The 48,997-nt window shown below is 69.4% G+C and carries 41 protein-coding genes; 25 read left to right on the forward strand and 16 right to left on the reverse strand.

The window, feature by feature from the left end:
• Positions 1-1,729, reverse strand: a 1,729-nt coding sequence (locus HUW62_RS12940; protein WP_176434617.1) for a permease, incomplete at its 3' end; no start/stop codon positions are given.
• 184 nt (positions 1,730-1,913) lie between these two features.
• Between HUW62_RS12940 and HUW62_RS12945 the strand changes: the two genes are divergently transcribed.
• A complete protein-coding gene (locus HUW62_RS12945; protein WP_176434618.1) occupies positions 1,914-3,401 on the forward strand; it encodes a class I SAM-dependent methyltransferase in 1,488 nt (495 codons plus the stop codon).
• Between the two features lie 19 nt (positions 3,402-3,420).
• On the opposite strand, the gene HUW62_RS12950 is transcribed toward HUW62_RS12945, so the two are convergent.
• The 3 genes from HUW62_RS12950 to HUW62_RS12960 are packed head-to-tail and all read right to left on the reverse strand — an operon-like array spanning position 3,421 to position 6,882.
• Positions 3,421-4,893, reverse strand: coding sequence for a methyltransferase dimerization domain-containing protein (locus HUW62_RS12950; protein WP_176434619.1), 1,473 nt, complete (start codon positions 4,891-4,893; stop codon positions 3,421-3,423).
• Positions 4,894-4,903: 10 nt separating this feature from the next.
• Positions 4,904-5,932, reverse strand: a complete 1,029-nt coding sequence (locus HUW62_RS12955; protein WP_163868268.1) for an ABC transporter permease — start codon at positions 5,930-5,932, stop codon at positions 4,904-4,906.
• The gene (locus tag HUW62_RS12960) at positions 5,932-6,882 is read right to left on the reverse strand and encodes an ABC transporter ATP-binding protein (RefSeq protein WP_163868077.1); all 951 of its coding nucleotides are present in this window, start codon (positions 6,880-6,882) and stop codon (positions 5,932-5,934) included. The genes HUW62_RS12955 and HUW62_RS12960 overlap by 1 nt, the downstream gene beginning before the upstream one ends.
• A 100-nt stretch (positions 6,883-6,982) precedes the next feature.
• On the opposite strand from HUW62_RS12960, the gene HUW62_RS12965 reads away from it, so the two are divergent.
• Together HUW62_RS12965 and HUW62_RS12970 are read left to right on the forward strand one after the other, a co-directional pair.
• On the forward strand, positions 6,983-7,804 hold the full coding sequence (locus HUW62_RS12965; protein ID WP_368670401.1) for a lysophospholipid acyltransferase family protein: 822 nt from the start codon (positions 6,983-6,985) through the stop codon (positions 7,802-7,804).
• Complete coding sequence (locus HUW62_RS12970) at positions 7,801-8,739, forward strand: SDR family oxidoreductase (protein WP_176434621.1); 939 nt, start codon at positions 7,801-7,803, stop codon at positions 8,737-8,739. Before HUW62_RS12965 ends, HUW62_RS12970 begins: the two co-directional genes overlap by 4 nt.
• Here the strand turns inward: HUW62_RS12970 and HUW62_RS12975 are convergent.
• Complete coding sequence (locus HUW62_RS12975; RefSeq protein WP_176434622.1) at positions 8,728-9,738, reverse strand: HNH endonuclease; 1,011 nt, start codon at positions 9,736-9,738, stop codon at positions 8,728-8,730. The two genes, HUW62_RS12970 and HUW62_RS12975, sit on opposite strands and share 12 nt — an antisense overlap.
• A gap of 288 nt (positions 9,739-10,026) precedes the next feature.
• On the opposite strand from HUW62_RS12975, the gene HUW62_RS12980 reads away from it, so the two are divergent.
• Genes HUW62_RS12980 through HUW62_RS13010 form a run of 7 tightly spaced genes read left to right on the forward strand, consistent with a single transcriptional unit; the run spans position 10,027 to position 19,621 of the window.
• Positions 10,027-11,286 carry an endonuclease domain-containing protein gene (locus HUW62_RS12980; protein WP_176434623.1) on the forward strand — a complete coding sequence of 420 codons (1,260 nt, stop codon included), beginning with the start codon at positions 10,027-10,029 and terminating at the stop codon, positions 11,284-11,286.
• Positions 11,273-12,277, forward strand: coding sequence for a hypothetical protein (locus HUW62_RS12985; RefSeq protein WP_163868083.1), 1,005 nt, complete (start codon positions 11,273-11,275; stop codon positions 12,275-12,277). The genes HUW62_RS12980 and HUW62_RS12985 overlap by 14 nt, the downstream gene beginning before the upstream one ends.
• Positions 12,278-12,298: 21 nt before the next feature.
• A complete protein-coding gene (locus HUW62_RS12990) occupies positions 12,299-16,120 on the forward strand; it encodes a helicase HerA-like domain-containing protein (protein WP_176434624.1) in 3,822 nt (1,273 codons plus the stop codon).
• Positions 16,121-16,165: 45 nt separating this feature from the next.
• Positions 16,166-17,611: an anthranilate synthase component I family protein gene (locus HUW62_RS12995; RefSeq protein ID WP_163868084.1), complete on the forward strand. Its 1,446-nt coding sequence runs from the start codon at positions 16,166-16,168 to the stop codon at positions 17,609-17,611.
• Positions 17,608-18,177, forward strand: a complete 570-nt coding sequence (locus HUW62_RS13000) for an aminodeoxychorismate/anthranilate synthase component II (protein ID WP_176434625.1) — start codon at positions 17,608-17,610, stop codon at positions 18,175-18,177. The genes HUW62_RS12995 and HUW62_RS13000 overlap by 4 nt, the downstream gene beginning before the upstream one ends.
• Positions 18,178-18,198: 21 nt before the next feature.
• Positions 18,199-19,023 carry an aminotransferase class IV gene (locus HUW62_RS13005; RefSeq protein ID WP_176434626.1) on the forward strand — a complete coding sequence of 275 codons (825 nt, stop codon included), beginning with the start codon at positions 18,199-18,201 and terminating at the stop codon, positions 19,021-19,023.
• A 16-nt stretch (positions 19,024-19,039) separates the two neighbouring features.
• On the forward strand, positions 19,040-19,621 hold the full coding sequence (locus tag HUW62_RS13010; RefSeq protein ID WP_163868087.1) for an alpha/beta hydrolase: 582 nt from the start codon (positions 19,040-19,042) through the stop codon (positions 19,619-19,621).
• Positions 19,622-19,625: 4 nt separating this feature from the next.
• Here HUW62_RS13010 and HUW62_RS13015 read toward each other — a convergent pair whose 3' ends face one another.
• Entirely contained in the window at positions 19,626-20,429 is an 804-nt protein-coding gene (locus HUW62_RS13015; RefSeq protein WP_176434627.1) for a pseudouridine synthase, read from the reverse strand.
• Positions 20,430-20,555: 126 nt separating this feature from the next.
• Here HUW62_RS13015 and HUW62_RS13020 point away from each other — a divergent pair, with 126 nt between their 5' ends.
• Complete coding sequence (locus tag HUW62_RS13020; protein ID WP_163868089.1) at positions 20,556-21,830, forward strand: threonine/serine exporter ThrE family protein; 1,275 nt, start codon at positions 20,556-20,558, stop codon at positions 21,828-21,830.
• A gap of 12 nt (positions 21,831-21,842) precedes the next feature.
• Here HUW62_RS13020 and HUW62_RS13025 read toward each other — a convergent pair whose 3' ends face one another.
• A complete protein-coding gene (locus HUW62_RS13025; RefSeq protein ID WP_163868090.1) occupies positions 21,843-22,259 on the reverse strand; it encodes a DoxX family protein in 417 nt (138 codons plus the stop codon).
• Between the two features lie 120 nt (positions 22,260-22,379).
• Here HUW62_RS13025 and HUW62_RS13030 point away from each other — a divergent pair, with 120 nt between their 5' ends.
• Positions 22,380-23,558 (forward strand): AI-2E family transporter, encoded by a 1,179-nt coding sequence (locus tag HUW62_RS13030; RefSeq protein WP_163868091.1) that lies wholly within the window; start codon positions 22,380-22,382, stop codon positions 23,556-23,558.
• An 80-nt stretch (positions 23,559-23,638) separates the two neighbouring features.
• Here the strand turns inward: HUW62_RS13030 and HUW62_RS13035 are convergent, their stop codons facing one another.
• From HUW62_RS13035 to HUW62_RS13045, 3 genes are all read right to left on the reverse strand, one after another.
• The gene (locus HUW62_RS13035) at positions 23,639-25,858 is read right to left on the reverse strand and encodes an Ig-like domain-containing protein (protein ID WP_176434628.1); all 2,220 of its coding nucleotides are present in this window, start codon (positions 25,856-25,858) and stop codon (positions 23,639-23,641) included.
• Positions 25,859-26,044: 186 nt separating this feature from the next.
• Entirely contained in the window at positions 26,045-27,694 is a 1,650-nt protein-coding gene (locus HUW62_RS13040; protein ID WP_176434638.1) for a lamin tail domain-containing protein, read from the reverse strand.
• Positions 27,695-27,886: 192 nt separating this feature from the next.
• Positions 27,887-28,357: a YqaA family protein gene (locus HUW62_RS13045; RefSeq protein WP_163868093.1), complete on the reverse strand. Its 471-nt coding sequence runs from the start codon at positions 28,355-28,357 to the stop codon at positions 27,887-27,889.
• A 247-nt stretch (positions 28,358-28,604) separates the two neighbouring features.
• Here HUW62_RS13045 and HUW62_RS13050 point away from each other — a divergent pair, with 247 nt between their 5' ends.
• Together HUW62_RS13050 and HUW62_RS13055 are read left to right on the forward strand one after the other, a co-directional pair.
• Positions 28,605-29,756, forward strand: a complete 1,152-nt coding sequence (locus HUW62_RS13050; protein WP_163868094.1) for a hypothetical protein — start codon at positions 28,605-28,607, stop codon at positions 29,754-29,756.
• A 39-nt stretch (positions 29,757-29,795) separates the two neighbouring features.
• A complete protein-coding gene (locus HUW62_RS13055; protein ID WP_163868095.1) occupies positions 29,796-30,857 on the forward strand; it encodes a serine/threonine-protein kinase in 1,062 nt (353 codons plus the stop codon).
• On the opposite strand, the gene HUW62_RS13060 is transcribed toward HUW62_RS13055, so the two are convergent.
• The 3 genes from HUW62_RS13060 to HUW62_RS13070 form a co-directional block, all read right to left on the reverse strand.
• A complete protein-coding gene (locus HUW62_RS13060) occupies positions 30,841-31,515 on the reverse strand; it encodes a hypothetical protein (protein WP_163868096.1) in 675 nt (224 codons plus the stop codon). The genes HUW62_RS13055 and HUW62_RS13060 overlap by 17 nt on opposite strands.
• A gap of 1 nt (position 31,516) precedes the next feature.
• Positions 31,517-32,224: a DUF2339 domain-containing protein gene (locus HUW62_RS13065; protein ID WP_163868097.1), complete on the reverse strand. Its 708-nt coding sequence runs from the start codon at positions 32,222-32,224 to the stop codon at positions 31,517-31,519.
• Between the two features lie 289 nt (positions 32,225-32,513).
• A complete protein-coding gene (locus tag HUW62_RS13070) occupies positions 32,514-33,878 on the reverse strand; it encodes an MFS transporter (protein ID WP_163868098.1) in 1,365 nt (454 codons plus the stop codon).
• 70 nt (positions 33,879-33,948) lie between these two features.
• Here HUW62_RS13070 and HUW62_RS13075 point away from each other — a divergent pair, with 70 nt between their 5' ends.
• From HUW62_RS13075 to HUW62_RS13085, 3 genes are all read left to right on the forward strand, one after another.
• On the forward strand, positions 33,949-34,893 hold the full coding sequence (locus HUW62_RS13075) for a LysR family transcriptional regulator (protein ID WP_176434629.1): 945 nt from the start codon (positions 33,949-33,951) through the stop codon (positions 34,891-34,893).
• A gap of 53 nt (positions 34,894-34,946) precedes the next feature.
• Positions 34,947-35,735 carry an endonuclease/exonuclease/phosphatase family protein gene (locus HUW62_RS13080; RefSeq protein WP_163868100.1) on the forward strand — a complete coding sequence of 263 codons (789 nt, stop codon included), beginning with the start codon at positions 34,947-34,949 and terminating at the stop codon, positions 35,733-35,735.
• 100 nt (positions 35,736-35,835) lie between these two features.
• Positions 35,836-36,339 carry a TfoX/Sxy family protein gene (locus HUW62_RS13085; protein WP_176434630.1) on the forward strand — a complete coding sequence of 168 codons (504 nt, stop codon included), beginning with the start codon at positions 35,836-35,838 and terminating at the stop codon, positions 36,337-36,339.
• Here the strand turns inward: HUW62_RS13085 and HUW62_RS13090 are convergent.
• Entirely contained in the window at positions 36,326-37,969 is a 1,644-nt protein-coding gene (locus HUW62_RS13090) for an AMP-binding protein (RefSeq protein WP_176434631.1), read from the reverse strand. The genes HUW62_RS13085 and HUW62_RS13090 overlap by 14 nt on opposite strands.
• Positions 37,970-38,165: 196 nt before the next feature.
• Between HUW62_RS13090 and epsC the strand changes: the two genes are divergently transcribed.
• Positions 38,166-39,011: a serine O-acetyltransferase EpsC gene (gene epsC / locus HUW62_RS13095; RefSeq protein ID WP_163868103.1), complete on the forward strand. Its 846-nt coding sequence runs from the start codon at positions 38,166-38,168 to the stop codon at positions 39,009-39,011.
• Positions 39,012-39,057: 46 nt separating this feature from the next.
• Positions 39,058-39,981 (forward strand): cysteine synthase A, encoded by a 924-nt coding sequence (gene cysK / locus HUW62_RS13100; RefSeq protein WP_176434632.1) that lies wholly within the window; start codon positions 39,058-39,060, stop codon positions 39,979-39,981.
• Positions 39,982-39,987: 6 nt separating this feature from the next.
• On the opposite strand, the gene HUW62_RS13105 is transcribed toward cysK, so the two are convergent.
• The gene (locus HUW62_RS13105) at positions 39,988-41,124 is read right to left on the reverse strand and encodes an aminotransferase class V-fold PLP-dependent enzyme (RefSeq protein ID WP_176434633.1); all 1,137 of its coding nucleotides are present in this window, start codon (positions 41,122-41,124) and stop codon (positions 39,988-39,990) included.
• 151 nt (positions 41,125-41,275) lie between these two features.
• Here HUW62_RS13105 and HUW62_RS13110 point away from each other — a divergent pair, with 151 nt between their 5' ends.
• The 3 genes from HUW62_RS13110 (at position 41,276) to HUW62_RS13120 (ending at position 45,278) form a co-directional block, all read left to right on the forward strand.
• Positions 41,276-42,769, forward strand: a complete 1,494-nt coding sequence (locus HUW62_RS13110; protein ID WP_176434634.1) for a c-type cytochrome — start codon at positions 41,276-41,278, stop codon at positions 42,767-42,769.
• A gap of 344 nt (positions 42,770-43,113) precedes the next feature.
• Positions 43,114-44,400, forward strand: a complete 1,287-nt coding sequence (locus tag HUW62_RS13115; protein WP_163868107.1) for a LamB/YcsF family protein — start codon at positions 43,114-43,116, stop codon at positions 44,398-44,400.
• Positions 44,397-45,278, forward strand: coding sequence for a biotin-dependent carboxyltransferase family protein (locus HUW62_RS13120; RefSeq protein WP_240356713.1), 882 nt, complete (start codon positions 44,397-44,399; stop codon positions 45,276-45,278). Before HUW62_RS13115 ends, HUW62_RS13120 begins: the two co-directional genes overlap by 4 nt.
• A 140-nt stretch (positions 45,279-45,418) precedes the next feature.
• Here HUW62_RS13120 and HUW62_RS13125 read toward each other — a convergent pair whose 3' ends face one another.
• Positions 45,419-46,705 (reverse strand): GAF domain-containing sensor histidine kinase, encoded by a 1,287-nt coding sequence (locus HUW62_RS13125; RefSeq protein ID WP_163868108.1) that lies wholly within the window; start codon positions 46,703-46,705, stop codon positions 45,419-45,421.
• A gap of 453 nt (positions 46,706-47,158) precedes the next feature.
• On the opposite strand from HUW62_RS13125, the gene HUW62_RS13130 reads away from it, so the two are divergent.
• From HUW62_RS13130 to HUW62_RS13140, 3 genes are all read left to right on the forward strand, one after another.
• Positions 47,159-47,710 carry an RNA polymerase sigma factor gene (locus HUW62_RS13130; protein WP_240356714.1) on the forward strand — a complete coding sequence of 184 codons (552 nt, stop codon included), beginning with the start codon at positions 47,159-47,161 and terminating at the stop codon, positions 47,708-47,710.
• Positions 47,707-48,441 (forward strand): hypothetical protein, encoded by a 735-nt coding sequence (locus HUW62_RS13135; protein WP_368670402.1) that lies wholly within the window; start codon positions 47,707-47,709, stop codon positions 48,439-48,441. Before HUW62_RS13130 ends, HUW62_RS13135 begins: the two co-directional genes overlap by 4 nt.
• A gap of 53 nt (positions 48,442-48,494) precedes the next feature.
• The coding region (locus HUW62_RS13140; protein WP_176434636.1) for a hypothetical protein at positions 48,495-48,997 on the forward strand (503 nt) is incomplete at its 3' end.

The raw sequence follows: 48,997 nt of genomic DNA on the forward strand, positions 1-48,997 counted from the left end.
CACCCACCCGCTCCCGAGCCAGCAGCAGCAGCGTGCTCGCGGACACGAGCACGACGAAGAACGACATCAGCACGGCGATGGCGACGAGGACGACCTGGGCGATGCCCACCACGCCCGCGAGCATCCCTCCCGCCACGGACCAGTCCACCGTGGCGATGGGAAGCCCCGCCTCGGCGGCCAGCGCGTCGATGCTCGCCGCGACGAGCTCCGGCTTCGCGTCGGGAGAGAGGACGAGCGCGGCCTGGAGCACGCTGCCTCCCCGCTGCTCCGCCCGCGTGAAGGTCTCCGGCCACGCGGGACCTCTCTTCTCGGAGGGCGCCTCCGAAACGACCGTCTCCACGTTGGCGACAGGCTCTTCCACGAGGATGGCGGGCTGGAGCGCCATGTCCACGGGCTGAAGGGGCTTGGCCAGGCCGAGCGCCTCCACGTCCCGGCGGACCTCGTCCACCTCCGCCTGGGTGCGCCGGCCGGACAGATAGCGCGCGGTGACCAAGTCCACCATCCCGAGCGTGTTGACGCGGCTGGAGTCACCGCCGAGCCCGGCGAAGCGGAAGGTGCCCCAGACCTTCACGGGCACACCGATGCGACCCAGCGAGCCGAAGGCACTCATCATCACCAGCGTGTCCCCGGGGCGCACGCGGTACAGCGGCAGCAAGGGCGCAAGCTCTCCCTGGAACCAGGCGAAGCGGGTGTCGAAGTTGGCATCGTCCAGCGTGAGGAACTCGCGCAGCAGCGGCTCCACGTCACCGGAGTGGCCCAGCAGCTTCGCGAGCACCTCCACCAGCTTGGTGGAGCGCTCCGCGTCGAGCCGGGCCAGGAGGTCCGGCAGCTCGGCGAGGCAGCGCGCCGCCCGCGTGCGCAGCGACTCGTCCGCGGCGAAGGTGGCCCCGCGCTGCCGCTCCACCTGGAGTTCGTCGAGCAGCGCCGCCACGGGCAGCTTGAAGTTCTGCTCGTAGAGTCCCTGCCCGAGCAGCAGCCCGCGCTGTCCTGGCGGCGGCAGGCTGCCACTGACGAGCTCGAAGCGGGGAAAGGCGCGGGGGAACTGCTCCAGGTCCGAGGCCAGGAACTCCACGTCGATGGACTCGCCCTCGCCCACCTGCCGGGCGACGCGATTCTCCAGGTACTCCAGCGCCTGCAGGGGCTCCGCGCGGAAGCGCGTCCAGAACTCCGGGGTGCCCACTTCGTCGAGCGCGCGCCGGTCCTCGCGGGCCTCGTCCTCCTTCAGGAACGCGAAGGCCTCCGTGCGCCGGCCGTCATCCTTCACGACGTCCCGGAGGGTACGCTCCAGGTCCGTGGCCAGCCGCTCCAGCCGTGCGTCACGCGATGCGGACGGAGGCTCGCGAGCGACCGAGCGGGCCGCGGCCAGCTTCTCGTCGAGGTAGTTGCCGCGAAACACCCAGCCCCAGCCCACCTCCAGCGGCACGACTTCCTGAACGCCCTCCACCGTCTTCAGCCTTGTTTCAATCGCGGGGAAATCCGGCAGGGGTTGGAGCTCCGACGCGCCGCCGTGGTCCAACACCACCGTGGGGACGCCCTCGGACTTGGAGTGATAGAGCTGCAGGTGCCCGGTGCCACTCTCGATGAGGCTGCGTCGCGTGCCGTCCGAGACGCCCTCCAGGAAGGCGACACCCAGGGTGAGAAGCAGCGCGCTCCCAGCGGCCAGCACCCCCACAATCCAGCTTCGAGGCCGGCTCCGGACGCTCTGGAGCGCCAACGACGCGAATGTCACCAAGGGCTCCTCGCACTGCGTTGACGGCGGCGAACACACCCTGGACTGGCGGGCGCGCTCGACATTCATCCGGGGAGTCAGGACGATAGAGAAGCAGCCTGGGACGAGCAAGCCACCTGCCTCGCGGTTGCGAGTCCCGAGCCTCGCGGATGAAGCTACCCCCCCACCTCATTGGAGAGCCTGAATGACGGCGTCATCGAGCCCCTCACTCGCGCAGTCACTGCATGTCTGGGCCCGCAATGCCTCCAATGAATCAGCCTTGCTGAGGACCGCGCTGCGCGTCGGGCTCTTCGACGCACTGCCCCTTGAAGGCACCGCGGCGCCCGCCTCCCTCGACGCGCTGGCCCGGAAGCTGGGCACCTCCGCGCGGGGCACCCGCTCGCTGCTGGAGTTGCTGGTGTGCCTGGGCTTCGCGCGCATGGATGACGCGAACGGCTTCTCGCTCGCCACCTCCACCTCGGCGTTCCTCGCCGATGCCGGCTTTCGCGCACGGCTCCAGGCCGAGCTGCCGTGGTGGGAGCCCATGGGTCTGCTCGACGAGGCCGTCAAACGGGGCGAGCCCGTGGAGCATGCGGGCGCTCGCTGGGACGTGCTCCAGCACTACCGGGAGCTGTTCCTGGACTCGCAGCCCCTCTCGGCCACGCCTGGGGCGGAGGACTTCTTCGACCGCTTCGCCCGGGGCGCGGCGCGCACGCAGTTGCTCGTCACGGCGGGGCGGCTGGGCGTGCTGGAGCTGCTCGCCACCGCACCCCGTTCGCTGACGGAGCTGGGCGCGGCCACGTACCTGAGCACCACGGGACTGCGCGTGCTGGTGGAGGTGCTGGCGAAGCTCGGGCTCGTGCGGGAGGAGGGCGGAGCCTGGAAGCCGTCGGAAGAGGCCCGGCCCATCCTGGAGGGCAAGGCGCTGGCGTACCTGGTCCGCGCGCTCTCCGTGTCCGCGCGGTACTGGGAGGCGCTGGGGCGGCTGGAGGAGACGGTGCGCACGGAGCGCTTCATCCTGGACCTGAAGGACCCGGAGACCAGCCGGCTCTTCTACGCGGACAACTCGCAGCAGATCACCGCGGTGTTCGCCTCGCACTTCCAGCTCAGCCGCAAGGCCGCCGAGACGCTGGCCCAGGTCCGAGCGATGGACGGCGCGCAGGTGCTGGATATCGGCACGGGCTCGGGCGTGTGGGGCGCGGCCTTCGCGCGGGTGACGCCGACGTCGCGCGTCACCTACTTCGACCAGGCGGTGGTGCTGGAGCAGGTGCGCTCCAACCTGGAGCGCCTCAAGGTCGCGGACCGGGCGCGCTTCTGGCCGGGCGACTTGTTCACCCACGACTTCGGCACCCAGGCCTTCGACGTCATCATCCTGCCCCAGGTGCTCAACGTGCTGCGGCCGGAGACGCTGCCGGACCTGTTCGCCCGGGTGTCCCGCGCGCTGAAGCCGGACGGCGTGCTGCTCATCGCCGAGTACGTGTTGAACGAGCGCCGGGATGGGCCCCTGGAGCACCTCTACTTCGGGCTGCGGCGCTTCATGACCAACGAAGGCGACCTGCTGTCCGCCTCCGAGTACGCCAGCCTCCTGAAGGACGTGGGACTGACGAGCACCGTCTGCATCCCCCTGCCCACCCAGGAGATGATTCTCGCCTCGCGCGACGGCGTGACGCTGCCCAAAAGCCTCGCGGCTTGAGCGCGCGAGGCTTCTGGGCTCAAGCGGCCGGCGCGGCGGCGTCGGCCCAGGCGACGTCTCCCCGGTGGGCGACGACGACCTGCTGGATGGGCATCTCGAAGCCGCGCGCGGACGTCAGGCCCACCGGCGTCAGGAGCGCGCGGAACTCCGGCATCGACAGCACGTCGCCCTCGTTCGACACGTACCGCCGCAGCGCGAAGTAGAGCGCGTCCAGCGGACCGTCGCGGCGGTCCGTCAGCAGATAGCCGGAGATGAGCAGCAGCCCCCGGGGCCGCAGCGCGCGCGCCAGCTTCGCGAAGAAGCCGGGCAGCGCCTCCGGTGGCAGCGCGGGGATGATTTGCGGCAACAGGATGACGTCGTACTCGGCCTCGCCGTAATCCACCGAGAGGCAGTCGCCCTCCCACAGCCGCGAGCGCCCCTCCAGCTTCAGCTTCGTCAGGTGCGGGCGCACCGAGCTCAACACATGTGGCGAGTCCAGATAGGTGACATGAGTGGTCGGGTCCGCCAGGCCGAAGGCCGCGCCCCACACGCCCGAGCCCGTGCCCACGTCCAATACCTTCGCCCCCGAGAGCGAGCGCAGCGAGGCCGCCAGCTCCGCCGCCTTGCGACTCAATCGCAGATGCGAGGCGAAGATGCCGGAGATGCGCGAGGCGTTCTCCTGGTAGATGCGGCGCGCCGTCTCCGGGTCCCTCAGGTCCAGACGGAACGTGTGCTCGCGCACCGCCTCGTCCAGGTGCCCGAAGGCCTCCCAGTAGGCCATGGTGGCCGGCAGTGCCCGCTGGAAGTACGGCAGGCTGGTGGCGTCGAGCATCCGCGCCGCCGCCTCGGTGAAGGACCAGTTCCCCGCGTCCTCCCGAGCGATTCCCATCCTCGCGAGCACGCCGAGCAACACGCCCAGCCCCTCCGGCTTCGCGTCCACCGCGTTCGCCAGCGCCTCCGTCGACGTGGCTCCCGCCACCAGCCGCTCCAGCACGCCGAGCTCGGCGGCTGTCACCAGCGCCTGGGTGCGCGCGAAGTTGCGAGCGTAGCGGTCGAAGAAGTCCTCCGCCTCCGCGTTGGGGCACGGCGGCTGGGGCGCGAGGAAGAGCGAGCGATACCACCCGAGCACCTCCCGCCCCTCCACCGGCGCTCCGGTGCGCACGGCCCGAGGCAGCAGCGCCACCGCGTGCCACCACGCGCGGACCTCGCGCAGGCGCGCGGTGAAGGCGTCATCCGACAGGAACGCCGCGGTGGCCTCCGCGAGCAGATAGCCGCGCCCCGTCTCCAGTGTCACGAAGCCGAGGGCGACGAGCGGCTCGATGACGGAGCGGACGCCCCGGACGTTGGAGCCCAGCCGCTGGGCCAGGGCGTCGAGCGACACGGGCTGGGCACCCGGGCCCGACGGAAGCTGCCCCAGCAGGCCGAGCGAGAACGCGGCCTGGAGCGCCGCGGACTCGTTGCTCGCGTCGCGCGCCAGGAAGTTGAGTTGTTGGACGAAGTTGGACTCGGACACGGGCACTCCTTCAAACCCAGCGGAACCAGCGGAGGGTCGCCACCATGGGGAGAATGGTCCAGACAGCGAGCACCGCCAGGGGTGCTCCCAGCGTCAGCACCGACGTGCCCTCCAGCATGATGGAGCGCAGTGAGTCATTGAGCGCCGTCAGCGGCAGCACGCGGATGAAGGGCTGCATCCAGCCAGGGAAGTTCTCCGACGCGAAGAAGACGCCGGACAGGAACATCATCGGCATGGAGACGAGGTTGACGAGGCCGCCCACGGACTCCTCGCTGCGCGCCCGGATGGACACGAGCAGCGCCAGGGAGGCGAAGCACATCGCCCCCAGCAGGCCCACCCCGAGCAGGGCGAGGTAGTTGCCGAACATGGGGACGTCGAACAGCCAGCGGGCGAAGGCGCAGAAGAAGGCGACCTCCAGCGCGGCGAAGACGGTGCGCGCCAGGAGGAAGGCGAGGAAGAAGTGCGCGCGGGACATGGGCGTCCCCGCCAGGCGCTTGAGCAGCTTTCCGCCGCGCATCGCCACCAGCGGGAGGGCCAGGGCCCACAGGCTGGAGGACATCAACGACATGCCCAGCAACCCGGGGATGAGGAAGTCGATGTAGCGGTTGCCCGGCTCCGACACGGGCGTGGCCTTCACCGCCTCCAGTCGGGGCGCGTCCGGTGTGGCGGCCAGGGCCTGCGAGACGAGCAGCCGCGCGGTGCGCCCCTCGGGCTGGCTCGGGTCCACCAGCGCCTCCGGGCTCGGGCTTCCGGGCAGCAGCACCAGGGACACCCGCCCTCGCGCCAACTGGCGCCGCGCCTCGGTGAGCTCCAGGGCGCGCGCCTCCAATTCCGGCACGCCTTGCAGCCGGGCCAGCAGCGCGGGGGCTTCCGGACCGTCCGCGACGGCGACGCGCACGGGCTCCAGCGCGCTGTTGCGGAAGGCCAGTCCCAGCACCAGCGTGGTGGCGACGGGGAAGACGAACGTCCAGAAGAGCACCTCGGGCTGGCGCCACAACACGCGCAGCCGCATGAGCATCAACTGTCCCAGCGAGCCCATCACGCCGCCTTCTCCTCTGCGCCCTCGCGCAGCGAGCGTCCCGTCAAGCCGATGAAGACATCATCCAGCGTGGGCCGGCGCGTGGACAGGTGACGCAGCCGGCCACCCGCCGCCTCCACCTCGCGCAGCACCGAGGGCAGGGCCACGTGCAGCTCCTTCACCCGCAGGGTGACGCGGTCCGCGTGGCGCTGCGCGGACACCACCGCGGGCAGCGGGCGCAGCCGCTCCAAATCCAACGCGGGCTCCGCCTCCAACTCGATGACCTGCTCGACGCCCAGCGAGGCGACGATGTCCTGGGGCGTCCCCCGGCTCATCACCCGCCCCCGGTCGATGATGACCAGCCGGTCGCAGAGCACCTCGGCCTCGTCCATGTAGTGCGTGGTCAGCACCACCGTGCGCCCGCGCGACTTGAGCTCCGCCACCACGTCCCAGAGGGCCCGGCGCGACTGGGGGTCCAACCCCGTTGTCGGCTCGTCGAGGAACAACAGGTCGGGGTCTCCGGCCAGCCCCAGCGCCAGGGCCAATCGCTGTCGCTGCCCACCCGACAGCTTGCCCACCCGTGCCTGCCGCTTCTCGCCGAGCTGCACCATTCCAATCAGCTCCTCGATGGGCAGCGAGCGAGGATAGAAGGACGCGAACATGCGGACCGTCTCCTCGACGGTGAGCTGGTCGACGAGGCGCGTCTCCTGGAGCGTCAGGCCGATGCGCTGACGCAGCTTCGTGGCGTCCTTCTTCCAGTCCAGGCCGAGCAGCCGCACATGGCCGGCGGTGGGCTCCTGGAGGCCCTCGAGAATCTCGACGGTGGTCGTCTTGCCGGCGCCGTTGGGGCCGAGCAGGCCCATGCACTCGCCGCGTCGGATTTCCAGGTCGATGCCGTCCACGGCCACGACGTCGCCGAAGCGCTTGACCAGGCCCTTCACCTCGATGGCGAGTTCGTCTGGGGGAGTCATGAGGGGGATGGGGTCAGTATGGCCCAAGGAGGGGCTGGCACCCAATGCACACGCGGTGGAAAGCGGCGGGCCGCGGCGGGGAATGCTAGGTTGCCGCGCCGTGGCCCTCAGCGACGGATTGGATGCGCGGGTTGACCGGCTGGAGCTGCCGTTCAACGAGTATGGCGTGGACCCGTACGGAATCTCCCGGAAGCACGTGAAGGACGCGCTGCGCCTCTTCGCGCTCATCTACCGGTACTACTTCCGGGTGCGCTGCCATGGCATCCACCACATTCCCCAGCGAGGCCGGGGGATGCTGGTGGGCAACCATTCGGGCGGCGTGGCGGTGGACGGCGCCATGGTGCTGACGTCCACCATGTTGGAGATGGACCCGCCGCGGCTGGCGCAGGGCATGGTGGAGCGCTTCCTCCACAAGTTCCCGGTGTCCTCGCTGTGGGCCAGTCGCACGGGGCAGTTCACGGGGTTGCCGGAGCATGCGCGGCGGCTGTTGGAGGACGACCGGCTGCTGATGATCTTCCCGGAGGGCGCGCGAGGGACGGCCAAGTTGTATCCGGACCGGTACTCGCTGGTGGACTTCGGGACGGGGTTCATCCGGCTGGCGCTCCAGACGCGCTCGCCCATCATCCCGTTCGCGTTCCTGGGGGGAGGCTCGGCGATTCCCACGGTGTTCAATGCCTATGCGCTGGGCAGGTTGTTGGGGGTGCCGTACGTGCCCCTGACGCCGTACCTGTTGCCGGTGCCGCTGCCGGTGCAGTTGGAAATCCATTACGGCGAGCCGCTCGTCTTCCAAGGCACGGGGGATGAAGACGACCACGTCATCGAGGGATATGTGGCGAAGGTGAAGGAGCGCATCGCGGGGCTCATCGAGCTTGGCCGGGCGGGGCGACAGCACCGCGGGCTGGCGAGGAAGCTGTTGCCATGAGGGTGCTCATCCCAGGGATTGCGGGCGGCATCGCGCGGAAGCTGGCGTTGCGGCTGAAGACGGCGGGGCACGACGTGGCGGGGGTGGACATCCGCCCGTGGGAGAACGCGCGCGAGGCGGGCATCGAGGTGTTCCGAGGCGACGTGCGCAAGCGCGTGGCGGAGGACGTGTTCCGGCGCTGGAAGCCGGAGGCGGTGGTGCACATGGCCACGGTGACGGCCTTCACGGTGCCGGGCGCGGAGCGGGGCCGCATCAACCTGGACGGCACCAAGGCGGTGTTCGACCACTGCGCGACGCATGGCGTGAAGCAGGTGCTCTTCGTGGGGCGGCACACGTTCTACGGGGCGGCGCCGGACTCGCCGCTGTACCACTCCGAGGACGAGCCACCGCGCGCGCTGGAGGCGATTCCGGAGCTGGCGGACCTGGTGGCCGCGGACCTGTATGCGGCGATGGCGCTGTGGCGGCTGCCGGAGATGACCACGGCGGTGTTGCGCCTGCCGTACACGCTGGGGGCGCCGGGCACGGGGACGCTGGCGTCGTTCCTGAAGGGCCGGCGGGTGCCACTGGTGCTTGGGTATGACCCGCTGTTTCACGTGTTGCAGGAAGAGGACGTGGTGACGGCGTTGCAGTTGGCGTTGGAGAAGAAGGTGCGAGGAATCTTCAACGTGGCGGGGCCGTCGCCGATTCCGTTGTCCGTCATCGTGCGGGAGACGGGGCGGATGGGGATTCCGCTGCCGTCACAGGTGCTGTCGCTCTTGCTGGGACGAGCGGGGTTCCCTCGGCTCTCGGTGGGGGCGCTGGACCACCTGCGCTATCCCATCGTCGTGGACAACCGGCGCTTCCTGGAGGCCACGGGCTTCGAGTTCCAGCACAGCGTCGCGGACATGCTGCGCATCTACCGTGAGGCAGCGCCGGTGCCGACGTCAGGGACGTGAGGGGCTGAGCTCATTGGCGACGCGAGCCCGCTTCTGGGCACGCTGGAACTTAATCCAGCGTGTCTCCAGGGCATCCCTGCTCAGCAGCTTGGCATCGCAGTCCAGTAGGGCACCGTCCCAGGTGTCGTAGCCCTTGCCTTTCACCTTGTCATGGAGATGGATCTTGAGCGTCTCCGGCTCGATCCCCAGCAAGTCCAGGTCGAAGAGGGTGTGTACATCTGCACGCAGCAAGAGCCCGTTCATGACGTGATTATCATTGTCTCCACGATAGGGAACGATGTGCGCAGCTTCGAGCAAATCGATGAGTTGGCATTTGGTGACGAGGCACTTGTCGCCGAACCGGTCGCGCAGGCTCTGCCGGAAGACCTTTTGCCCCCGGCGCGCACGAATCTCTCGCGACACCCTGGCCCGTTCGTCCTCGAGATTTGGGACATAGGGCTCCTCCAAGGCATCCGCTGCAGCAAGGGTGAGTCCATGGATGGGCCCCGGTGAAGCGAGTTGCTGAATCAAGGGCAGCAGCGCCGGTGCGAATTCCTTCAAGCCAGAAAGCGCGACCTGCTGCATGGCCATCTGCTTGTTGAAGTTAATACAAGCAGCTCGCACCTGCTCGATTGAGATCAGTGCCCCCTCTGGGATTTCGCGAAATGTGCCATCAAACCAAGCCGAGTACTCAATACAGGGGATCTCTATGGAGAGCACATCGTCGACGAAGTGACCCTCCTCGCACTTGAAGCGGGGGCGAAGCGTCTTCCTCTCAGTGCGAACAGTTGCACCACATGTCGGGCACTTTTTTTGGCGCTTTGTCGCCTCGGCAGTATCGATCTTCGCGACATTGGCAACTCCAAGAACCTGTCTTTTGTCGCAGATGATCAGCAAGTCCCCCTTGGCAATCTGAAGGTGGTTCTGGACCTTGCTGTCGTAGCGATAGACCGACTCCAACTCGTCGGCATACCCTTCATTGCCTGCGTAACCGCGCTCTTCTCCGTAGGAAAGAACCAACCATGCACGTCCTGAATCCATCCCTGGAGTGGAGTGCTCAACCACCTTTGATTGAAGGATTCCTGGAATAGGATGCTGGAGGCATTACCTGTCGCGTCCTATTGTGCCCGTCCATCCATTCCTCCCATGCGGTGCCGAATGACCACGCATGGATGTCGTATCCGACCCCTTTTCACGGGTTGTGCGCCATTGAATGGAGGCCTACTGGGGCCGGCTTGCCAGCACATCGCCAGGAGGCGCAGGCTGCCACCCAGCACGACGGGTCAACGTCACCAGACCCGTGGGGGAATGGGCTTGCTGTCACCGGCGGACACAGCGCTCCTGGACTCGCTGGACCGGCATGCCCGGCGGCGTGCGGAGGGCATCCCCACGCTGAGTGTCCTGGTCGGCCCTCAGGAACGCGCCCTCCTCCTCTGGGATGAATGGCTTCACCGCAGTGGTTTGAAGGCCGCGTCCTCGGGCAGCGAAGACCTTCGCACCACCGTCTCCGCCTGGGCCTGCGCTATCGCCTCCGAGCGCAATCTCTCTCGTGACGCGGAGAGCTATGTCGTCCTCTCCCAGCGCGCCTTCTCCCCTCGCGAGCTGCACTTCGAAGGCAAGACGCCCCACGAGCGCCACGTCCTCTTCGAGCGACTGGAGCCGCCCCACTCCGAGCCCGCCACCTGGGCCTTGTGCCGACAGCTCCTCGTAGCCCCTTCGACTGTAACGCTTGGTGCACTTCCTACCGAGGTTCGCGAGGCCATCACTCGCGACCCACTCCGCCTCCTCCACGCTCTTCTTTGCCTCATCCCCGAGGGCCGTGCTCCTGCCCTCCAGCTCCGCGTCTCCCCTTCCGACCCACGCAGCCTGCGCACGGCGACCGCCCTCTGCACCGCGGCCCCCACGCTTCACATCGCCTGCATGCTGCCCCCAGAGTCCCTCGGCGAGCCACGCAGCCGTAAGGAGTCTCATGCCCTCGCCATGCTGCGCGAGGGCCTGCTCGAACTCCCCGACCCCAGCAGCGTCTCCGCTCCGCACGTCACGGCCCTCGCCCCTTCCGCTCCGTTGACGCGCCTCCCAGAGAAGGCTTCCTCCGCGTCGCCGCCCGCGCAGGACGCCAAAGCCGAGCCCCTCCTCGAACGCTTCCGCGAGAGCGCGCAAGCCGTCCACGCAGCGCGACAGAAGGACGAAGCCCGCGCCCGCAGCAAGGCCGAGCGCTTCCTCTACAACAAGATTCTCCAGGTCCACCCAGCCACCCGGGGCCTCTTCGCCCTCAATGCCACCGTGGACCTCGGTGACGGCAGCCGTCCCCTCGAAGTGGACTTCCTGTGCCGCGAGCTGCGGCTCGCCGTGGAGATCGACGGCTACCACCACTTCCTCGACCCCGAGCGCTTCCGCCGCGACAGACGCAAGGACCTTGCCCTCCAGCGCGCCGGGTACTGGGTCGCTCGCTTCCTTGAAGAGGACGTCGTGCCTCGGTACGAAGACATCCTCAAGACGATTGAAACCCTGATGGACGCCCGGCGGCGAGAAGCCGCTTCGCAGAGGACAACGCATGGACAGCGCTGACAACCGGTTGGCGGGACTCGCACTCACCTGGCTCGCCCCCCGTCCCCACCGCGCCGGCACCCGGGCGGAGCTCGACAAGGCCCTGCGCCCCTTCGTGGAACACCGCTTCAGCCGCGCCGAGTGGAAGGCCCACCTCGACTCCGTGCTGGAGCTCCTGCTGCAAGAACAGCTCGTTTCCAAGAAGAACAAGTCGGGCCTGGAGCTGACCGCATCCGGCCTCACCCGCGTCCTCCAGTTCCTGCGCCTCGAACAGCTCCCCAAGGGGTTGACCTGGAAGAAGCTCAAGGCCACCTACCTGCTCGCCAACAGCCTGGAGCTCACTCCGTCCAAGGCCGTGCTGACCCGACTCGCCGACGCGGACGGCGTTCGCGCGGCGGTGCTCGGCCGCCAGTACCCCACCGTGAGCGCGGGAGACCCTTCCCTCTCCCAACTCCGCGACCGGCTCCTCTGGCGTCAGCTCGGCGTGGAGACCGAGCGCCCCTTCTCCCTCGCCGCCGTGCAGTCGCACCTCCTCGGCAAGCTGCTCGGCACCGAGGTGAAGGACCCTCGCAAGGCCGTGGAGCAGCTCACGGCCCGCGTCGCCGGAGCCACGCGCGCCGACGCGGAGGCCGTGCGCCTGACGCTCCTGCGCAAGTGGTTCCTCCCCGAGCAACCCGCCGTCCCCACGGTGGTGTCCACCGCGCCGACGACCGGCGACGCGGAGCCGCCGCCCCCTCGCAAGGAGGACTTCGCCGACCGCGTCCTCTCCGTGGCCCGAGCCCTGCCCACCGGCCGCTTCGGTCGCGACAAGGTGTTCATCTCCCACGTGTGGAAGGCCCTCCAGCCCGAGTGGCCCCACCGCGAGGCCTTCGACGCCGCGCTGCTGGAGGCCAACCGCACCCAGCGCCTGTCGCTGACCCGCGCCGACCTCGTCTCCGCCATGAACCCCACGGACGTCGCCGAGTCCGAGGTGCGCTCCTACGGCGCCAGCTTCCACTTCGTCGTCGTCTGATTCGCCCTTCCAGGAGCGCGCATGTCCAGCGACCCTCGACTCAAGGTCTTCCTCTCCGACAGCGGAGAGGTCTTCAGCGGCGTCCAACAGGGCCAGTACCTCTGGCAGCCCGACCCGTTCGACGTGGAGACGCTCAACGCCCCCGCGCGTCGCGCCTTCAAGCGCCTGCTGGACCGCGCGACGACCACGCCCCCTCCCGACACGGGCAAGCTCCTGCTCCTGCTCGGCGAGTCCGGCAGCGGCAAGACGCACCTGGTGCGAGCCTTCCGCAACCACGCGCACGGACAGAAGCGCGGCTTCACCGGCTACATGCCGATGACCGTGGATGCCGCGCATTACGACAAGTACATCCTCTCCAGCCTCATCGACTCGCTGGACCATCCCTACGACGTGGCCCAGGGCGACGACAGCGGCCTGATGCACCTGTCCAACACCCTGATGAGCCAGTGCACCAGCCTCTTCGCGCCGCTCATCGAGCACGAACAGAAGATTCTCGAGGACGATGAACTGCACGGCACCGTGCGTGCCGTCGCGGATGAACTGCTCGCGGACGCGCGCTTCCGGAACGTGGAGGTGGACCTGCTGCGCGCGCTCATCTACTTCCAGCGCAGGGACCCTCGCATCAACCGCCGCATCTTCAACTGGCTGCGCTGCGAGGAGATTTCGACCGAGGACCGGAAGGTCATCGGCGAGCTCATTCCGCGCACGTCGGATGACGGCCCCGCGCGGATGGTGGAGCACCTGGGCCGACTCATGGGCGCGCTGGGCCATGCGCTGGTGCTCTGCGTGGACCAGGTCGAGGACATCAGCGACTTCGACCAACGCCCGCAGATGGAGAACTCGTTCCGCCGGGCGATGAACACGCTGGCCGCCATCGCGGGCAAGGTGCCTCGGGCCGTGGTCGTCGTCTGCTGCCTCTCCGATTACTGGGAGAAGATGCGGCCCCTGCTGACGCGCGCCATGGTCGACCGCATCGAGAACGACCCGGAGCCCGTGACGCTGGAGCGGACTGTCACCGCGAGCACCGCGCGCGACATCGCGGCACGCCGGCTCCGCTCCCTCTACGAGCAACGCGGCGTGGCCTTCGACCCCCATACACCGACCCATCCCATTCCTCCCGAGGGCTTCGAGGCACTCGGCGGACAGCGCGCTCGTGATGTCTTGAACGAGTGCCGCCGGTACCGCGAGCGCGCCATCGACCTGCAGCAGCTTCCTGAGGCCTTCCCGCTTCCCACTCCCAACAAGGGCGCGAGTGGTCACGACGTGAAGCCTCCTCCTGGCTCCGGGCCCATCGACATGGACCAGGTGTGGACGGACTTCCGGGCCGCATACAAAGAGAAGCTGCCCGAGGACCCTTCCGATGTGACCGCCCTGCTCGCGTGGGCCATCGAGATGGGCAGCGAGGAGCTGAACGGCTCGCCCCGCTTCCTGGTGAAGACTCGCAACGGCGACGACCTGCTCGACGTCGGCGTCCACCCATCGGGCAACAAGCTCATCCTCGCGCTGTGTGAGCGCAGTTCGAGGGGCGGGGGTCTGGGTCGACAGATGGCGGAGGCCCTCAAGGCCGCGGCCGGCAAGACGCCCGTCCTGGTCCGGACCTCCGAGTTCCCATCCACCACGGGAACGGTGGTGGAAGAGCAACTGGGACATCTCTTCCGTCAGGGTGGGCGTCGCGTGGTCCTGGGAGACAGCGACCTGAGAGACCTGTCGGCCCTGCGAGACTTCCGCGCCCAGCACGTGGGACAGGCCGCCCTCGCGGAATGGAGCCGCACCGCGCGGCCCGTCACGCGACTGAAGTCGATGGGCGACATCCTCGGGCTGGAGCGACTCGGGCTTCCGCCTCCGCCCACGGGGCCCGCGCGTTCCAAGACAGACGGCGAGCCCACGAGCCGCGCCCCGAAGAGCGCCGATGTCCCAGCCCCGCCCGCTCCATCGCGCGCCAGGACGGAGAACGGCTTCATTCCCAGGCAGGCCGGGTTCTTCGATGGCTCGGTGACCTCGCCCTTCGGGGAACCGCTTCGCGACGCAGCGAGCGAAGCCCCCTCGCAGCCCGCGCGTTCGGGAGTCCCTCGTGCGCCCACGGAGGCACGCGCCCCGGACAAGGCCTCATCGAGCCCATCCAGTGCGCACACCACACCGCGCACCCCGGACAAGGTCTCATCGAATCCAGCGAGTAGCTCCTCCGCACCGCGCACCCTGAGCCAGCCGCCCGTCTCCTCGGATGACGCCGAGAGCGCCACACAAAACATGAAGGCGGTGGGTGAGCTGTTGACCGGGCACGAGAGCCGGCCCGCCGGGCAGCCTTCCAGCCCTCCTGTTCCTGGAGGGCTCACGCGGAAACCTCGCCCCACTCCCGCATCAGGCACTGCAGCGGCTCGGGTCACTCCTCCGTCGGGCACTCAGGTAGCTCGGGTCACTCCCCCATCCGGCTCCTCGGTGCCTCGCGTCACTCCTTCATCCGGCACCTCGGTGCCTCGCGTCACTCCCTCATCTGGCACGCTGGTTTCTCCCAGCGCTTCCGCATCTGCCCCCCGGGCTCCTCGCGAGGTGCTCACGGGCCCGCTGGGGATAGGCGCCTCGGAGGGACTCCTCACGCAGCCCATCTCCATCGACCCTTCCGAGCTGACGCGGCACAGTGCCTTCCTGGGTGGCTCAGGCAGCGGCAAGACGACGCTCGCGCTCAACATCCTGGAGCAGCTCCTGCTGCGCGGCATCCCCGTCATCCTCATCGACAGAAAGGGCGACCTCGCCACCTACGCCCGCCCCGAGTCCTGGGACGAGCCACTGGAAGACGCCGTGCTCAAGGAGCGGCGCCGGCTGCTGCGCGAACGCGTGGACGTGGCGCTCTATACGCCGGGGCGCTCGGACGGCAGACCCCTGGCCATTCCCATCGTTCCTCATGGCATGGAGACCTTACCCTCCGAAGAGCGGGAGCAGGGCGTCCAGCAAGCGGCGGATGCCATCGCCGGGATGCTCGACTACAAGACGAGCCCCAATGACAAGGCCGCGAAGGCCCTGCTCGCCCAGGCGCTCCGCCTGCTGTTGAGCCAGTCCTTCGGCAAGGAAGTCACCCTGGAGCTCATCCAGCAGTTCGTCACCTCGCAGGACCCCGCGCTCCTGGAGGCCACGGATGGGATTCCCCAGAAGACCTTCGCGAAGCTCGCGCAGGACCTCAGCGTGCTGCGCATCAACCTGCGCTCACTGCTGACCTCGGGCGGCGAGCGGCTCGACCTGGACGAACTGCTCGGACGCGGCGTGCACGGCATCCCCGGGCGCACGCGACTGAGCATCATCAGCACGAAGTTCCTCGGCGACAATCCGCGCGTCCTCTTCTGGGTGTCCCAGCTCCTGCTGGAGACCCACCGCTGGGCCAGTCAGCACCCCTCGCCCCAGCTTCAGGCCGTGCTCCTCTTCGACGAGGCGGACCTGTACCTGCCCGCGACGAGCAAGCCCGCGACCAAGGAGCCCATGGAGAGCCTGCTCAAGCGCGCGCGCTCGGCGGGTGTCGGCATCATGCTCGCCACGCAGAGCCCTGGAGACCTGGACTACAAGTGCCGGGAGAACGTGCGCACCTGGTGCGTGGGTCGAGTGAAGGAAGACATCGCCATCCGGAAGGTCAGGCCCATGTTCGCCGAGGCCCGCGTGGACGCGGACGCGAAGCTCCCCGGGCAGAAGCCAGGACAGTTCCATGTGCTGCGCGAAGGCAAGGTGCAGCAACTCAAGGCCGACCGCTCCGTCATGCGCACCGACCAACTCTCCGAGGACGAGATTCTCCGGTTCGCTCGCCAGACACGCGAGCAGCAGACCACTCCAGGGCCGGCCAGGCCCACGGGGACGGACTGAAGTCCCGCGAAGGACCCTCGACTTCCTGCTAGGAAGCGCCCCGGAATGAGTACCCGGCCGCTTCCACCTCCGCTGGACCGAGCGCGCTTCGATGCGCTCGTGGCCCAGGGCTTCAATCAAGTCCCCGTCGTCCGACGGTTGGAGCCGGGCGCCCTGCGTCCCGTGGACCTGCTGCGCGCCCTCCCCCTCGGACATCGGTTCCTCCTGGAGAGCACCCGTGTCAGCGAGGAGGGGCGCTACTCCTTCCTGGGCTCGCAGCCGTTCCTCCGATTCTCCGCCAAGGGCGACCAGGCCTTCATCGACGACGAGCCCCAAGCAGGCCCACCGCTGGACACACTCCGCGCACTGTTCAAGCGGTGGCGAGGCGTGCGGCTGCCGGGCCTGCCCCTCTTCCTCGGCGGCGCGGTGGGCTTCTTCGCCTACGAGGCCAATCACTACTTCGAGAAGCTCCCCCTCCATCCGAACGATGACCTGAAGGTGCCGGACATCGCCCTGTCCTTCGTGGACACCTTCCTCGCGGTGGACCACCTCGAAGGACACCTGCTCGCCATCGCCACGGGCTCGGACTGGGAGGACTGCGCACGGCGACTGGACGCACTCGAAGCCCACGTGCATCGAGCCGTCCCTACGGCGCCCCCGTCACCACCGAGCACCTCCACCGTGGAGCCTCGCTCCAACTTCACGCAGCAGGGCTACCTGGACGCGGTGGAGCGCGTGCGCGAATACATCCGCGCTGGAGACACGTATCAGGTCAACCTCTCACAGCGCCTGGAGGTCGACTTCCCCGGCGAGCCGCTCGCGCTCTACGAGACGCTCTCCGCCGCGAACCCCGTCCACTTCGCCAGCTACCTCGAAGGCGACGGCTTCCACGTCGTGAGCGCTTCACCGGAGCGGCTGGTCCGCGTGGAGCAGGGCCGCGCCATCACCCGTCCTATCGCCGGCACCCGTCGCAGAGGCACGCCCGAGGAGGACGCCCGCTTCGTCCACGAACTGCGCACCAGCGAGAAGGAGCTCGCCGAACACGCGATGCTCGTGGACCTGGAGCGCAATGACTTGGGACGCGTCTGCGCGTACGGCTCCGTCGAAGTCACGAAGCTGATGGAAATCGTCGAGTACGCCCACGTCCTCCACATCGAGTCAGAGGTGACAGGGCAGCTCGCTCCGGGCATCGAGCCGCTCGACGTGGTGGGCGCGCTGTTTCCCGGTGGGACGATTACCGGCGTGCCGAAGATTCGCACCATGCAGCTCATCACCGAGCTGGAGCCTCACGCGCGAGGCCTCTACACCGGTTCGCTCGGCTACGTGTCCTTCACCGGCGACCTGGACCTGAACATCGTCATCCGCACGCTGCTCGTGAAGGACGGTCGAGCCTACGCACAGGTGGGTGGCGGCATCGTCCACGACTCGCAGCCGCGCCAGGAATACAAGGAGACGCTCAACAAGGCGCGCTCACAGCTCCTCGCCCTCTCCGCGAGTGGAGGCGCGCGATGATTCTCCTCATCGACAACTTCGACTCGTTCACCTTCAACCTCGTCCAGGCGCTCGGGGCCCAGGGTGCGCGCTTGAAGGTGGTGCGCAACGACGCCCTCACCGTGGCCGACGTCGAGGCACTCCAGCCCGAGCGCATCGTCATCTCCCCCGGCCCGGGTACGCCCGAGGACGCGGGCATCTCCCTGGACGTCATCCGCGCCTTCGGTGGACGCGTGCCCCTGCTCGGCGTGTGTCTGGGACACCAGTGTCTCGGGCAGGTGTTCGGCGCGAAGGTGGTGCGCGCCCCCGTGCCCGTCCACGGCAAGACGGCGGAAGTCGAGCACGCGGAGCAGGGCGTCTTTCACGGACTGCCCCGGCCCTTCACCGCGGCGCGCTACCACTCGCTCGTGGTGGAGCGTGAGGGCCTGCCGGACTGCCTGGAGGTGACGGCCTGGCACGAAGGGCTCATCATGGGCATGCGTCACCGGGAGCTGCCCGGACTGGAAGGCGTGCAGTTCCATCCCGAGTCCTTCCTCACCACGCACGGTCCCCGGTTGCTCGCCAACTTCCTGGCGGCTCGGCGCTGAAGCACGACGGAGCCCTCACGCATGTTCTCCACGGTGGCGGTGAATGGTGAGGTGCGGCGCTGGGAAGACCTCCCCCTGCACGACTTCGCCCAGGGCTTCTTCTTCGGCGCCGGCTTCTTCACCACCTTCCGCGTCGACACCGGAGTTCCCCTCTTCCTCGTGCGGCACCTGCGACGACTCACCGAAAGCCTCGCCGCATTCCCGGAGGCCGTCCGCGCGCCGCCGTCCGCGCTGCTCCACGTCGACGCCGTACGAGCGTCCCTTCGTCGCTGCCTTGAATCCGACTCCGCGCTCGGCTCGCGCTTCACGGGCATCGGCAAGCTCACCGCGAGCGATGGTCGGCTCCTGCTCACCTTCAGGCCTCCCGCGCCGGACGCCGAGCGACTCCAACGCGAAGGACGTGCCGTGGACACCGTGGAGGCCAATGCCTACCGACACGGGGAGCCGCTGCCGAATCACAAGGGCCTGTCGTACTTCCGCCAGTTCTCGCTCATGCAGCGCCTCCCGCTGCTGGCCAATGACGCGGGGCACGCGTGTGAGCTGCCCACGGCGAACCTCTTCATGCTCCTGGACGGCGCGCTCGTCACGCCGCCACTGGATGCGCCGTGCCTTCCGGGCATCATCCGCGCGGTGCTCCTGGACGCGGGCCGCATCGACGACATGCCCGTGCGCGAAGACGTCATTCCACTGACGCGGCTGTCGGACGCGCGGGCCTGCGTCTTCACCAACTCCGCGGTGCTGGCGACGGGCGTGACGAAGCTGCTCGGCCGGGCCCTGCCTGACAGCCTGTCACTGGCGGCGCGAATCCGGGAACACGTCCTGGCCATGGCGTCGCGCGAGGGTTGAGGCAGACTGGACGGCCATGAGCCGTTCCCTCGTCGTCGTTCACCGTTGGGCAGGACGTCCGGACACCGACTTCTATCCCTGGCTCGAGGAGCAGCTGCGTCAGCCTCCGGCGCCCTTCGACTCCATCCTCACGCTCGACATGCCCGAGCCGGGGACACCCACCATCGAAGGCTGGGGCTCCGCGCTCACACAGGCCCTGGGGCCGGTGCCTCCACCGTCCACGGTGCTCCTGGGCCACAGCGTGGGCTGTCAGACCATCCTCCGCTACCTCGCCGCGATGCCCGAGGGACACCGCGTGGAGGGCGCCGTGCTCGTCGCGGGCTGGTTCGAGGTGGACAAGACCTGGGGCTCGCTGCAGCCATGGCTCGACACGCCCATCGACTTCGCACGCGTCCGCGCCGCGCTGGGCCACTGCGTGGTGGTGCTCTCGGATGGAGACCCGTTCACCTCCGACTGGCGCCGCAATCGCCAGCTCTGGGAGGAGCGGCTCGGCGCTGAAGTCATCGTCGTCCCGGGCGGACGACACTTCAACAACCCGCGCGAGCCCGCCGTGCTGGAGGCGTTGCTGTCGCGCTTCGGCACCCGCCCGACCCCGTAGACAATCAGGGCTCCGCGGGACGAAAGCCCAGTCCCTCGGAGACCTCTTCGTCCCGCAGCGCGCGCCACGTGCTCTCGGCCACATCCAGTACCACGGTGCCCACGGCCTCGCGGTGCAGCGTGAGCACCGGATGTCCCACGGCGGCCAGCATCCGCTTCACCTGGTGGTGCCGCCCTTCCGTCAGCGTCAGCTCCACCACGTCGGGCTCGCGCAGCCGAGCCTCCGCCGGACGCGTGAGTCCATCCTCCAGCTCCACGCCCTCTCGCAGCTTCTGTAGCGCCACAGGGCCCGGCCGCCCCGATACGCGCGCCACATAACGCTTGGACAGGTGCGTCTCCGGGGCCGTGCCGTGTCGCACGAATCGCTCGTCGTTCGTGAAGAACAACAACCCCGTGGTGTCCCGGTCCAACCGCCCCACCGCGAACCACTCGAAGCCGAGCAGCGACTCGGGCAGCACCGCGCGCAGGCGCTCGAACACCGTGCCCACGCCCTCCGGGTCCGAGCCGTGCACCACCGGCCCCGCCGGCTTGTGGAACATCAACACCCGTGTCGACGCCGCGAGTGAGCACTCCCGCCCGTCCACGCGTACCACGCCCCCGGGGCGCACTGGCGCGAAGGGCTCCAGTTCCACGCGGCCCTCCACCTCCACCCGCCCCGCGCGAATGGCCGCCTCCGCATCCACTCGAGGCAGCACCCCGGCCCGCCCCAGGGCGCGCGCCAGCCAGTCCGAGCGTCCGTCCTCGGCGGCCTCCGCGTCCCTGCGCCGCGCCGCCTCCAGCCAGCGAGGCGTCTTGCTCTTTCGCGCCATCCTCTCGTCAGCTCCCTTCCTCACCCCGACATCCCACGTCCACCTTGGAGAACCAACGAGCACGTGTCTTCCGAGGGAGAAGCGGCGGACAGGCGGACGTCACGGCGCCGCCATTTGACTCCACCCGTGCGCCTCTGCCATTGCGCCGCCGTGGCCGTCCCTCCTGAAATCGCCGCTTCGCTCCAACACTTCCCGCCGCCCTCGGGGCCGTCCGTCGCCTTCACGCTGCGACTGGCCGAAGCGCTGCACCGCTACGGCACCCCCGCGCACCGGCTGGAAGGGCTGATGCAGCGCGTGTCGGAGCGCCTGGGCCTGGAGGGCCGCTTCTTCTCCACGCCGACGTCCCTCTTCGCGTCCTTCGGTCCGCCAGAAGCGCTGCGCACCAGCCTCATCCGCGTGGAGCCCGGTGACATGGACCTGGAGCGGCTCACGCTGCTGGACGTGCTCGCCGACGACGTCATCCAGGCGCGCCTCACGCCCGCCGAGGGTGCCCTGCGCGTGGAGGCCATCCTCGCGCGTCCACAGCGCTTCGGCCCCGTGCTCCAGGTCCTCTGCTGGGCCTTGGCCGGAGGAGCCGGCGCTCGGCTCTTCGGCGGAGGGCTGAAGGAGATGGCGGTGGCGACGGTGAGCAGTCTGCTCATCGGCCTGCTGAGCGTGGCGACGCAGCGACAGCCGTCCACCGCGCGCGTGCTGGAGCCGGTGGGCGCCGTGCTCTCCTCGGCGCTCGCCGTCCTCGCCGCGAGCCTCATCGGCCCGATGTCCGTCCAGGTCGCCACGCTGGCGGGGCTCATCGTCCTCTTGCCCGGCCTGACGCTGACGGTGGCCCTCAACGAGCTGGCCACGCGCCACCTCATCTCCGGCACCTCGCGACTCACGGGCGCGGCGGTGGTGTTCCTCCAGCTCGGCTTCGGCGTCGCGCTGGGCAGCCGACTCGCGGAGCTGCTGCCGCCGCCCGTCGCGCCGACCGTCGCCGCCGCGCTGCCCGCGTGGACGCAGGCGGCGGCCCTGGCCGTGGCGGGCGTGGCCATTGGCGTGCTGTTCCGCGCGCGCCCTCGCGACTGGGGTTGGATTGCCGCCGCGGGCACCTTCGCCTTCACCGGCGCGCGACTCGGCTCGGAGCTGCTGGGGCCTCAGCTCGGCGCGTTCGTGGGCGCGCTGCTGCTCGGCATCGGCGGCAACGCGCTGGCGCGGCTGCGCAACAAGCCCTCCGTCACAATTGTGGTGCCGGGACTGATGCTGCTCGTGCCCGGCAGCGTGGGCTTCCGCAGCCTGTCCTCGCTGCTGGAGCGGGACGTGGTGGCGGGAGTCGACACGGCCTTCAACATGCTGATGGTCGCCGTGGCGCTGGTGGCCGGCCTCTTGTCCGCCAACGCCCTTGTCCCGCCGCGCAAGGTGCTCTGAAACGCGCGCGCCTCAGCCCAGGCGCGTGAAGTAGATGGCCGCGAGCGACAGCAGGAAGTACGGCACCAGCCCGCCCGCGCCCGCGTAGTCCTTGGCCATGCGCTGCCCGAAGAACAGGGACACCAGCGACACGGCGGACACGAGCGCGCCCCAGAAGGCCAGCATCGCGCTGCCCGTGGCGATGAGCGCCACCAGTCCGGCGGCACTGAGGGCGCCCGCGGCCAGCTCCATCAAGGTGATGACGCCGAGCATCAACGGGACGACACCCCGCAGGGGACTCTTGGCGAAGTGGCCGGTGAGCCAGCCCAGGTTGCCCTTCCAGTCGATGACCTTGTCGAGCCCGGACTGGAGGAACAGGATGGCGAGGAAGGCGGAGCACAGCGCCTGAAGCAGCCACGTGGTGAACTGAGTCGATTCGAAAGCCGGCATGGCGCGGCACTCTAGCCGCCTGGGGCCCGGGCCCAAGTCTTCTCCTCTGGAGACCTGCCAGGCAGCCGTGGGGGTCGCTCCCCCCTTCCCTCCCGGGGAATGAGCCCTAACTTCACGGGTATGGCATCCGAGCAGACCGCCCGGCGCGTCTTCACCGGCCTCATCCTGCTGTCCATCGTGCTGCTGGCGCTGGTCATCCAGCCCTTCGCCAAGGGCATCTTCCTGGCCGCGGTCCTGGCGGGGGCATTCTACGGCGTGCACTCCCGGCTGACGCGCAAGCTGCGGGGACGCAAGAACATCTCCGCCGGCCTCATCTGCACCATGGTCGTCCTCGCGTTGCTGCTCCCCCTGGGAGGGCTCACGGCCTTCGTGGTCGCCGAGGTGTCCTCCGGTGCGCAGTTCGTCACCAAGACGGTGCAGCAGGAGGGCGTCGAAGGCCTGGTGCAGAAGCTGCCGGGGCCGGTGCGCAGGGGCGTGCAGAGCCTGATGGAGCGGCTGCCCATGGAGGAGGCGCACCTGGACGAGAAGCTCCAGGAGCAGGTGAGCAACCAGGGCGGCACGGCGGCGCGCGCGGTGACGGGCGCGGTGGCGGCCACGGGCTCCATCGCCTTCCAGACGGTGATGATGCTCATCGCCCTCTTCTTCTTCCTCACGGACGGGCGGGAGCTGGTGCAGTGGATTGAGAGCGTGTCTCCGCTGCGACGCGGCGAGACGCTGGAAATCATGCGCGAGTTCCGCGGCGTGTCCGGCGCGGTGCTGCTGTCGTCGCTGGCCACCGCGGGCGTGCAGGCCTTCGCGGCGCTCATCGGCTTCTTGATTGTCCAGGTACCCGCGCCGTTGTTCTTCGCGGGCGTCGCCTTCTTCATGGCGCTCATCCCCGCGGTGGGCGCCGCGATTGTGGTGCTGGCGGCCTCGGCGCTCATGTTCTTCAGCGGACACCCCTGGGCCGCGCTCTTCCTGGCCATCTGGGGCACGGTGGTGGTGGGGCTGGTGGACAACATCGTCAAGCCGCTCTTGGCCAAGCGCGGCATGCACCAGCACGGCGCCATCGTCTTCTTCTCGCTGCTCGGCGGCCTCGCGGCGTTCGGCACGGTGGGCCTGCTGCTCGGCCCGCTCATCGTCGCCTTCTTCCTGGCCCTCGTCCGCATCCACGAGCGCGACTACGGCCGGAGCCACCCCGGCCCCGACAGCCCGAGCACGCCCGGCCCCCAGGATGAGCGAGGGCCGGACGGCTCATTGGCCGCCGGGACTTCGAGCTCGGAAGGCGCTCTCACGTCCTCGACGAGGGAGAGTCACTGAGCCTGCGGCAGCCTCGCTCACGCAGGGAGCGGGACTCGGCGGGAGACCGGGGCGTCAAGGTCGCCTGACACCCCGGAGACTCAGGGCACGGTGACGTTCACCGCCGTGCTGGTTCCCAGGTTGCCCGCCGCGTCGTAGGCACGCGCGGTGAGGGTGTGTGCACCGGAACCCGCCGCGGAGGCATCCCAGGTCACCGCGTAGGGCGCGACGGCATCCAGTCCGACAAGCGTGGCGCCGTCGTAGAACTCGACGCGGTTGACGCCCACCACGTCGGCGGCGGTCGCGGAGAGGTTCACGCTTCCTTCGACCTGAGCCCCCTGCGCCGGAGTGAGCATCCAGACGCCGGGAGCCGTGGTGTCCGCCTGGCCCACTTCGAAGACGAGGTCGTCGTTGTCATTGAGGGAACCGCCCGCGCACGTCGAGGCCCCCGTGGAGTACGAGCGGTAGACAGCCCTCACCGCCTGCACCGGGCTGGCCCCGAGCGTATACGTCGTCGAGAAGACCTGGACTCCGCTGCCCGACGTGGTGAACGTCGCCATCAGCGTCCAGACCGCCGGGCTCACCCCGTTCGACGTGTAGAGGTAGAGCGTGTAGTTGCTGGAGGCCCACACCGGAACGTCCAGGCGCACCTGCGAGCCGGGCATGAAGACGCCCCCCGCGAGACTCGTCACCCGGAGGGCCTCGATGGACCCCTGCGCTCGGTAGTTGCCCTCCTCTCCATCCATGCACGAAGGGCTGATGCTGAGCGAATTGGGGGAGTTGCGTTCGGGCCCAGCGCTCAACGTCCCGCGCCCTTCGAGCAACACACCCGAATCGCAGAGCGCGCTCGCACCCGTGCACTTCGGCACCTTGAGCACGGAGTCGTAGCGCGCATAGCGCCGCCCCGTGTTCGCGACCACCACATTGATGGGAGCGCTCGGAGGCGAGACATTTCCAGACGTGTCACGCGCGGTTGCCGTGAGCTGGTACGGACCGTTGTCCCACTCGAATGTCCGCCACGTCCCCCACCACGGCTGCGTCGTGGTGTTCCCCAGGTATCCGGTGAGGAACGAGCCGTTCACCAGGAAGGACACGCTCTGCATGCCGACATCGTCCGTCGCATTCGCTTCCAGGTGGGCAGAGCCGGAGAGCACCGAGCCCTCGGCCGGCGCGACCTGGGTGATGACGGGAAGGACTGTATCCAGCGCGTACTGCACGGCGACCGGTGCACTCACCCCCACGTTGCCCGCCGAGTCATAGGCACGCGTCGTCAGGACATGCGTCCCGGGACTGATTCCCGTCGGGTTCCACGTCACGTAGTAGGGAGAGGAGGCATCCGTCGCGATGAGCGCGGAGTCGACATAGAACTCGACCCGCGTCACGCCCACGTCATCCGCCGCCGAGGCGAAGAGGGTGATGCTGGTGGCGACCCGGGCCCCATCCGACAGGCCGGTGATGGCCGTGGAGGGCGGCGTGGTATCCGGAGCCACCGTGAAGGTGACCGGCACGCTCGAGGCGAGGTTGCTTGCGGTGTCGACAGCCTTGGCCGTCACGGTGTGGCTCCCCAGGGACGGATTCGCCCAGGAGAAGGAGTACGGAGACGTGGTGTCGGCCCCGAGCAACGTCGCGCCGTCGTAGAACTCCACCCGGGCCACGCCGACGTTGTCCGTCGCGCTCGCGTTCAGCGTCACGGGGGTCGGGAGCGAGGCCCCCGCGGCGGGCGAGGTCAGGGAGACCGTCGGCGCGGTGGTGTCCGAGCCGCTCACGGCGAACACCAGGTCGTCATGGTCGTCGGTGGTTCCGACTCCGCAGGGCACCGCGGTCCCTCCCAACCGGAAGCGGCCACGAATGGCCTGCATCGAGGCGCCCGACGGCAGGACGTACGAAGCGGTCAGGGTCTGCGAGCCAGCGAAGTACAGGCTGTACGTGCCAATCCGGACCCAGGTGGGGTCACTCGCATTGGCGGCGTAGAAGAGGTCGAGCACGTCATACCGATAGTTCGTCGATGAGGCATAGACCCGCGCTTCGACTCGCACGGTCTTCCCCGGCGCGAACGCGGTGCCATTGGTCGTCGCGACCTTGAGGCCATCCAAGGATTCGCTGACGTGGAACGCGCCCGAGTTGCCATCCGCACAGGAGCCGCTCACGGTATTGGGTGCATACAGCTCGGGGCCGACCGTGCCCCGCCCCTCCAGGAGGTAGCTGGAATCGCAATCACTCCCCAGGACCGCGCAACGCGGCACCCGCAAGGTCGCGTCGTAGGACGCGTACTGGAGGGTCTGGCGTGACTGCTCCAGGTCCAGGTCACTCCCGACTTCCACCGCCTCGTCCCCTCCGCAGGCGGTCATGAGCATGAGGGAAAACGCACAAGCTGATCGCTTCAATGGCATGTATCTCTCCGTCCCCATCTCCATACGGACGGACACTGGCAATCTGGCGATTCCGGTCGTGCGGAGGGCCCCGCGTCCCCTCCCTTCGCAAGAGAGGACGCGGGAACCAGGACCTCGTTAGAACGCCGCGCCGCTCGCGCGTCGGCCCGGAGAGGCCGACAGGCTGGACAGGCTGGAGTGCAGCACGAAGGTCGCGCTCGAGCCCAGGTCCGGGCTGCGGTTCGCGGAGACTCCGTCGGTGCCGGACACGGCCGCCGACAGCGTCGCCGTGGACACCACCGTGCCGGACGCGTTCTTCACCGTCACGGTGTCACCGCTGTTCGACAAGCCCAGCGTGCCCGTGGACGCGGCCACGGCGCCCGGCGTGCCCGACGGGATTCCCGCCGCGCCACCGAACACCACCACCACGCCGCCCGCCGCCACCGAGGCGCCGCTGGGGAACGTGTGCCGCACGCCCGTGGCGTCGGACACCGTCCACCCGGACAGGCTCAGCGAGGCCGTGCCCGTGTTGACCAGCTCCACGAACTCGCCGTTCACGTCGGAGCCGGCCTCGTTCACCATCACCTCGTTGATGATGAGGTTGCCGGTGCCTCCGCCACCTCCGGACGCAATCGAGAAGGTCTCGTTGCTGGTGTCGGTGATGCTGGAGTTGGACGTGTCCGTCACGCGCACCCGCGCGGTGGTGCTCGCGGTGGCCGGCAGCGTCCACGCAAGGCTCCCCGCCGAGGCGGACGTGCTCGACGACAGCGTCGTCCAGGTGCTGCCGTTCAGCGTGTACTCCACCCGCACGCTCGTCACGTTCGACGACGTCCACGTAATCGTCCGCGCGCTGCTCGGGGTCCAGCTCTCACCGCCGTTGGGCGACGTCACCGTCACGCTGGACGACACCGAGTCGCTGGGGATGAGGAAGTCCTTGATGATGCCCATGTGCTGCATGCCAGACGCGCCGCTGTCACCGGAGACCGCGGGGGACAGGTCGCCGATGGGCGAGTACACCCGCGTGTCCACGACGAGGCCGTTGGCGAAAGAGCTGCTCCCGATGACCACCGACGTCTGGTACTGCCGCAGGTCGCTGTCCACCAGCACGTGGTCATAGGGGCTGTTGCGGCCCGCGTTGGTGTTGGTGTTGCCGTTGCGGTCGGCGGGGTACGGGCTGGCCGTGGAGACCACCGACGAGAAGGTGCTGAAGCACGCCTCGGAGCGGCTGCTGGTGTTGAAGTCGCCGCCGATGACCAGGTAGTCCCCCGCGGGGATGTTGGCCTGGATGCGGCTGACCAGGCTCGCCGCCTCCGTGTTGCGCGTGCTGGCGTTCGACGTCAAGAGGTGCACGCTCACCGCCCACAGGTCCTTGGGCCCCGGGATGTCGATGCGCGCCCAGGCGAAGTCGCGGTTGGTGACCTGCGGGTCATCCCACTCGCCCGAGGCGATGATGGGGTAGCGGCTGATGATGCCGTTGGGAATCTGCGCGCCGGCCTCGCGGTAGTACGAGAAGCCCGAGCCGAACGCCGTGTTCACGAAGCTCCGGATGTCCGCGGCGGAGTCCGTCAGGTAGTTGAACTCCTGAATCAGCACGACGTCCGCGTCCGTGCCCTGGAAGATGCGGATGCCGTGGCCCGGGTCATAGTCCTGCCCGTTGCCGCTGGAGAGGTTGGCCGCCATGACGCGCAGCCGCACGCTGGCCAGCGGGTCCTGACGCTCGGCGAGCGGGGCCTCTTCGGTGACGGGCTCCTCGCCACCGCAGGCGGTGAGTCCGAGGAAGAGCGACATGAGCCAGAAGCGCCACGACGACAGCACACGCGTGGATACGGCGAGGTTGTTTCGCACGAAGTCCGGTCCTGCTCCGGTAGAGGAGCTGTTGAGTAGTCGGGCAATCAGTGCCCAAGACCACAGCCTCAACTTACCCGGATGTCGTGCTGACACGGCGCGTGAAACACGATTGAAACATGACGCACCATCGCCCTACAGGGATGCGGCGGTGGAGATGGCGACGAATGCGTAACGCAGGCCCTTGCCCAGGGTGACGAACACGATGAAGGGCAAGGGCTTCACGCCCACCACGCCACCGGCGATGACGAACGCGTCACCGATGATGGGCAGCCACGACATCACCAGCGCGGGCGCGCCCCAGGTGCGCAGCCGCGCCTCCACCTTCTGCAGGCGGGGCCCCTCCTTCTCTCGCCGCCGGGCGTACCAACGTCCCAAGGGTCCGCCTCCGCCGCGCGCCACCCACAGGCCCAGCACGTAGAGCGACAGCGCGCCCAACACGTTGCCCACCGTCGCCACGCCCGTGGCCAGCATCGGCGGGGTGCCGCCATAGATGAGCGCGGCGAGCAGCGCCTCGGAGGGCACGGGCACCACGGAGCCCGCCAGCATCGCGACGAGGAAGAGACCTGGGAGCCCCCAGGTGGAGAGCATGGCTGCGTCGGGCATGGTGGGTGGGTGCGAGCGGCCCCGGCAGTGTGCCACGCGCGTGGCGCCCGCGAGGAGATTCCTCGAAACCGCCTGCTCCCACCCCGCGTGCGAGCCTGTGCACCGCATGAAATGCGTGGCGCTCCTCGCGGGCGCAGGCCTTGCGCGCGTGACGAGGGCCTTCGCCCGTGCTCGGGGCGGAGAGGACGGCGGCGCACCGCTTGCTATGGGCGGGGACCATCACCTCCCCCCGAAGGAACTCCGCGTCATGAGCAGCAGCGACCTTCCCGCGCCGAGCCTGAGCAACGACCTCCGCATCGTCCCCGTGGAGATTGCTCCCGAGACGTTCTGGGTGGGCAAGCGCGAGCCCGGGAACATCTTCTACGCCAACCCCTACCTCCGGCGGTTCCGGGGCACGGACGCGAAGACGCAGCGGGCCGCGGAGTTCAACCTCCTCATCGACCCTGGCTCCAGCAGCGACTTCTCCACCATCCACACCAAGGTGACGTCGCTCATCGGCGGCATGGAGCGGCTGTCGGCCCTCTTCATCAACCACCAGGACCCGGACGTGGGCTCGTCGGCGAGCATCATCTCCGCGCGCTACGCGCCCCGGGCGGGCCTGCTCTGCTCGGAGGACACGTGGCGGCTCATCGTCCACCAGAACCTGCCGCGCAACCGCTTCATCCCCACGGAGAAGTTCGCTCAAGGGCTGAGCGTGCCCACCGGCCACAAGCTGTTGCCGGTGCCCTCGCCCTTCTGTCACTTCCGGGGCGCGGTGATGCTCTATGACCCGCAGACGCGCGTGCTCTTCACGGGCGACTTGTTCGGCGGCCTCACCGACGCCAACGCCAAGGGCCTGTGGGCGGACGAGTCCGACTGGGCGGGCATCCGCGCGTTCCATCAAATCTACATGCCGGTGAACGCCGCCCTGGCGCGCGTCGTCGCCACCATCCGCAAGCTCGCGCCGGCGGTGGAAATCATCGCGCCGCAGCACGGCCGCGTCATCCGAGGCCCGCTGGTGCAGCAGTTCCTGGAGCGAATGGAGAAGCTCCAGGTGGGCCTGGACATCATGGACGAGGCGCAGGACCGCACCCACCTCCAGGCCTGGAACTCGGTGGTGGACCGCGTGCTGGCGCTGGCGCGGGGCTACCTGGGCGACTCGGTGGACGTGAAGCTCGGAGCCAGCGAGGACCTGGCGGACACGTCGACGTTCGAGGGGAATCGACTGGTGGTGCACAAGCTGGGCAAGTGGACCGTCGAGCACGTGGTGGACGTGCTGTGCAAGGGCGAGCCGCCTGAAATCGCCGGGCCCATCATGGTGGAGGCCACCAGCGCCGCCGCCGAATACAACCTGCCCACGCCGCACCTGGACATCGAAGGCGCGGGAGCGCCGTCGCACATCTCGCTGTTGGACCCCTGAGCGGGCGGCTCGGGGCCAACGGACGACGAGGGAGAAGCGGTGGGCTCGACGGAAGAAGACTCCGGAGGCGTGCTGTACCTCGGAGGGCTGTCGCTGGAACCGGCGGTGACGGGGGCGCGGACACCGCCTCCCGCGCCCGTGGCGACTCCGCCTCCCGTGTCGCTGGCGGAGACGCTGCGCGCACTGACGCCCGTGTCGCCGCACGGGACGTTGCTGCAAGGCATTCCCACCCCCTCGCCCGCGCCGGCGGCATTGGTGCGCGGACTGCTGCCGGGACAGCTCGTGGCCGAGCGCTACCGGGTGGAGCGCTGGCTCGGCGCCGGAGGCAGCTCCACGGTGTACGAGGCGGTGGACCTGCATCGAGGCCAGCGCGTGGCGCTCAAGGTGCTGGCGACACCGCACGCGGAGCCGTCCACGGTGGCGCGCTTCCGTCAGGAGGTGGAGCACGCGCGGGCGCTGGAGCACGTGAACATCCTGCGCGTCTTCGACGTGGGCCTGGATGGAGACCGGCACTTCCTCACGGTGGAGCTGCTGGACGGCGTGGACCTGCGCCACCGGATGCTGGAGCGAAGGCCCACGCTCGCGCAGACGCTGCGCTGGCTCACCCACGCGGCCGTCGCGCTGGAGCACGCGCATGGCCGGGGCGTGCTGCACCGGGACGTGAAGCCCGCCAACCTCTTCATCACCCGCGCGGGGGTGCTGAAGCTGATGGACTTCGGGCTCGCCAAGAGCGCCCACGTGGCGGGGACGACGACGCAGGGGACGGTGCTCGGCACGCCGGAGTACATGGCGCCCGAGCAGGTGATGGGCAGCCCTCCGCTGTCGCCCGCCACGGACCTGTACGCGCTGGGCGTGGTGGCCTACGAGCTGTGCACCGGACAGCTCCCCTTCCGACACACGGACCCGGTGCCGCTGATGTTCCTGCACGTGCAGCAGGCGCCGGTGCCGCCCACCACGCTGCGCCCGAACCTGCCTGGCCCCTACGAGCGCGTGGTGCTGAAGCTGTTGGAGAAGCGGCCCGAGGACCGGTACGCCAGCGCGGGCGAACTGCGCTCCGCGCTGGCGAAGCTGTGGCCCTGGGCGCTCAAGGAATCGGCTTGAGCGCGGAGGTATTGAGTCTCAGTCCGAGCTGGGGCCAGCGGGACGTGTGCGGGGAGAGGTCCGGCTGCTGGCACAGCGTGAGGATGCGTCCTCCACCCGGGTGGAAGAAGTAGAGCGAGCGCGCGACCTTGAACTCGCTGGGGAGCGCGGCGTCCCGCTCGGGCCAGACGCGGCGGGTCGCCCACCAGGACTCCACCACGGGCCGCTCGCGCAGGTGGTAGTGGACCTCCACCACCACGGAGCGCACCTCTCCCGAGCCCCACTCCAACATGACTGTCGCGCCTGGGATGCGCCGCTCGTCGAGCAGGTGGAGGGGGCGCGTCCCCGCGTAGGCGATGGCATCCACCTTGGCGCCTCGCAGTGACGAGAGGAAGTCGAGCTCCAGGCGCGTCGTCCCTGGCTGCACCTGGAAGCGGAAGGCCATGCGGCCCGTGCTCACGTGCTGGCCGCCGAAGTACGTGCCCACGTTGGCCTCGCGCACGAGGACGGGCTCTCCCGTGCGGAACTGGTCCACGTCCGAGGGCGCGGCCAGTTGGGGCCCGGCTGCTGGAAGCTCCACGCGCTTCCAGCCCGGCGTCGCATCCTCATGAGACCAGCAGGGCGCGGGGGCCGCCTGCATCAGCCACAGCGTGCCCACCCAGGAGAGCAGGGGACTCATGTCACGCGCTCCGGACGTTGGCCGGAGTCGACCGCGCGGAGAGCCAGGCCGTGCCGAGCATCAACAAGCCCGCGGCGGCGAGCCCCGCCACGCGCAGGGTGCCATCGAGATTCGCGGTGTCGTAGAGCAGCGTCTTGCCCACGGAGATGGCGACGAAGCAGAAGCCCGCGTCGCGGATGACGGGAGTGCCCCGCTTGCGGCCCAGGAACACCATCACCACGCCGATGACGAGCCAGCCCAGCGTGAGCACCAGTCGACGCGCGATGTGGTCCTCCGCGACGCCCAGGGTGAGGAAGTGGAAGTAGAAGGCCCAGGTCGCGGCGATGGTGGCGGCGGTGAAGCCGAACCAGACGAGCACATCGCGGACGCGCTCCAGCGTCGTGTCACTTTTCGGCTGCGAGCGCGGGAGCATGACGACGGAGGTGATGAGCGTCAGCGCGAGCCCCACGAGGAGCAGCGGATGTTTCGTCGCCGCGTACCACAGGCCGCCCGTCGCGGAGGTGGCGAGCACGGCGATGGGGAAGACGAGCAGTCCTCCGCGAGGAACCGACAGGAAGGCCAGGGCCAGCGTCACGCAGGCCGCGAGGATGAGCAGCGCCTCCGCGGGGACGTGGAGGTCTCTCCAGAGGAACACCGCCGCCAGGGCCAGCAGCGCACCGCCCAGACCCCCCAGCACCTTCACGTCCCACTTCGCCATCATCTCCGTCATCGCGAGTCCTCCAACGCCAACCCACGGCGTGCATGGAAGCTCCCGATTGCATCCGTCCTGCCAAGCGCTGACGCACGGCATCACGCGCGTTTACGCGGCGGGGCGAAGTCACGGTGTGCAGCGCACGGCACACCGTGGGGACAACGCTGCACACGACAGTGAACAGCGCCCTGCGCGGGCCGGCGAGGTGTTGTGTCCCGTGGCGTGCGTGAGTTCAGGCTTCGCTGGTCAGCTTGCCGGGCTCGGCCAGCATCAGCGTCACGCTGCCCGCCAGCGTGTCCGCGACGGTTCAGGGCTCGCTGGTCATCTTGCCCGGCGCGGCCATGGCCAGCATCAGCGCCACCGTCCCCGCCAGTGCGCCAGCAATCGCGAACTGGAGCGCGAAGTGGCCTCGAGCGAGCGCCAACGCGGCCACCGTCAGCGAGCCACCCAGCAGTCGCGTCGCATAGAGGCTGCTGGTGACGATGCCCCGGTGATGCCAGGGCGCGCGTGACTGCGGGCCAATGAGCGACGTGCTCGCCGCCGGCCCCAGCCCCATGCCCAGCACCGCGAGCGAGACGAGCGCCGCGGGCGTACCCCAGTCATTCGCCGCGGTGAGCGCCAGCAGCCCCGCCCCCGTCGCGGCCACCGCGAAGCCCACGCCCGCGCTCAGCCTCATGCCTCCGCGCACCAGCAGCTTCACGCCAAACGTCGACCCCACCGACCACCCCAGCAACATCGGCAGCAGCGTCAGGCCCGCGACGATGGGTGTCTGTCCTCCCTGCTCCGTCATCCACAGCGGCACCCACGCCGCCATGCTGTACAGCAGCGCGCCACCCGCGATGCCGCCCGCCACGCCACTGAGCACGGTGCGGTCCTTCACCAGCTCCATCGGAAGCAGCGGCGCCTCGGACCTGCGCTGCTGGAACACCAACCCCGCGCCCAACACCACCGCGCCCAACAGGCACAGCCAGCGCAACTCCGCGTGGCCCGGCTCCAGCGAGAACAACAGCAGCGCCGCCGATGAGCCCGCGAGCACCGGACCCCAGCGGTCCAGCTTCACGTCCGTGCGGCGCGGCGGGTCCCGATAGGAGAGGTACAGCAACAGCGCGGCGAACAGGCCCACGGGCACGTTGACCAGGAACACCCACCGCCACGAGGCGTGCATCACCAGCCAACCACCGATGAGCGGCCCCACCGCATTGCCCGCGCCCCAGGCCCCGGTGAAGAGCCCCTGGACGGCGGCGCGCTCGCGCAACGTGTAGAGGTCCGCGCTGATGGTGAGCGTGGTGGGCTGGAGCGCGCCCGCGCCCAGGCCCTGCAACACGCGGAAGGCAATGAGCCCCTCCACCGAATGGGCGAGCCCGCACAGCGCGGAGCCGACGAGGAACAACCCCATGCCGGCGAAGAAGACGGGCTTGCGGCCCAGTCGGTCCGCCAGCTTGCCGGAGATGAGCACGCCCACGGTGGAGGCGAAGAGGAACGCGGAGAAGACCCACGAGTAGAGGTGCTGTCCGCCCAGCTCACGGGTGATGGTGGGCATGGCGCTGGTCACCACCGTGCCCTCGAAGGCACTGACCACCAGGGCCAGCAACACCGCGCCAGTGGCCAGCCGCCGCGCCGCACCTGGCCGAGCGGAAGACACCGGCTCCACCGTCAAGCCGCTTCCATCCATTGCACACGTCTAACCGGGGGCTCCCCATGCGGAAATCGCAACTTCCGCATAGACTTCATGCGGATTCCGCATGACCCACGAACAACTCCAGGCATTCCTCCGAGTGGCCCAGGAGGGCCGTCTCTCCCAAGCGGCCCGACGCCTGGGACTGTCCCAGTCCGGCCTGTCCCGGCAGCTCCAGTCGCTGGAGGCCGAGCTGGGCACTCGCCTGCTCGTCCGCACGCCAGGGGGCGCGGTGCTGACGGACGCAGGGGAGCGGTTCCTGCCCCACGCCCAGCGCGCGCTGGACGCCCTGGCGGCGGGCACATCCGAGCTGGAGCGGTTGTCGGGCACGCCTCGTGGACCGGTGTCGCTCGGCACGCTGCACACGGTGGGGGCGTACCTGTTGCCGGACATCATCCCCGCGTTCGCTCGGAAATATCCGGAGGTGCGGCCCCGACTCAGCGAGGACATGGCGGCGGCGCTGGAGGAAGGCGTGGCCCGAGGCGCGCTGGACCTGGCCATCCTGTCCTTGCCCGTGCGACGCGCGGACCTGGTGGCGCAGAAGCTGTGGGAGGAGGTGCTGATGCTCGCGGTGCCTCGCGGGCATCGGCTCACGAAGAGCAGTCGACCGGTGTCGCTCGGGGACGTGGTGGAGGAGACGTGGGTGGTCATCCCCAGCATGAGCGGCACGCGCGCCTTGGAAGCGGAGTGCGAGGCGCGCGGAGTGACACCGAAGGTCGCGATGGAGACGGACAACGCGGAGGCGATGCGGCGCATGGTGGAGCGCGGGTTGGGCATCGCGCTGGTGCCGGAGCTGATGGCTCGGGACCATGCCTCGCGTGGGTTCGACGTGGTACCGCTGGTGAAGAGTGGCCTGAAGCGACAGGTGGCGTTGGTGCACCGGGGCGAGGGCTATCTCACGTCCGCGGCGCGCGAGCTGAAGTCCTTCATCGTGGAGAGCGTGCGCGCGATGCCGGAGCCCTGGGGAGGGGGCAAGCGCGGAGGAGCCCCTTCGGGACAACGGGTGCGGTAGCCTGTGCGTGGATGGGGCCGGTGTCGGGTGCCCCCGAGCGAGAGGGAGGCCGCATGTCGCTGAAGGTGATGACATTCAACGTATTGCAGGGAGGCGAGGAGCGGTTCGACGACATCGTCACCTTCCTCGCGAGGGCCTCGCCGGATGTGCTGGTGCTCCAGGAGTGTCTGGGCTGGGACGACGGCGGGCGACTGCGCCGGGTGGCGGAGGCGCTGGACGTGCCGCAGGACGACGCGCACCTGGTGCTGGGCCAGTCTCGCTCGCGTGCGAGTGGACGCTGCTACCACGTCGCGGTGGTGAGCCGCCCTCCCCTGCGTTCGCTGCGCATCCACAATGACCGGCACTTCCTGGGCCACTGCATCGTTGAGTGCGAGCTGGAGGCGAACGGGCCGGTGACATTGTTCGGCACGCACTTCGACGCGCACCACGAGAAACTCCGGTACGTGGAGGCGCGCTATCTGCGTTCGCTCATCGACCCGGCGAAGTTCCGCGAGGGGCAATATCTGTTGGCCGGGGACCTCAACTCGCTGTCGCGCAGGGACCCGTACCCGGTGGACCTGGAGGACAGGCTGCGGCGGGCGGGGACGGACAAGTACGGACATCCGCCGCGCTTCGACGTCATCGACGACGTGGAGGACTTCGGCTGGGTGGACACGCTGCCGACGCGGGCCGCTTCCACGCGGTGGGTGACGGCGCGGCGCAACCGGGGTGGCGTCACCATCGACTACCGCACGGACTACGTCTTCGCGTCGCCGCGCATGGTGGAGCGACTGGTGTCGGCGGAGGTCATCGACGTGGGCGACACGTCGGACCACAACCCGCTGGTGGCCACGTTCCGCTGAAGCGCGCCTGTCCACGCGAGATTCTGATTGCGCCGCAAAGGCGAGCGGCGATGTCATCACGTCAGCATTCCATCGGGACGCGATGGGAAGGAGACGCAGCGTGGCGCGGACGGACAGCTTCGTGGAGTACGTGGTGGAGTTGCTGGAGAAGCTCGGGCCGGTACAGGCGCGGCGGATGTTCGGAGGGTGGGGCCTGTACTTCGGAGGGCGAATGTTCGGCCTCGTCGGCGATGGCCAGCTCTATTTGAAGACGGACGACGTCACCCGACCGGACTTCCAGGCCGCGGGTTGCCGCCCCTTCATCTATGAGGGCGGAGGCCGCCGCATCGAGATGAGCTACTGGACGGCGCCCACCGACGCGAGCGATGACGCCTATGAGCTGCTGCCCTGGGCCCGCCGCGCCGTCGACGCGGCGGCGAGGGCCGCGCTGAAGAAGGCGCCGAAGAGGAAGCCCACCGAGAAGAAGGCCCCGCTCCCGGCGGCGAGCAAGGCCCCGGCGAAAGCGAAGCCGAAGGCCACCGCGAAGAAGTCGGCGGCTCCCCGGAAGCAGCCGGCCGCCAAGAAGAAGGCCGCGCGCAAGAGCCCCCGCGTCAAGCGGTCTTGATGGACGAGGCCGCCTCCAGGCCCAGCTCCGCGACGGAGACCTCACGCATCCGGAACTTCTGCACCTTGCCCGTCACCGTCATCGGGAACGCGTCCACCAGCTTCCAGTGGCGCGGTACCTTGAACGACGCGATGCGGCCCGTGCAGTGCTTCGTCAGCTCCTCGGGCGTGAGCGTCACGCCCGGCTTCGGCTTCACCCAGGCCATCACCTCCTCGCCGTACTTCACGCTCGGCACGCCGATGACCTGCGCTTCACTCACGCCCGGGTGCGTGTGCAGGAACTCCTCCACCTCGCGCGGGGAGATGTTCTCCCCTCCCCGGATGATGAGGTCCTTGATGCGACCGACAATCCGCACGTAGCCCTCTGCGTCCATCGTCGCCAGGTCGCCGGTGTGCATCCACCCCGCCGCGTCCACCGCCTTCGCCGTGGCCTCCTCGTTCGCCCAGTACCCCAGCATGACGCTGTACCCGCGCGTGCACAGCTCTCCCGCCGCCCCACGAGGCACCACCGCCCCCGTCTCCGCGTTGATGACCTTCACCTCCAGGTGCGGATGTACGCGCCCCACCGTGGACACCCGCTTGTCGAACGGGTCGTCCAGCGAGCTCTGCGTGGACACCGGCGACGTCTCCGTCATCCCGTAGCAGATGGTCACCTCGCGCATGTTCATCCGCGACTGCACCTGCTTCATCACCTCCACCGGACACGGCGAGCCCGCCATGACGCCCGTGCGCAGCGTCGTCAGGTCGAACTCACCGAAGCGCGGATGCTCCAACTCCGCGATGAACATCGTGGGCACGCCGTACAGCGACGTGCATTTCTCCGCCTGCACCGTCTGGAGCACCGCGAGCGGGTCGAATGCCTCGCCCGGAATCACCATCGTGGCGCCATGCGACGTGCAGGCCAGGTTCCCAATCACCATGCCGAAGCAGTGATAGAACGGCACCGGGATGCACACCCTGTCCTGGGGGCCGTACTTCAACGCCTCGCCGATGAAGTACCCGTTGTTCAGCACGTTGTGGTGCGACAGCGTGGCGCCCTTCGGGAAGCCCGTCGTCCCGGACGTGTACTGGATGTTGATGGGGTCATCGAACTGGAGCGACGCCTCGCGGTCCTCCAGCGTGTGCTCGCTCACGTGCTTCGCGTTGGAGAGCAACAACTGCCAGTCGTCATCCAGCACCAGCGCCACGCGAAGCTGGGCACAGCGCGGACGGACCTCCTCCAACATCGGCCGGTAATCCGTCTGCCGGAAGCCGCGCGACAGCAGCAGCACGCTCGTCCCCGACTGGTTCAGCGAGTACTCCAGCTCCGCCGTGCGGTAGGCCGGGTTGAGATTCACGAGAATGGCGCCGATGCGCGCCGTCGCGTACTGCGTCACCACCCACTCGAAGCGATTGGGAGACCAGAGGCCCACGCGGTCCCCCTTCTCCACGCCCAAGGCCAACAAGCCCTTCGCCACCTGCGTGGTGATGTCCCACAGCTCCCGGTACGTGGCCCGGTACCCCTGGGAGACGACGACGAGCGCCTCCCGGTCCCCATGGCGCTCCACCGTCCCGCGCAGGTTCTGCCCAATCGTCTCCCCCAGGAGCGGGGTGGCGCTGGTGCCATGGACATACGAGGGAGTCTGGCTCATCCGCCCATCGTCACGCCGTCAGCAGGGTCGGGCAAGCGCCCCCGCCAGCACGGGCGCCCACGGCCCCCTCCCCCTGGCCGGGCTGCCTCCAGGCACCCCGTGCTGTCCACTTGTCCCACACCGGCCCGAACTTCGGCGCCAAACGGGGATTCAGGTGGTGCGGCCCCACCACGCACCGCATTAAATGGAGGAGCTCATGGATGACTCCAACGCCAGGCTGGTCGCCGCGCTGCTGGAAGCCCGACAGCGCCACTGCTTCCCCCCGGACGTGCGGCGGGCGGCCCCCGAGTTCGTCGCACAGGTCCTCGGACTGCTGTTCCCCCACTTCGCCGAGCGCCTGGAGTGTACCGCCGCCGCCGTCCGCCGGGATGTCACCACCGTGGAGGCCAGCCTCCACCGCGTGCGCGAGACGCTCGCCCCCCTCTACCCGGACATCAACCCGAGCATCCCCTCGCGCTTCATGGAGCGGCTGCCGGACCTGTACGACTGGCTCCGCCAGGACTCGCAGGCCATCTTCGACGCGGACCCCGCAGCGCGCTCGGTGGACGAGGTCATCCTCACGTACCCGGGCTTCCAGGCCATCGCCATCTTCCGCGTGGCCAACGCGCTGCACAGGCTCGGCTTCCCACTGCTGCCGCGCCTGCTCACCGAGCACGCCCACCAGCGCACCGGCATCGACATCCACCCCGGCGCCACCATCGGCCGCCGCTTCGTCATCGACCACGGGACGGGCGTCGTCATCGGCGAGACGACCATCATCGGGAACAATGTGACGGTCTACCAGGGCGTCACCCTGGGCGCCCTCATGGTGGAGAAGGCCCTGGCCGACAAGAAGCGCCACCCCACGATTGAAGACGACGTCGTGGTGTACGCCAACGCCACCATCCTCGGAGGGGAGACGGTGGTGGGACACGGCAGCATCATCGCCGGCAACGCGTGGCTCACGCAGAGCATCCCTCCAGGCTCGGTCGTCACCCGCCGCAGCGAGATTCGCCCCCGTGGAGCCGACGGCGTCATGGACGCCATCGAGTTCCACATCTGATGCGTTCCGCAGCACCCCACCCGCGCAGCCCCCGACGAGGCCCGACATGAAGGCGAACAACATCCTGGAGACCATCGGCAACACGCCGCACGTGCGCATCAACCGGTTGTTTCCGTCGCGTGTCACCGTCCACATGAAGCTGGAGCGCGCCAACCCGGGCGGCAGCATCAAGGACCGCATCGGCCTCGCCATGATTGAGGACGCGGAGAAGAAGGGCATCCTCAAGAAGAACAGCATCATCATCGAGCCCACCAGCGGCAACACCGGCATCGGCCTGGCCATGGTCGCCGCGGTGAAGGGCTACAAGCTGGTGCTCGTCATGCCCGAGTCGATGAGCATCGAGCGCCGTCGCCTCATGGCCGCCTATGGCGCCACGTTCGAGCTGACGCCGCGCGCCCTGGGCATGAAGGGCGCCATCGCCCGCGCCAACGAGCTGGTCTCCCAGGTCCCCGACGCGTGGATGCCGCAGCAGTTCGAGAACGAGTCGAACATCGAGGTGCACAAGCGCACCACCGCGCAGGAAATCCTCAACGACTTCCCGGACGGGCTCGACTACCTGATTACGGGCGTGGGCACCGGCGGCCACATCACCGGCTGCGCCGAGGTGCTCAAGGCGAAATGGCCCAAGCTGAAGGTCTTCGCGGTGGAGCCCGTCAAGTCGCCCGTCATCAGCGGCGGTCAGCCCGGCCCCCACCCCATCCAGGGCATCGGCGCGGGCTTCATCCCGAAGAACCTGCACACGGACATCCTGGACGGCACGGTGCAGGTGGCGGAGGAAGACGCCTTCGAGTTCACCCGCCGCTCCGCGCGTGAGGAAGGCATCTTCGTGGGCATCTCCTCCGGCGCCGCGCTGTCCGCGGTGAACCAGAAGCTGGGCGAGATGCCGGACAACAGCCGCGTGCTGTGCTTCTGCTACGACACCGGCGAGCGCTACCTGTCCATCGACACGCTCTTCCCCTCGCAGACCTGAGCCGCGTCAGCCGCCGTAGCCCCGGACCAGCTCCACCAACCGGTCCATCTCCTCCGGCAGGTTGTAGAAGTGGGGGGACAGGCGGATGCGCCCCCGGCGCACCGAGTGGGCGACGTGGTGCTCGGACAGGTAGGCCCCGAGCGCCCGCGCCTGCGCCCCGGGCGGAAGGAACGTGAGGATGCCCGCGCGATGCTCCGGCGCGGGCCCCACCTCGCAGCCCAGCGCGAGCAGCCCCTTCTCCAGATGCGCGAGCAACTCGCGGATGCGCGCCTCGATGTTCTCCACGCCCACCTCCTGGAGCAGCTCCAGCGCGGCGCCCAACGCATAGAGGCCCGGGTACGCGGCGCTGCCTTCCTCGAACTTGCTCGCGTCGGGGCGCAACTCGAAGTGGGTGCGGTTGAAGTTCCACGCGTCGGTGGTGCTCCGCCAGCCCACCAGCACGGGGCGCAGTCGCGGCAGCACCTCCTTGGCCACGTACAACACGCCGATGCCGGAGATGCCGAGCATCCACTTGTGGCTGTCCGCGCTCAGGAAGTGGATGCGACACTTCTTCACGTCCACCGGGACACAGCCGACGCTCTGGATGCCGTCCACGCAGAAGAGGATGCCCGCGCGCTCGCACAGCGCGCCCACCGCCTCCAGGTCCGTGCGATGGCCCGTGGCGAACTGCACGGAGGACACCGCCACCAGTCGCGTGCGCGGCGTGAGGGCCTGGGCCACCGCCTCCGGGGTGACGCCACCGGACGGCGCCTCGATTTCCCGCACCACCACGCCCCTGTCCTTGAGGTGCAGCCACGGATAGACGTTGGAGGGGTACTCCAGCGACGTGGCCACGGCCACCTCGTCCCCCGGCTTCCAGTCCAGCCCTTCCGCCACCAGCCCCAGGCCGTGGCTGGTGTTGCGCACGAAGGCAATCTCCCCGGGCTCGGCGTGGAGGATGCGGGCCGCCAGCGCGCGGATGCGCTCGCAGTGGGCCTCCCAGCCGCGCTCGTGGCGGATGCCGTGGTAGACGAGGTCGTCCATCCACTCGCGCACGGCCTCGGCGGCGCGCAGGCTGGTGGGCGCCACTCCGGCGTGGTTGAAGTAGAGCTGCTCCTGGAGCACGGGGAACAGGGCGCGGTAGGACTCGAGGGGACGCGTCATGCGGCCGAGTCTAGCCAGCCGCCTTCCTGGACGGCGGACGACCTGCTCGGCGCCGTGGGCCCCGCGTTCACCCGCCATCAGGCGCCCCCTCCCTGAAACAGGGCGGGATGAGATATGCATCGGACCCCCATCGGAAGTGTGAGGGCTGCGCATGCATCGCGAGGTCCGAGGTACCGTGAAGGGCACGTTGCTGCTGAGCCTTCTGTTGGCGGGCTGCGCTGGCACCGTCAAGGCGCCCTACCCGCCCATCCGCGCGGACACCTCGCCGGCGGCACTGGCGCGTGGAGCAGCCATCTTCCATGCGAGCTGTGAGGCGTGTCACCGAGGCGGCGACACCGACACGGCCTCTGGCGCGCCGCTGCATGAGCTGCCGTCGTACATGGGGAGCTTCCACTCATCGAACCTGACCTCCCACCCTACGGCGGGCATTGGCGCGGCGAAGGACGAGGAGCTGGCGCGCGCCATCCGTTACGCGGTGAGTCGGGACGGACGGCTCATGGTGATGCCCAGCTACGGCATGGGGGACAAGGACCTCGCGGCGGTGCTGGGCTTCCTGCGCTCGGGAGACCCGCTCTTCAAGCCGGACGCGACTCCGGCGCCACGCTCGGAGTTCAGCTTCATTGGAGGGCTGGGCTTTCGCGTCATCATGGGCAACGAACCGGTGCAGCGCCCTCCCCTCGGCATCCCCGTGCCGCCCAAGGCCCCCACGGTGGAGTACGGCCGCTACATGGCGCATGACGTCTACGACTGCGCCTCCTGTCACACGCCCGGATTCAGTCCGAACAAGACGGAGGGCGACGACATCTTCGAGGGAGGCATGGCCTTCAAGGACCCCGAGGGCCGGGAGCTCCACTCCAGCAACATCACGTTCCACGCCACGGGGCTCGCGTACTGGACGCAGGAGGACTTCAGCCGCGCGGTGCGAGATGGGATTGCGCCGGATGGCTCGCCGATTCGCTCGCCCATGCCTCGCTTTCGCGGGATGGATGAGGAGGAGGCCAAGGCCCTCTACGAATACCTGCGCTCGGTGCCGCCCCTGAAGAACGACGTGGACGGTGCACGTCCCCGGCTCACCGCCACGACGCCGCGCCCGGATTGGGTGGCGACCCCGGCCACGGCGCCTGGCGAAGTGGCCGCCGAGGAAGCGACGACGAACGAGCCCGCGTCCGCCGACGCGGCGGGCCCCGGCGTCGCGACTCCGACCGAGACCCCATCATCGCCCACGAGCGTCGCCACTGGCGCCGGCACGACGCAGGGGGCTGTGCCCTCTTCGGGCTCCACGCAGGCTTCAGCGTCGCCCGCTCCACGCGGCAGCGAGTCCACGTCGGTGGCGACGAACGCGGCGACACCCAAGGCCCCACGCAAGCCCCGGCTCGTGGCTGCCCGCATCGATGCCCCGAAGGTCTTCACGCAACTGGGTTGCGCGGGCTGCCATGCGCCGGGCGCTCGCTACCATGACCGGCTCGCTCGCGCGCCTGGCCGCTCCGAAGCGGAGCTGGTGCGCTGGGTGCGCAACCCGGAGAAGTTCCTTCCCGGCACGCCCATGCCCACCTACGCGGAGCTGCTCGACGAGGCCACCGCGCTGGCGCTGGTCAGATGGGTGAAGGCTGGAGGCCCGGCCACCCTCGCGCCCGTGTCTCACTGACCCGCCGCGCCCCAGGGTCCGCTCAAACTCCAAGCGGGCATGTCCCGTCTCGCGCGGAGCAGACGCGCACTGACAGCCCCGGTGCTCACGCGCCCAGCGCGCGTGCTCGAAGTCACATCCCCCGAAATTCGGGGGAAATGACCGGAGAAAGCGGCGTCCCACGTATCTGGGTGGAGGTTCCTCGGGGTGTCATTCGACACGCCGGGGCGCGTACCACCCCGGTGCCAACCGGCCCCTGCCCCGGGGTGGTGCGTGTCATCTCTCGAGCCTTTCGCCCTGTCAGCCGTCGCGGCCACGGTGGGGAGAAGGCTGCGTCCGGGACGCGGCTCGCATAGCGTGGACGCATGACGGAGTGCCTCCTCAACATCGACCTGGGTGAGCTGCCCGACGAGGATGCTCGGCTCTATGCGCTCGCCCAGGTGGCCAACATCGCGTGCGGCGCGCACGCCGGTGACGACGCCTCCATGCGCCGCGCGCTGGAGCTGTGCGCGCGCCATGGCACCCGCGTCGGCGCGCATCCGTCCTACGAGGACCGCGAGAACTTCGGACGGCGTGCGCTCGACGTGCCCCCCGAAGTCCTGCGCGGGCAGGTGGCGGGCCAGTGCGCGCGCCTCGCCAGGCTGGCCCAGGAGCAACGCATCCCGGTCGTCTACGCCAAGCTCCACGGCGCGCTGTATCACGCGGCCAATGTGTCACCCGTGCTGGCGCGCGCGGTGGTGGAGGGAATCATCGAGGCGCTGGGCTCGGATATCACCCTCATCGCCCCCGCCCAGGGATGTCTGCACGACGCCGCGAGGAACGCCGGCCTGTCCCATGCGCGCGAGGGCTTCGCGGACCGGGGCACGCTGCCGGATGGCTCGCTGATTCCCCGAGGACAACCGGGCGCGGTGCTCACGGATGCAGCCCGGGTGCGCGAGAACACCGTGCGACTGGCGACCCAGGGCACCGTCGACACGGTCTGCGTGCATGGCGACACGCCCGGCGCGGTGGAGCTGGCCCGCGAGGTGCGCTCCACCCTGGACGCGCTGTCGCTCCACGTCGAGCCGCTGGGAGACGGCGCGCTGCGGCTGACGCTGCCCGACAGCCTGGAGCGAAGGGCCGCGCGCGAGGTGCTGCGCGCCCTGCCTCGCGTGGTGGACGCCGTCGTCACCGAGGAACACGCCTGCGTGTACTTCGACCCGGATGCGCCTCCCGACGAACCGCGGCTGGCGCTGGCGCGACTGCTGCGCGAGACGGTGGCCCCGCCGGAGCAGACCCTCATCACGTTGCGCATGCGCTACGACGGGCCCGACTTGGAGAAGGTCGCCGCGCGCGCGGGCCTGTCCGTGGACGAGGTGGCTCGCCTGCATGCGGCGCGTGAGTACACGGTGCGCTGCGTGGGCTTCCTGCCGGGCTTCGCGTACCTGGGCGAGCTGGACTCGCGCATCGTCGTCCCGCGACTTCCCACCCCGCGCATGCGCGTGCCGGCGCTCGCGGTGGGAATCGCGGGCGGGCGCACGGGGGTGTATCCCTTCGCGTCGCCCGGGGGCTGGAACCTGATTGGCACGGCGCTGGACTTCACGGCCTTCCACCCGGACCGGGGCGCGGTGTTGCAACTCGGTGACCGGGTGCGCTTCGAGCGGGTGGGATGATGGCGGGCTGGCTGGAAATCGCGGGGATGGGAGGGCCCGCCACGGTGCAGGACGGCGGGCGGCCGGGGCAGATGCACCATGGCGTCCCGCCCGGCGGCGCGCTGGTGCCGGAGCTGCTCGCTCGCGCCAACCGCGCCGTGGGCAACTCTTGGGGAGCGGCGGCGCTGGAGTGTCTGGGGCATCTGGAGCTGCGCGCGCGCGGCAGGGCCCTGCGCATCTCGGTGGATGGGCGTGACGCGCGAGTGCTGGACGATGGAGAGAGCTTCCGGGTGCTCGCGCCGGAGCGCGCCAGCGTCTGCTACGTCGCGGTGGACGGCGGCCTGGACGTGCCGGAGGTGCTGGGTGGACGCGGCACGTTGCTGGTGGCGCGGCTGGGCGGACATGAAGGGCGCGTGCTGAAGCCCGGAGACTCGCTCCCCGTGGGTGAGGCTCGCGGCCCGCCGGAGTCGGTGGACACGGACGCGGTCTGGGATGACGCGGCGCCCATCCGGCTGGTGCTCGGGCCCGACACGGAGAGCTTCGACGCGCTGATGGCGGCCTCGCTGCTGGGCAGCACCTTCACCGTGTCGAGCGCGAGTGACCGCGTGGGGATGCGCCTGCAAGGCCCCGCGCTGGCGCACGGTGACGAAGGCGCGAGCACCTCCCGTCCCATGGTTCGCGGCGCCATCCAGGTGACGCTGTCGGGTGAGCCCATCATCCTCGGGCCGGACCACCCCACCACGGGCGGCTATCCGCTCATCGCCACCGTCATCCGCTCGGACTGGGGACGGCTCGGCGCGCGGCGCCCCGGAGCCACCGTTGAGTTCCACGCCGTCGGCCAGGACGAGGCTCGCGACGCGTGGCGGGAGCACCTGCGGCGATTCCGCGGCGGAGCCTGAGCAGGAGGCCTGCTGGGCCACGGCTACGCGCGCGAAGCCTCACGGGCCCTGCGCTCGAGCACGCCATCCAGTCGCTCGGGGTGAGCAGGCTGTCCGCGCTCACCCAGCCCGGCAACCTCGCGGCCATCCGGCTCGCGGAGTCAGTCGGCTTCCATCGCGTCGCCGGTGGCCGCTACGAGCGAATCCAACCCTGACGCGCGCTCCTCCATCGGGAGCGTGAAGGTGAACGTCGTCCCCAACCCGACCTGGCTCCGCACGCGCACCGCGCCGCCGTGCGCCTCGATGATGCCTCGGGCGATGGAGAGCCCCAGCCCCACGCCGCTCCCGGGTATCCGCGTCGTCGGCCGCTGAACGCGGTCGAACAGGACGGGGAGGACCTCCGGCGCGATTCCCGCGCCCGTGTCCGCCACGCTCAGCTCGACACGGTCATCATGGACCTCCGCCATGACGGTGATGAGTCCACCGGCGGGAGTGAAGCGGACGGCGTTTCCCACCAGGTTCGAGAACACCTGGTGGATGCGGTCTGGATCACACCGCACGTCGACATCCCGCTCGGGCAGCCGCAGCTCCAGGCCAATGCCGCGCTCCCGCGCCAGCGGCCCCAGCTCCGACGCCTGCTCCATGAGCCGCGAGAGCGCCAGCGGCACGCGGCTCACCCGGAAGCCACCGGCCTCGATGGCCGCGAAGTCGAGCAGGTCATGGATGAGCCGCTCCATCCGCAGCGCCGAGCGGTTGAGGGTGTCCAGGTGGTGCCGCGCGCGCCCGTTGAGCGGCGCCAGCAGGGGCGCCAGCAGCGACGTCGTCATGGCGATGACGCCCAGCGGATTGCGCAAGTCGTGGGACACCATCGCCAGCAGCTCGCCGCGCAGGCGCGTCTCCGCCTCGGCCGCCCGCCGCGCCGAGCGCTCCGCCTCGTACAGTCGCCCGTTCTCCACCGCGACGGCCGCGGAGTCCGCGAGCGCCTGGAGCAGGGAGACCTCCCGCAGCCCCGGCACCCGGCGCTCCGCCCAGTACGCGCCGATGGCGCCCACCGGGTCCGCGCGACGCACCGGCACCATGACCAGGCTCTTCACGAACGTGGCGCGGTAGACGTCATGCGGGATTCGCTCATCCGCGTAGATGTCCTCGATGACCGCGGGCTCCCGGTTCAGGATGGCCCAACCAGAGATGCACGAATGGATGGGAAACCGACACCCCTTCCACAGCGGGGCGATGGCCTCCTCATCCGCGTAGTGCACCAGGTCACCTTCGCGCAGCACGAACGTGACGCCATCCGCGCCGCTGAGCTGGCGGGCGGCGCGGCGCACCAGCGCCATCACGTCCTCCAGCGTCCGGAGGTGCGCCAGCTCCCGCACCACATCCAACAGGACCACCGTGTCGTCGAATGTCAGCGCCTCGAGTGGGAGGCGTTCCTGAAACCTTCGCAAGGGACGGCCTCCTTGTGAGAAGGACTCAGCCAACACATCTGGAAAGCAGGACGTTCATTCGCTCGTCGTGTCCGCCTGGAGAGCGTCCAGGCGGCCTGCCTCCTGTCGACTCCCTCCAGATATATGAACCCGCGCCACGCATGGCCACGCAACACCGCCCGCGAGGCCCGGACATGGCGGCCTTTGCCCAAGCGTCGACATCCGCCACCCCCTCCGGTTTCCACGTGAATGGAAAATAGCAACGGCTCACCCCCGCGGGGAGGGCTGCGACGGTGTGGGAGGAGCGCCCCTCTCCCCATCGCCACGGACGGGTGAGGGAGAAAAAGAGCGAGGTCCGTTCAGGAGTCAAGGACGCGGTGGGGACGTGTGGAGGGCTGCTTGAGGAATGGCACTCACACTTGCCGTGGAAGGGACCTTTCGATGACCATGAGTGCTTCCTGGAGGACCTTCCACGTGGAGTCGCAACCAAGGCCGACCCAGGCCGCGGGTCCTCTGCTGAATCACGAGCTGGAGAAGCTCCGCCGGGACCTGACGCGAGCCGTCGAGCGCGTGTGTCCTCCGCGTCTGGCGGATCGCCGCGATGACCTGGTGCAGACGGCGATGATGCGCGTCATGGAGCTGCAGCGCCGCGAGCCAGACCGCTCCCGCCTGTCGCCCGCATATCTGTATCGCGTGGCGTACACGGCGCTGGTGGACGAGCTGCGCAACGTGGAGCGCCGTCGGGAAGTCTCCATGGAGGAAGTGGAGTCTCAGCCCCAACAGCCGCTGGCGTCGGGCGACCCGGAGAAGTCCGCGAGCGCGTCGCAGATTGCCCGGGCGGTGCGCGACTGCCTGCGCCAGCTCGCGCAGGACCGCAGGCTCGCGGTGACGCTGTACCTCCAGGGCCACACCGTGCCGGAGGCCGGCGAGCTGCTGGGTTGGGATGGCAAGCGGGCCGAGAACCTCATCTACCGCGGGTTGAGCGCGCTGCGCCTGTGCCTCTCGACGAAGGGATTCGAGCCGTGAGCGAGCAGCGACGCGACGACGAGACGAAGCCCGACGAGACCACCGTCGAGCGCCTGCGCGCGGTGGTGCGCGACGAGGAGCCGATGCCCGGCGGCGAGCCGGTGGACTCCGACCTGGTGTGGCGCGCGGTGAGCGGTGAGCTGTCCGTGGAGGAGCGCCGGGCCGTCGTCGCTCGCGTGGCGCATGACGCCGCCTGGGCCGCGGCGTGGCGCCTCGCGAAGGAGCTCTCCTCCGCCGCCGCCCAGGCCGAGCCCACCGCGACACTCGCGGCCGGGGGCCCGAGGGCCCGCAGGGACTCGAGTGACGCGCGGGAGCGACGCCGCTTCCGCTTCGCGTGGAGCCGGCCCGTCTGGGGCGCGGTGGCCACGGCGGCGCTGGTCCTGGTGGTGGTCGGCATCTCGGTGCGGGAGGGCCCGGAGCAGCACCAACTGCGAGGGGGTGACACGGGGGCGCTCACCTCGCTCGTGCCGGAGGCCGCGCCGCTGAAGCGCGACGACTGTGTGCTGCGCTGGAGTGGCGGCCCCGAGGGGACCCGATGGTCGGTGCGGGTGTCCACGGAGGACTTGAGCCTGGTCCACCGCGCGGACTCGCTGGAGCAGCGCGAGTACCGCGTGCCCGCCTCGGTGCTCGCGCCGCTGAAGCCCGGAACGAAGCTGCTGTGGCAGGTGGAAGCGCGGTTGCCGGACGGACAGGTGCTTCGCGGCGCCACGTTCGTCAACCGGTTGGAGTAGTCGAAGACCTTGGTGCGAAACACGAGGGGGCAGTCATGAGGACGAGGCCAGGAATGAAGACTCAATCGTGGATGCGAAGTGGATTGCTGGCGCTCGTCACGCTGGTGGGGGGTGTGTCGGTGCCGGCATTCGGACAAGCGCCTCCCGTGCTGACGCACGTGGCGAAGACACCGCCAAGCCATGGAGAGGCCGGAGACCAGGTGGTCGCCTCGGTGGTGGAGACCGGGGTGCGGACGGGCGGCAGCCAGGTCGTCACACTCCAGCTCCTCGACAGTGCTGGCGGCATCGTCGCGCAGACGTCGGGCGTGGTGGACGGGGACTCTCCCCTGCGCGTGAGCCACCGGGCCACGTCGGCGGCCCCGCTGTTCGCGCGCGTCATCGCCGCCACGACGGGAACCACCCTGTCGGCGGCGGTGGTGACCGTGGAGCGGTGGTCTCCTCTCGCTCCGAACCCCTGGTCGGAGCCCGTCATCTGCTACTTCGAGATGATGAAGCCGAACGACAATCCCCGGCCCCCGCCCCCTCCGCCCGGGCCGATTACGCTCAAGTGCGAACC

Origin of the sequence: Myxococcus sp. AM011, assembly GCF_013372595.1 — a bacterium.
GTDB lineage: Bacteria > Myxococcota > Myxococcia > Myxococcales > Myxococcaceae > Myxococcus > Myxococcus eversor.

Bases quoted from the DNA above. Each gene is read 5' to 3' on its own strand.
- HUW62_RS12945 (WP_176434618.1), top strand. From the start codon at position 1,914: ATGACGGCGTCATCGAGCCCCTCACTCGCGCAGTCACTGCATGTCTGG.
- HUW62_RS12955 (WP_163868268.1), bottom strand. From the start codon at position 5,932: ATGGGCTCGCTGGGACAGTTGATGCTCATGCGGCTGCGCGTGTTGTGG.
- HUW62_RS12960 (WP_163868077.1), bottom strand. From the start codon at position 6,882: ATGACTCCCCCAGACGAACTCGCCATCGAGGTGAAGGGCCTGGTCAAG.
- HUW62_RS12970 (WP_176434621.1), top strand. From the start codon at position 7,801: ATGAGGGTGCTCATCCCAGGGATTGCGGGCGGCATCGCGCGGAAGCTG.
- HUW62_RS12980 (WP_176434623.1), top strand. From the start codon at position 10,027: ATGGGCTTGCTGTCACCGGCGGACACAGCGCTCCTGGACTCGCTGGAC.
- HUW62_RS12985 (WP_163868083.1), top strand. From the start codon at position 11,273: ATGGACAGCGCTGACAACCGGTTGGCGGGACTCGCACTCACCTGGCTC.
- HUW62_RS12990 (WP_176434624.1), top strand. From the start codon at position 12,299: ATGTCCAGCGACCCTCGACTCAAGGTCTTCCTCTCCGACAGCGGAGAG.
- HUW62_RS12995 (WP_163868084.1), top strand. From the start codon at position 16,166: ATGAGTACCCGGCCGCTTCCACCTCCGCTGGACCGAGCGCGCTTCGAT.
- HUW62_RS13000 (WP_176434625.1), top strand. From the start codon at position 17,608: ATGATTCTCCTCATCGACAACTTCGACTCGTTCACCTTCAACCTCGTC.
- HUW62_RS13005 (WP_176434626.1), top strand. From the start codon at position 18,199: ATGTTCTCCACGGTGGCGGTGAATGGTGAGGTGCGGCGCTGGGAAGAC.
- HUW62_RS13010 (WP_163868087.1), top strand. From the start codon at position 19,040: ATGAGCCGTTCCCTCGTCGTCGTTCACCGTTGGGCAGGACGTCCGGAC.
- HUW62_RS13015 (WP_176434627.1), bottom strand. From the start codon at position 20,429: ATGGCGCGAAAGAGCAAGACGCCTCGCTGGCTGGAGGCGGCGCGGCGC.
- HUW62_RS13025 (WP_163868090.1), bottom strand. From the start codon at position 22,259: ATGCCGGCTTTCGAATCGACTCAGTTCACCACGTGGCTGCTTCAGGCG.
- HUW62_RS13030 (WP_163868091.1), top strand. From the start codon at position 22,380: ATGGCATCCGAGCAGACCGCCCGGCGCGTCTTCACCGGCCTCATCCTG.
- HUW62_RS13040 (WP_176434638.1), bottom strand. From the start codon at position 27,694: ATGTCGCTCTTCCTCGGACTCACCGCCTGCGGTGGCGAGGAGCCCGTC.
- HUW62_RS13045 (WP_163868093.1), bottom strand. From the start codon at position 28,357: ATGCCCGACGCAGCCATGCTCTCCACCTGGGGGCTCCCAGGTCTCTTC.
- HUW62_RS13050 (WP_163868094.1), top strand. From the start codon at position 28,605: ATGAGCAGCAGCGACCTTCCCGCGCCGAGCCTGAGCAACGACCTCCGC.
- HUW62_RS13060 (WP_163868096.1), bottom strand. From the start codon at position 31,515: ATGAGTCCCCTGCTCTCCTGGGTGGGCACGCTGTGGCTGATGCAGGCG.
- HUW62_RS13065 (WP_163868097.1), bottom strand. From the start codon at position 32,224: ATGACGGAGATGATGGCGAAGTGGGACGTGAAGGTGCTGGGGGGTCTG.
- HUW62_RS13070 (WP_163868098.1), bottom strand. From the start codon at position 33,878: ATGGATGGAAGCGGCTTGACGGTGGAGCCGGTGTCTTCCGCTCGGCCA.
- HUW62_RS13075 (WP_176434629.1), top strand. From the start codon at position 33,949: ATGACCCACGAACAACTCCAGGCATTCCTCCGAGTGGCCCAGGAGGGC.
- HUW62_RS13080 (WP_163868100.1), top strand. From the start codon at position 34,947: ATGTCGCTGAAGGTGATGACATTCAACGTATTGCAGGGAGGCGAGGAG.
- HUW62_RS13090 (WP_176434631.1), bottom strand. From the start codon at position 37,969: ATGAGCCAGACTCCCTCGTATGTCCATGGCACCAGCGCCACCCCGCTC.
- epsC (WP_163868103.1), top strand. From the start codon at position 38,166: ATGGATGACTCCAACGCCAGGCTGGTCGCCGCGCTGCTGGAAGCCCGA.
- cysK (WP_176434632.1), top strand. From the start codon at position 39,058: ATGAAGGCGAACAACATCCTGGAGACCATCGGCAACACGCCGCACGTG.
- HUW62_RS13105 (WP_176434633.1), bottom strand. From the start codon at position 41,124: ATGACGCGTCCCCTCGAGTCCTACCGCGCCCTGTTCCCCGTGCTCCAG.
- HUW62_RS13110 (WP_176434634.1), top strand. From the start codon at position 41,276: ATGCATCGCGAGGTCCGAGGTACCGTGAAGGGCACGTTGCTGCTGAGC.
- HUW62_RS13115 (WP_163868107.1), top strand. From the start codon at position 43,114: ATGACGGAGTGCCTCCTCAACATCGACCTGGGTGAGCTGCCCGACGAG.
- HUW62_RS13120 (WP_240356713.1), top strand. From the start codon at position 44,397: ATGATGGCGGGCTGGCTGGAAATCGCGGGGATGGGAGGGCCCGCCACG.